Raw genomic sequence first — 57,671 nt, 5'->3', positions numbered from 1 at the left:
GCTGACCGGGCGGACGGACCACTGCTCGCCCTGCCACTCCTCGGCCCGTCCCCCGCCGCCGTAACGGGCCCCCGGCTCCGCTGTGCTGTCGTGGGGACTCTCGCCGCCTCGGGGGCGGTTGCGGCGCGGGGACACGTGACACCTCACGGGGCAGGCTGGGCAGTTCCCGTCCAGCGTAGGGCCATTTGGCCGACGCGGGCGTCCGGCGCCTCGCGGGACGGTGTCCCGGGAGGGGTGAGTTACCGGAAAATCGCAACAACCTGCCGGTGGACCGTGCCTTTGGCACGTGTCAGACGTTGTTGCTCAATAGGGGAGAGCCGCGTCGGCCGCAAGGAGGCAATTGGCGATGCGTGTGGGAACGTTCGTACTGGCAGCCCAGTTTCCGGGGCAGGGGCCGGGGGAGGCGCTGCACCGCGCGATCCGGTCCACCGAGGTCGCGGAGGAATCCGGCCTCGACTCGGCCTGGCTGGCAGAGCATCATTTCGTGCCGTACGGGGTCTGCCCGTCCGCCGTCACGCTGGCCGCGCTGCTGCTCGGCCGCACCCGCAGAATCCGGGTCGGCACGGCGGTGAGCGTGCTGTCGACCCAGCATCCGGTGGCGCTCGGCGAACAGGCCGCGCTGCTCCATCTCACCAGCGGCGGCCGGTTCACGCTCGGCGTCGGCCGGGGCGGCCCCTGGGTGGATCTGGAGGTGTTCGGCGGGGGCCTGGAGGCGTACGAGAAGGGCTTCCCGGAATCGCTGGAGCTGCTGCTCGACTGGCTGGCCGAGCCGCGGGTGGCCGGGCGCGGCGAGCGGTACGGCTTCCGCGAGGTCGCCGTGGTCCCCCGGGCCGACGAGCTGCTCGCGCAGGACGGCGGCGAGAGCCCCGGCGGCCCCGAGGTGGTCGTCGCGTGCACCTCTCCGAAGACGGTGAAGCTCGCCGCGGAGAACGGCCTGCCGATGCTGCTCGGCATGCACTGCGGGGACCAGGAGAAGACCGACATGGTCGCCCTGTGGCGCTCCACCGCGCTCGCCGCGGGCCGCTCGCCCGAGAGCGTCCGCGAGGCCGGGCATGTGTCCGCCGGGGTGGCCCAGATCGCCGACCGCCCCGAGGAGGCGGCGGAGACGCTCGTGAAGACGATGCCGGGCTGGCTGCGACAGGGGCTGGACGCCCATGTGACGGTCGACGGCCGGCACCGGGTGATGCGGGATCCGGTCGCGTACACGGAGCTGCTGTGCGGTATCCATCCGGTGGGCCCGCCCCGGCTCGCCGCCGACCGGCTCGCCGCCACCGCCGAGCGGACGGGCATCACCCGCTTCGCCCTCCTGGTGGAGGGTTCGGGAGATCTGGCGGCCACGGAGGAGAACGTGGTGCGGCTCGGCACCGAGGTGCTCCCGCTGCTCACCTGACAGATCGTGGGAGGTACGGGGGCTGCCGCTCCGGAACCAGTTGCACCGATCGCGGTCCGGAACGGCAGCAAGCGTTTAGCAGTCCCGTAGTTCGGGCGACTGGTTGAGCAGCTGGCCCCTCACCGAGGTGAAGCGGGCCAGACGCTCGTCGACCGACGGGTCCAGCGGGAACACCGCGACGCGGTGGCAGTTCTGAAATGCCAGACGCACCCCGAAGTGCCGCTGGAGCGCGCCGCGGATCGCATCACTCGCGAGCGCGCGCAGCAGCTGACCACGTGCCTGCTCGTCCGGCGGGGGCGTCTGGTTGTCGGCGAACTCTCCGCCGTCGACCTTCAGCTGAGCCACCAGAGAGCTGATCATCTCCCATGCGTAGGGCAGGGAGGTCCGGACGCAGTCGACGAAGTCGGCTTCGTCGACCTCGCCTCGCTCGGCCTGTTCCAACAGCGCCGGTGAGACGTCGAGCGACATGGGTTCTCCTCTCGCGACCCCGACGCCGGGCCGGGGCCTTACGGGCAGGGAAGGAGGACGGCGACGCAGCGTACACGGACGGCGACCTCCTGCTTACACGGTAAGGGTGCGGTCCGGGCCGCACCAGGAGATTGGGAACACAACCGGCCAATAACGAAGGGGCGCAAAGAGGGGCAAGCCCCGACCGCGCCCTTCGTGCACCAGCAGGGTGACGGGAGTGGCAGGGGGAGAATCGCGTGGAACACCCCTCGTCGAGTAGCGTTGCCGACCATGCGTCTCGTCATCGCCCGCTGCTCCGTGGACTACGCCGGCCGGCTCACGGCCCACCTGCCCTCCGCTCCCCGTCTGATCCTGGTGAAGGCGGACGGGAGTGTGTCGATCCACGCCGACGACAGGGCGTACAAACCCCTCAACTGGATGTCACCGCCCTGCACTCTGAAGGAGGGCGCCGGCGACACCGCGGGCGTCTGGACCGTGGTGAACAAAGCGGGCGAGAAACTGATCATCACGATGGAGGAAATCCTCCACGACTCGTCCCATGAGCTCGGGGTCGACCCGGGCCTGATCAAGGACGGCGTCGAGGCGCACCTCCAGGAGCTGCTCGCCGACCGCATCGAAATCCTCGGCGAGGGCTACACCCTGATCCGCCGTGAGTACTTCACCGCCATCGGCCCGGTCGACATCCTGTGCCGGGACGCCGACGGCCGGACCGTCGCGGTGGAGCTGAAGCGGCGCGGCGACATCGACGGTGTGGAGCAGCTGACCCGCTACCTGGAGCTGCTCAACCGCGATCCGCACCTCGCCCCGGTGAAGGGGATCTTCGCGGCCCAGGAGATCAAGCCGCAGGCACGGGTGCTGGCGACGGACCGCGGGATCGGCTGTGTCGTTCTCGACTACGACGCGATGCGTGGCATCGAGGACGACAAGCTCCGGCTGTTCTGACCCGCCCGCTCCCCCAGCTCCTCACCGGTCCCCGACGCCGGACGTGCGTGTCACGTCCGGCGTTCGTTCGTTCCGGGGCGGCTCAGGTGACGGTCGGGCCGCTGTCCGCGTCCGCCGTGGACGAGGACGAGGAGGGCCCGTTCGCCGAGTCGGAGGTGTCGGGTGAGGACGGATCGGGCTCGGTGGCCGTGTCCGTAGGGCTCGGGGAGTCGCTCTCCGTCGGACTCCCGGTCGGGGACGGGGACTTCGTCGGTGTGGTCGACTTCGTCGGGGTGGGCGACTTGGTCGGCTTGTGCGACGGCGGCCTGCTGCTGGACGAGGTGTCCGACGACGGGGTGCCGCTCGGTCCTGTCGGGTCCGTGGACGGTGTGCCGCTGCCGCTCGGCGTGATCTCGCTGCCCGACGGGCCGGGCGTCGCCGTGCCGCTGCCGGATTGCGGGCCGGCCGGCGTCGAGCCGTCGGCCGGGCTGTCGGCCGGGACCTCGTCCTCGCCGCCGCCCGGGCTCTGCGACTGCCCGGTGGTGACGTCCTGGTTCCCCTGGACGTCGTCGCCGCCGGAGGTCAGCCCCAGCGCGACCACCGTGCCGAGCACACCGGTCAGGAGTACGCCCGCGGCTGTCGCGACCGGGTTGCGCCGGGCCCCGGCGAGCACCGAGAAGCGCCCCGACCTGGCGTTCCGGCCGGCCGCCGGGGAGTTCTGCCGCGAGATCACCGCGGTGACGTCCCCGTACGGCCCCGAAAGGGTCTGCGTCACGGACGGTTTCGCACCGACGGTCGGCGCCGTCGTCTCCTCGGTCCGCGGCAGGGGCAGCTCGTCCCCGGGCGGGGTGAGGACGATGGGCAGCGGGCCGCCGGAACGGTCCGCGACCAGGGCGAGCGCGCGCCGCCCGGCCACTGCCCCGGACTTGTCGGCGAGCGCCCCGCGCATGCCGATCGAGGTCTCCAGCTCGGCCCTGGCCCGGTCCGGATTTCCGGCCAGGAGCGCGAGCACTCCCAACTCGTGGTGGAAGTAGGCCTCTTCGGCGACCTCCCCGGCGATCCTGGCCGCCTCCTGGCCGATCCGCAGCGCCTTCTCCCAGGCTCCCCAGTGCAGGCCGGCCGCGAAGGCCGGGGTGGCGCTGCGGGCCAGCAGCACGGCCACGCTGGTCTGTCCCGCCCCGTCGCCGGGCACCAGCTGTGCCATCGCCGCGACGACGGCGTCGCCCTCGGCCGTCACCCGCTCGGGGGTCACCGAGGGGTGCCCGGCCCACCAGGCGTAGTGCTGGGCGGCGGTGCGGGCCCGCTCGGTGGCGTCCTCGCCGTATCCGGCGGCCTCCAGCTGGGTGACGACCCCGGCGGCGAGCCGGTAGCGGGGACCGGCCGGGGAGAGCAGGCCGCAGCCGGCCAGTTCACCGAGCGCGGCGTCCGCGTGGGTGTCCCCGATGAGCGCCGGCAGGTGCGCCTGGTGCGGCACCTCGCCGCCGAGGGCCACCGCGAAGCGCAGGGTGTCCCGGGCGGCCCCGCTCAGCCGGGAGGCGAGCAGTGCGGCCGGGGCCGCGCCCTCCCCGAGGCTGGGCAGCGGTATGTGGACACCGTCGACGGCCTGGTCGTGGCCGAAGGGGGCGTCCTCGGACAGGGTGCCGTACTCGCCGTACGCCTCGGGGTCGGTGCGCAGCCGGTCGCGCTGGCGCAGCAGTGCGGCGGCCTGGACGAAGCGCAGCGGCAGCCCCTCGGACTCGAACCAGAGGTCTCCCGCCCAGTTCGCCTCCTCGTCGGTGAGCGGGCGCTCGACGGCCCGCTCCAGCAGCTCGACCGCCGCACCGCGGCCGAGGCCCGCGAGGAAGACCTCTTCGAGGTGCGAGTCGGTGGTGGGCGCGGCGACATCCGGAACCGTCGCGAACAGGAAGGCGCACTCCGGGGTCGCGTCGAGCAGTTCCTCCAGCGCGGCCCCGCCGAACTCCAGGTCGTCGAGCAGCACGACGGCGCCGATGCTCCGGACCCGGTCGAGCAGCTGGGTGCGGTCGGGGCGGTGCAGCGGTGCGTCGTGGACGGCCTCGAAGAGCCCGTACAGCAGCTCGGTGGCGTTCCGCTTGTAGCCGCTGAGCCGTACGACTCCGTCCGGTGCGAGGTCCGCGCAGTCGGCCGCGACGGCGTCGAGCAGTGCCGTACGGCCGGAGCCGGCCGGTCCGGTGAGCCGCACCGAGCGACCCTGGGCCAGCAGGCGCGCCAGCCGTTCGCGCTCCTGCCCACGCTCCAGGAGCGGCAGTTGGGGGGCGGGCGGCCCCGGTGGTACGGGCGGTGCGGTGGCGCGTTCGCGGTCGGCGCGGCCGGTGGTGGTGCGCCGGGCGGGCGGGCCGGGCCGCTCCCCCGGCGGGCACAGCTCGACCTCGCTGCCGTCGATCGGGTTGACGGTGAGGAGGTAGTCGCCCGATATGAGGCGGACGACGCGGGCCTGCGGTGTCGGCTGGCCGGGCTCCGGGGTCAGCTGGTCGCGGGCCGGCCGTCTGCGTCCGGGCCCCTCGCCGAAGCCGCCGTTGTCCCGGCCGTACTCTTCCGGTCCCCGGTGTGTCGGGTCCATCGCCAAAGCCCCCAGACGCGTCGCGCACGATTGCCCCTCCGGCCTCGCACGCCCCGCTGTCGCTTCCGGTCCGGTGTCCGCCCGGTGGGTTCGACAATCGGCGGACGGCCGAACCCTAGACGGTCGCACGGTGTCCCGTCACAGTCGGGGGGTCACGCCGCCCGAAGCGCACGTTCTCGTACGGATTGCGTACTTTCGCCCACGGCGTGCGGCCGGGGCGCACGGCTGGGGAGCGGCCCAGGGTCTTTCGTCCGGATCAGGCCGGATCGGAAAGCGGAGTCCGTGTCGTGCATCGCAAGGGAGCTCGGGGAAGGAGCGCCGACGACCGGCGACAACGCGGCGAGGTGCGGCGCCGGGGCACGCGAGCCCGGCCCGATCCGAACGGAAGGCCCTAGACGCGCGGCAGCGAGTCCGCGGCGATTCCGCCCTCGATGGCCAGGATGCGGTGCAGTCGGGTCGCCACCAGCAGGCGCTGCATCTGCGGCGGCACGCCGCGAAGCACCAGCCGCCGCCCGGCCCGGCCGGCCCGGCGGTGTGCGCCCATGATGACGCCGAGTCCGGTGGCGTCCCAGGAATCCAGCTCGGTCAGGTCGAGCACCAGATCGCCGACGCCGTCGTCGAGGGCCGAGTGCAGGGCCGTACGGGCGTCCGCCGCGCTTCGGACGTCGAGGCGGCCCCCGACGACCAGCTCGGCGTGGTCGCCCCTGATGTGCATATGCGCTCCCCTGGAATGCTCCGTAGCAAGGTTCGTCTGTCTGTTCTGTCTCTGCCACAACTGACTGCGACAGGGACAGGGAAGTTGCCGTCTGTAAGCGAACCGATACCGAATTCACTCCGTGGAGTGACCGCGGTGCGGCGGGGGCCCGCTCGGATCCATTTGATTCCGGGAGACTCCCCCGTGCCTCCGGGCCTGACCGACGGCAGATCAGGCAACCGGAGGACCGAGAACGATCAGTACGTATAGAAGCCCTGCCCGCTCTTGCGGCCGATGTCACCTGCGTCCACCATCCGGCGCATCAGCTCCGGCGCGGCGAACTTCTCATCCTGCGACTCGGTGTAGATGTTGCCGGTGGCGTGCAGCAGGATGTCGACGCCGGTCAGGTCCGCCGTGGCGAGCGGGCCCATGGCGTGGCCGAAGCCCAGCTTGCAGGCGATGTCGATGTCCTCGGCCGAGGCGACGCCCGACTCGTACAGCTTGGCGGCCTCGACGACGAGCGCCGAGATCAGCCGGGTGGTGACGAAGCCGGCGACGTCGCGGTTGACGACGATGCAGGTCTTGCCGACGGACTCGGCGAACTCCCGCGCGGTGGCGAGGGTTTCGTCGCTGGTCTTGTAGCCGCGGACGAGCTCGCAGAGCTGCATCATCGGGACCGGCGAGAAGAAGTGCACACCGACGACGCGCTCGGGGCGCTCCGTCACGGCCGCGATCTTGGTGATCGGGATGGCGGAGGTGTTGGAGGCGAGCACCGTGTCGTCCCGGACGATCTTGTCGAGCGCCCGGAAGATCTCGTGCTTGACCTCCAGCTTCTCGAAGACGGCCTCGACCACGACATCCGCGTCGGCGACCGCGTCGAGGTCGGTGGTGGTCGTGATGCGGCCGAGCGCGGCCTCGGCGTCGGCCGCGTCCAGCTTGCCCTTGGAGACGAACTTGCCGTACGACGCCTCGATGCCGTCACGGCCACGGGCCAGGGCCTCGTCGGTGACGTCGCGCAGCACCACGTCCCAGCCCGCCTGGGCGGAGACCTGCGCGATGCCGGACCCCATGAGTCCGGCTCCGATGACGGCGAGCTTCCTGGCCACGTCTGCACCCCTTGGTTTCTGTTCGCCTCTGCAGCTGGTCCCTGCACGGCCCTCAACGGTTTTTCACATGCTCTCCGGCGGAGATTAGTACCCGTGAGGGGCGCTGGGGCCGTGAAGAGATGCGCGTCACGTCTCACATGACGGACATCACACCGGCACTCCTCATTCGGCGGCGCGCCGGGCGTAGTTGAGGACCTTTTCGCCGAGCAGGTCCTCGATGTCGTCGAGCAGCACGAGCGCGTCCCTGGACACCTCGCCCGCCCTACGGCCGGCCACCATCTCGCGGCCGATGTACGCCATGAGTGTGCTGTGCACCCAGGAGAGCTGACCGGCCACCAGGACCGGCGTCGGATCCCCGGGCTCCGCCCCGGACTCCTCCTGGAGCGTCGACTCCAGATGCTGAACGGCCTCCTGCTGTATGTGCCAGAGGCGGGCCTTGAGGCCGTCCGCGCCCTCGATGACCCGCATGAAGCGTTCGTAACCCTCCATCAGGCCGACGGTGGGCGAGACGCCCTCCACCTGGATGCGCAGTTCGCGCAGTACGGCGTCGGCCGCGGACTCGCCCCTGTCCCGGCCCCGGACGTACCGCGAGAGACGGTCGACGACGTCTCGGCCGCGGTCGAGGAAGAGGTCCTCCTTGGTCGGGAAGTAGTTGTAGACCGTGTTCACCGAGAGGTCGGCGGCGCGGGCGATCTCCGCGATCGTGACCGCGTCGAAGCCCCGCTCCAGGAAGAGACCGGTGGCCACGTCCGAGAGGTGCTGTCTGGTCTGGCGCTTCTTGCGCTCCCTGAGTCCCTCAGCCATGACCCCATCGTATGGCTCCCCTGGGGTTCCTCAATATTTGGTGTCATTGCAATTTTTCAGTGACTCTGTTTTTGTAGTCACTATGCCAATCATCAGCACGGCCGGGCTCGCCCGGACCTTCGTCACCAAGGCCGGCCCGGTGGAGGCCGTACGTTCCATCGACATGACGGTCGCGGCCGGCGAGATCGTCGGCCTCCTCGGCCCCAACGGGGCGGGGAAGACCACCACCCTGCGCATGCTCACCACGCTGCTCGCCCCCACCGGCGGCGCCGCCACCGTGGCCGGCTGCGATCTGCTCGCGGACCCGGCGGGCGTACGGAAGAAGTGCGGGTACGTGGCCCAGTCGGGCGGCGTCGACCCCCACATCAGCGTCCGGGAGGAGCTGGTCACCCAGGGCCGGCTCTACCGGCTCGGCAAGGCGGCGGCAGCGTCCCGGGCCGCGGAACTCGCCGCGGAACTGGGCCTCTCGGAGCTGCTCGACCGGAAGACGGCGACGCTCTCCGGGGGCCAGCGGCGGCGGCTGGACATCGCGATGGGGCTCACCCACCGCCCCTCCGTGCTCTTCCTCGACGAGCCGACCACCGGGCTCGACCCGGGCAGCCGCACCGATCTGTGGGACCTGGTGCGCCGGCTGCGCGACACCTACGGCACGACCGTCGTGCTCACCACCCACTACCTCGACGAGGCCGACGCGCTCGCGGACCGGCTCGTCGTGGTCGACGGCGGCCTGGTCGTGGCCGAGGGCGCACCGGCCGCGCTGAAGACCCGGTACGCGGGCTCGCCCGGCTCCTCGCTCCAGGAAGCGTTCCTGGCGATCACCGGGCGCGCCTCCGCACCCGCCGACGCCGCCCCCGTCGCCGTCTAGAGCGGGCGGTCAGCGCCGCATCGCTCCGTCAATCCGTCAATCCGTCACCTCGTCACCGAATCGCCGAATCGCCGAATCGCCGAAGGAATCCGATGCTTCTCCACGACACCGCGCTCGTCTTCGGGCGGTACGCCCGGCAGACCCTGCGCTCGAAGTTCCAGATCCTCTTCGGCATCCTCATGCCGCTGCTCTACCTGCTCTTCTTCGGCCCGCTGCTCACCGGACTGCCGCTCGGCTCGGCCGGTGACTCCTGGCAGGTCCTGGTCCCCGGTCTGCTGCTCCAGCTGGGGCTGTTCGGGGCCTCGTTCGCCGGGTTCGCCATCATCATCGACAAGTCGACCGGGGTCGTGGAGCGGATGCGGGTCACCCCGGTCAGCCGGCTGGCGCTGCTCCTGGGCCGGGTCCTGCGCGATGCGCTGCTGTTCACGTTCCAGGCGGTGCTGCTGGTGCTCGCCGCCGTGGTCATGGGGCTGCGCGCGCCCCTGCCCGGGGTGCTGATCGGCTTCGCGTTCGTCGGGCTGCTGACGGTCTCGCTGGCCTCGCTCTCGTACGCCCTGGCCATGAAGGTCGGCACCCCGCAGGAATTCGGCCCGGTGATCAACTCGCTCACCATGCCGTCCATGCTGCTGTCCGGCCTGATGCTGCCGATGACGCTGGGCCCCGGCTGGCTGGACGTGCTGTCGCACCTCACACCGTTCCGGTACCTCGTGGACGCGGTGCGGGACGCGTACGTGGGCTCGTACGCCACCGCGCACATGCTCTACGGGGTGCTGGTCTCGCTCGGATTCGCGGCGGTCGCCGTGGCAGTGGGCACACGCGTCTTCCGGAGGGCAGGTGCCTGACTAGGCTGACCGCATGGTCAATCTGACACGTATCTACACCCGCACCGGCGACCAGGGCACCACCGCCCTCGGCGACATGAGCCGGACCGCCAAGACCGATCTGCGGATCTCCGCGTACGCCGACACCAATGAGGCCAATGCCGTCATCGGTACCGCGATCGCGCTCGGACAGCTCCCCGAGGATGTCGTGAAGGTGCTCGTCCGCGTGCAGAACGACCTGTTCGACGTGGGCGCGGACCTGTCGACCCCGGTCGTCGAGGATCCGAAGTACCCGCCGCTGCGGGTGGAGCAGAGCTACGTCGACAAGCTGGAGGCGGACTGCGACCACTTCCTGGAGCAGTTGGAGAAGCTGCGCAGCTTCATCCTTCCGGGCGGCACGCCCGGTGCGGCGCTGCTGCACCAGGCGTGCACGGTGGTCCGGCGCGCGGAGCGGTCCACCTGGGCGGCGCTGGAGGTGCACGGCGAGGTGATGAACGCGCTGACCGCGACGTATCTCAACCGGCTCTCCGACCTGCTGTTCATCCTCGCGCGGACCGCGAACAAGGAGGTCGGGGACGTGCTGTGGGTGCCGGGCGGCGAGCGGTAGCCGTCCCGGCCCGCCGACCGGGACGGGCCGGGGTCAGCTCGACGGCCCCGGCCCCGGCGCCGTCTTCGGGAACAGCGTGTAGCTCCCCGCGATGACCACGTTGATCCCGATCACGAACAGCATCTTCTGCTGCCACGCCTGCAACGACGACACGTCGCCGTCCCCGCCCACGTACCAGACGGCCGCCTGGAGCAGCGCCAGGGCCGTCACCGCCGCGACCGTCCAGCGCGCCGCGACCTTCCACTCGTGCACCGCGCGCGCCATGCCGTACTTCGGCGGTTTCACCGGCGGCGGGCCGCCCGCGAAGCGGTGCGCGACCCGGGCGTCGACCCAGCGGATCGTGGAGTGGCCGAGCCCCACCGTGAAGCCGATGTAGACCGCGGCGAGCCCGTGCTTCCAGTCGGGCTGTGCCCCGTTCTTCAGGTCGATGGCGGTCACCACCAGCAGGACGACCTCCAGCAGCGGCTCGCACAGCAGCACGGCCGCGCCCAGCCTCGGCTTCTTCGCCCAGTAGCGCAGCGCGAGCCCCGCGGCCAGCAGCACCCAGAAGGCGACTTCGCAGAGCACGATCAGCGTGACGATCACGGCACTTCTCCTTCCCGTTCCCTCCAGCCTTCCGGCCGCACCGCCCGGATTCGTCGTCTGCTGTGAGGAACCGTGACTGCATCCTTCGATGTACGCGCGCCTCACCCCTGGTACGGAGGTCCGGGCGCGGCCCGCCGTGTTGGATGGGAGAGTGCTCCCCCTTCCCCGGCCGCACCGCCACGACGTGCTCCTGGCGGTCATCGGTCTCTTCGGCGGCCTCGTCCTGTGGGCGCTCGGCCTGAGCCTCCAGGGCAACCGGACCTTCGTCGCCCCGTGGGTCTCCCTGCTGCCGCTCGCCGTCGTCTCGGCGCTCGAACTGGTCCGCCGGACCGCCCCGCAGACGGCCCTGGTCATCGGCACGCTCGCACTGGTCGCGGACCAGTTCACGGTCGGGAACCTGGCGACGGTCCTGATGTTCACGGACCTCATGTACGCGGCCGTGCTGTACGGGACGCCGTCCGCCGCCCGCCGCATCCCGGTGACCACGTTCCTGCTCACCATCGCGATCACCATCGGGTTCCTGGCCTGGTTCCGCAACGCCCAGGCACTGCTCATCGGTGTCGTCACCGCAATGGTGTCGTTCCTGCCGGCCATCACCGGGGTCAGCGTCCGCAACCACCGCGACGCCGCCGAGACGGCCCGGCTGCACGCCGAACAGACCGCGCTGCTCGCCGAGATGGACCGGGCCCAGGCGGTGACCGCCGAGCGCACCCGGATGGCCCGCGAGCTCCACGACATGGTGGCCAACCACCTCTCCGCGATCGCCATCCACTCCACCGCCGCGCTCTCCATCGACGACCCGGCCACCTCCCGCGACGCCCTGGGCGTGATCCGGGAGAACAGCGTCGACGGGCTCGCCGAGATGCGCCGGCTGATCGGCCTGCTGCGCACCGGCGGCGGGGCGCGGGAACCGGCCGCCTCCCCCACCCTCGCCTCGCTGGACGCACTGATCGAGCAGACCCGTACGAACGCCGCGTCGAGCGGGCTGACCTGCACGTTCGAGGACACCCGGGACGAGGGCGGCGCACTGCCCACACCGGTCGAGCTGGCCGCGTACCGGATCGTCCAGGAGTCCCTGACGAACGCGCTCAAGCATGCCGCGCCCGGCCCGGTCACGGTGCGGATCGGGCAGTCCGGGCAGCTGCTCACGGTGGAGGTCGGCAGTGTGTTCGGGGACCGCCCCGGGCCGCGCGCGCCCGGCTCCGGGGCCGGTCTGGTGGGGATGCGGGAGCGGGTGGCGCTGCTGGGCGGCACGATCGAGGCCGGACCGTCGACCGACGGCGGCGGTACGAAGATCTGGCGGGTACGGGCCGAACTGCCCGTGGAGGAAGGGGCGTCGAGGACATGACGATCCGGGTTGTGGTCGCCGAGGACCAGTCGGCCGTACGGGCGGGGCTGGTGCTCATTCTGCGAAGCGCCCCCGACATCGAGGTCGTGGGCGAGGCCGGGGACGGCGAGGAGGCGGTGCGGCTGGCCCGCGCGCTCCGGCCTGACCTGGTGCTGATGGACGTTCAGATGCCGCGGCTGGACGGGGTGTCGGCGACCAGACAGGTGGTGGCCGAACGGCTCGCGGACGTACTGGTGCTGACCACGTTCGACCTGGACGAGTACGTCTTCGGGGCGCTGCGGGCGGGGGCCGCCGGCTTCCTGCTGAAGAACACCGACGCGCGCGATCTGCTGGACGCCGTACGGACGGTGGCGCGCGGCGAGGGGCTGATCGCCCCGGCCGTGACGCGCCGGCTGATCGCGGAGTTCGCCGGGGCCTGTGCCGTACGGCCGGTGAACGCGCCCGACGCCTCGGTGCTCGACGCACTCACCCGGCGGGAGCGGGAGGTTCTGGGCTGTCTCGGCGAGGGTCTGTCGAATGCCGAGATCGCGGTCCGGCTCTCGGTGGCGGAGGCGACGGTGAAGACGCATGTGAGCAGGCTGCTGGGCAAGCTGGAGCTGCGCAGCCGGGTCCAGGCGGCGGTGCTGGCACAGGAGTTGGGAATCTGAGAACCCGCCAGTAGGGCATGTTCCATGGTCTGGACCTCTTGACGATTGGTCCAGACCTTCCTAATCTCACCGAGCACACTGCGGTGAGCACGCCATGACAAGGCGTGCTCAGGGCGGCGCAGGGTTTGCAGTCGACGGACCACCCCCGTTTGTCCGGACCTCACCCGAGGAGCACCGTTGAGCACTGAAACCCCCCTACGCCGGACCCGATTCAGACTCGGGACCGGCAGAGCCACCAGATCCAGAGCGGTAGCCGGCCTCACCGCGCTGCTGCTACCGCTCGCCGCGATGGTCGGCCTGGCCTCCCCCGCCGAGGCCGCCACCTCGGCGACCGCCTCCTTCGTCAAGAAGTCCGACTGGGGCAGCGGCTTCGAGGGCCAGTGGACGGTGAAGAACACCGGCACCACCGCCCTGTCCTCCTGGACCATCGAGTGGGACTTCCCCTCCGGCACCGCGGTCGGCTCCGCCTGGGACGCCACCGTCACCAGCTCCGGAACCCACTGGACCGCCAAGAACCTCGGCTGGAACGGTTCGGTCGCCCCCGGCGCCTCCGTCAGCTTCGGCTTCAACGGCACCGGCCCCGGCGCCCCCACCGGCTGCAAGCTGAACGGCGCCTCCTGCGACGGCGGCAGCGTCCCCGGTGACAACGCCCCCTCGGCACCGGGCACTCCCACCGCGAGCGCCGTCACCGACACCTCGGCCAAGCTGAGCTGGACCGCCGCGACCGACGACAACGGCATCAAGAACTACGACGTGCTGCGGGACGGAACGGTCGTCTCGACCGTCACCGGCACGACGTACACGGACTCCGGTCTCAAGGCCGGAACCGACTACTCGTACACCGTGCAGGCCCGTGACACCGCGGGCCAGACCGGCCCGGTCAGCGGCGCGGTCAAGGTCCACACCACCGGCGGGGGCGGCAATCCCGACCCTGGCACCGGCGGCAAGGTCAACCTCGGTTACTTCACCGACTGGGGCGTCTACGGCCGGAACTACCACGTCAAGAACCTGGACACCTCGGGTTCCGCCGCGAAGATCACGCACATCAACTACGCCTTCGGTAACGTCCAGGGCGGCAAGTGCACCATCGGTGACTCCTACGCCGACTACGACATGGCGTACACCGCCGACAAGTCCGTCGACGGCGTCGCCGACACCTGGGACCAGCCGCTGCGCGGCAGCTTCAACCAGCTGCGCAAGCTCAAGGCGAAGTACCCGCACATCAAGGTGCTGTGGTCCTTCGGCGGCTGGACCTGGTCCGGCGGCTTCGGTGAGGCCGCGAAGAACCCGGCCGCGTTCGCCGACTCCTGCTACAAGCTGGTGGAGGACCCGCGTTGGGCCGATGTCTTCGACGGCATCGACATCGACTGGGAGTACCCCAACGCCTGTGGTCTGACCTGTGACACCAGCGGTCCGGCCGCGCTGAAGGGCCTCACCTCGGCGCTGCGCTCGAAGTTCGGCAGCAACAACCTGGTGACGGCCGCCATCACCGCCGACGGCTCCGACGGCGGCAAGATCGACGCCGCCGACTACGCCGGCGCCGCCCAGTCCCTGGACTGGTACAACGTGATGACATACGACTTCTTCGGCGCCTGGGACGCCAAGGGCCCGACCGCCCCGCACTCCCCGCTCACCTCGTACAACGGCATCCCGAAGGCCGGCTTCAACTCCGCCGACGCCATCGCCAAGCTGAAGGCCCAGGGTGTCCCCGCCGCCAAGATGCTGCTCGGCATCGGCTTCTACGGCCGCGGCTGGACCGGTGTCACCCAGGACGCCCCCGGCGGCACCGCCACCGGAGCCGCCCCCGGCACCTACGAGGCCGGCATCGAGGACTACAAGGTCCTCAAGAACAGCTGCCCGGCCACCGGCACCGTCGCCGGCACCGCGTACGCCCACTGCGGCACCAACTGGTGGAGCTACGACACCCCCGCCACCATCGCGTCCAAGATGACCTGGGCCAAGGGCCAGGGCCTGGGAGGCGCGTTCTTCTGGGAGTTCAGCGGCGACACCGCCAACGGTGAACTCGTCGGCGCCATCAACAGCGGTCTGAAGTAACCCCCACGGTCTGAACAAGCCGCACGGTCCGAAGCCCCCCACCGGCACCGTGCGGCACCCCGGAAAGCAACCGGGGAGACGGGTCCGCCCCCCGCCTCCCCGGTTTTCCCATGTCTAAGCCACGTTGACCCGCTGGCCGGGCGGAGCAGCCTCCAGCCAGGCGAGGAATCCGGTAAGCGCGTCCTCGCTCATCGCCAGCTCCAGGCGGGTCTCCCGGTGGAGACAGCCGAGCACCACGGCGTCGGAGAGCAGCGCAAGCTCCTCCTCGCCCTCGGGGAGCCGCCGGGCGACCACCTCGATAGCGGAACGCTCCAGGACCCGGCGGGGTCGAGGAGCGTAGGAGAAGACCCGGAACCAGTTGATCCGGTCCTCGCTGTACCGGGCGACCCCGTACACCCAGCCCTTGCCCGAGAGATCGGGCTCCTCGGACACGTTCCATCGCAGGCTGCAGTCGAAGGTCCCGCCGGAGCGCTGAATCAGCCGCCGGCGCAGACCGAAGACGAAGAGTCCAATCAGAACCAGTGCGACGACCAGCCCGCCCACCCACAGCGCGAGGAACATCTCCACCGACCTCCTCGCGTCGTCGAGTAACGGATACCGCCAGAACTACAACCGCACCTGCATCGCCTCAGCCGCGACACGGTCTGGAGTGGTCTCCAGCTCGGGCCGCGGCTGAGGGTAAAGCTACGTGGTCGCGGGGCGCTAGCGCACCGCCACCGCACGCAGTCGCACTTCGGCGCGCCGCTCGGAGGCAGCGTCCGTGTCCGACTTCGCGCGCTCCAGCGCACGCTCGGCGCGCTGGACATCGATCTCGTCCGCCAGCTCCGCGATCTCGGCGAGCAGCGAGAGCTTGTCGTCCGCGAACGAGATGAAACCGCCGTGCACAGCGGCGACCACGGTCCGGCCGTCGCTCGTACGGATCGTCACCGGGCCCGATTCCAGCACACCCAGAAGCGGCTGGTGACCGGGCATGACGCCGATGTCGCCGGACGTGGTGCGCGCGACGACCAGGGTGGCCTCGCCGGACCAGACACTGCGGTCCGCGGCGACCAGCTCGACGTGCAGCTCAGCAGCCAAGGGTGGCTCCTCGGGTCACCACCCGGCCGTTCGAGCCGGGTGTTGGGTCAATTCTACGGGGCGTGGTGAGGGGGGCGGGACACACCCACCCCCCTCGGTGAGCCAGGGGCTCAGGAGACGCCGAGCTCCTTGGCGTTGGCCTTCAGGTCCTCGATGCCACCGCACATGAAGAACGCCTGCTCGGGGAAGTGGTCGTACTCGCCGTCGCAGATCGCGTTGAACGCGGCGATCGACTCGTCGAGCGGCACGTCCGAACCGTCCACGCCGGTGAACTGCTTGGCGACGTGGGTGTTCTGCGACAGGAAGCGCTCGACACGACGGGCACGGTGGACAACGAGCTTGTCCTCCTCGCCCAGCTCGTCGATACCGAGGATCGCGATGATGTCCTGGAGGTCCTTGTACTTCTGGAGGATCCCCTTGACACGCATGGCGGCCGCGTAGTGGTCCTCCGCGATGTAACGGGGGTCCAGGATGCGGGACGTGGAGTCCAGCGGGTCCACGGCCGGGTAGATGCCCTTCTCGGAGATCGGACGGGAGAGAACCGTCGTCGCGTCGAGGTGGGCGAACGTGGTGGCCGGGGCCGGGTCGGTCAGGTCGTCCGCGGGGACGTAGATCGCCTGCATCGAGGTGATCGAGTGACCACGGGTCGACGTGATGCGCTCCTGCAGCAGACCCATCTCGTCGGCCAGGTTCGGCTGGTAACCCACCGCGGACGGCATACGGCCGAGCAGGGTGGACACCTCGGAGCCGGCCTGGGTGTACCGGAAGATGTTGTCGATGAAGAAGAGCACGTCCTGCTTCTGCACATCGCGGAAGTACTCCGCCATGGTCAGACCGGCCAGCGCGACACGGAGACGCGTGCCCGGCGGCTCGTCCATCTGACCGAAGACGAGGGCCGTCTTGTCGATGACGCCCGAGTCGGCCATTTCCTCGATGAGGTCGTTGCCCTCACGGGTGCGCTCACCGACACCGGCGAACACCGACACACCGTCGTGGTTGTTGGCCACGCGGTAGATCATTTCCTGGATCAGAACGGTCTTGCCGACACCGGCACCACCGAACAGACCGATCTTTCCACCCTTGACGTACGGGGTGAGCAGGTCGATGACCTTGACGCCGGTCTCGAACATCTCGGTCTTGGACTCGAGCTGGTCGAAGTTGGGCGCCTTGCGGTGGATCGGCCAGCGCTCGGTGACCTCGGCGTTCGCCTCGGGCTTGTTCAGGATCTCACCGAGGGTGTTGAACACCTTGCCCTTGGTGATCTCACCGACGGGGACCGTGATGCCGGTGCCCGTGTCGGTCACCGCGGCCTGGCGGACCAGACCGTCGGTGGGCTGCATCGAGATCGCGCGGACCACGCCGTCGCCGAGGTGCTGGGCGACTTCGAGGGTCAGCGTCTTGAGCTTGCCGTCCTCGGCCGGGTCGGCCACCTCGACGGTCAGCGCGTTGTAGATCTCCGGCATCGCGTCGACGGGGAACTCCACGTCGACGACCGGGCCGATGACCCGGGCGACGCGGCCCGTGGCAACGGCCGTCTCAACTGTGGTCGTCATTACTTGTCACTCCCCGCGGTCGCGTCGGCCAGCGCACTGGCACCACCGACGATCTCGCTGATTTCCTGGGTGATTTCGGCCTGGCGGGCCGCGTTGGCAAGCCGGGAGAGCGTCTTGATGAGCTCACCGGCGTTGTCGGTGGCCGACTTCATCGCACGGCGGCGGGCAGCGTGCTCGGAAGCAGCGGCCTGCAGCAGCGCGTTGTAGATCCGGCTCTCGACGTACCGCGGAAGCAGGGCGTCGAGGACGTCCTCCGCCGACGGCTCGAAGTCGAACAGCGGCAGGATCTCGCCCTTGCCGTCCTCGTCCTTCGTGGCATCGAGACTGAGCGGCAGCATCCGGTCGTCGACCGGGTTCTGCGTCATCATCGACACGAACTCCGTGAAGACGATGTGCAGCTCGTCCACGCCGCCCTCGGCGGTCTCCTGGGTGACCGCCTCGATCAGCGGGGCCGCAGCCCGCTTCGCATCCGCGTACGTCGGGCTGTCGGTGAAGCCGGTCCACGAGTCCGCGAGCTTGCGCTCACGGAAGCCGTAGTAGGCGACACCCTTGCGGCCGATCACATAGGTGACGACCTCCTTGCCCTCGCCCCGGAGCCGCTCGGTCAGTCGCTCCGCGGCCTTGATGGCGTTGGAGGAGTAACCGCCGGCCAGACCGCGGTCGCTCGTGATGAGCAGGATCGCGGCCCGTGCCGGGGTCTCGGCCTCGGTGGTCAGCGGGTGCTTGGTGGTGGAGCCGGTCGCCACCGCGGTCACCGCACGGGTGAGCTCGGTCGCGTACGGCGTCGACGCCGCCACCTGGCGCTGCGCCTTGACGATGCGCGAGGCGGCGATCATCTCCATCGCCTTGGTGATCTTCTTCGTGGCGGTGACGGAGCGAATGCGGCGCTTGTAAACGCGAAGCTGAGCGCCCATCGATCAGCCCTCGCCCAGGAGCTTGCCGTCCGAGGTCTCGAACTGCTGCTTGAAGGCGGCGACCGCGTCGGCGACCGACTGCAGCGTGTCGTCGGACATCTTGGCGCCCTCGGCGATGCTGGTCAGGAGGTCCTTGCGCTCACGGCGCAGGTACTCCAGCAGCTCGCTCTCGAAGCGACGGATGTCCTCGACCGGGACGTCGTCCATCTTGCCGGTGGTGCCGGCCCAGATGGAGACGACCTGCTCCTCGACCGGGTACGGGGAGTACTGCGGCTGCTTCAGCAGCTCGACCATGCGCTTACCGCGCTCCAGCGACGCCTTCGAGGCCGCGTCCAGGTCGGAACCGAAGGCGGCGAACGCCTCCAGCTCGCGGTACTGGGCGAGGTCGACACGGAGACGGCCGGAGACCTGGCGCATCGCCTTGTGCTGGGCGGAACCACCGACACGCGAGACCGAGATACCGACGTTCAGGGCCGGACGCTGGCCGGCGTTGAACAGGTCGGACTCCAGGAAGCACTGACCGTCGGTGATGGAGATGACGTTGGTCGGGATGAACGCCGACACGTCGTTCGCCTTGGTCTCGACGATCGGGAGGCCCGTCATCGAACCGGCGCCCATCTCGTCGGAGAGCTTCGCGCAGCGCTCCAGCAGACGCGAGTGGAGGTAGAAGACGTCGCCCGGGTAGGCCTCACGGCCCGGCGGACGGCGCAGCAGAAGCGACACGGCGCGGTAGGCGTCGGCCTGCTTCGAGAGGTCGTCGAAGATGATCAGGACGTGCTTGCCCTGGTACATCCAGTGCTGGCCGATGGCCGAACCGGTGTACGGCGCCAGGTACTTGAAGCCGGCCGGGTCGGACGCCGGGGCGGCGACGATGGTCGTGTACTCGAGCGCGCCGGCCTCTTCGAGGGCACCGCGCACGGAGGCGATGGTGGAGCCCTTCTGACCGATGGCGACGTAGATGCAGCGCACCTGCTTGTTCACGTCGCCCGAGCGCCAGTTGTCGCGCTGGTTGATGATCGTGTCGACGGCCAGAGCGGTCTTACCCGTCTGACGGTCACCAATGATCAGCTGACGCTGGCCGCGGCCGATCGGCACCATCGCGTCGACGGCCTTGTAGCCGGTCTGCATCGGCTCGTGCACCGACTTACGGACCATGACGCCAGGGGCCTGCAGCTCGAGGGCGCGGCGGCCGTCGGTCGCGATCTCGCCGAGACCGTCGATCGGGTTGCCGAGCGGGTCGACGACGCGGCCGAGGTAACCCTCGCCGACGCCGACGGAGAGCACCTCACCGGTGCGCTGCACCGGCTGGCCCTCTTCGATGCCGCTGAACTCGCCGAGGACGATGGCACCGATCTCGCGCTCCTCAAGGTTGAGGGCGAGACCGAGGGTGCCGTCCTCGAACTTCAGCAGCTCGTTCGCCATGGCCGAGGGAAGACCCTCGACCTTCGCGATGCCGTCGCCGGCAACGCTGACCGTACCGACCTCCTCGCGCGAGGCCGCGTCCGGCTTGTACGACTGGACAAAGTTCTCCAGCGCGTCCCGGATCTCCTCCGGCCGGATCGTGAGCTCCGCCATCTGGGTTCCCTGCTCTCCTTGTTGGGCCCGAAGTTTCTTAAGGGGGTCTGGGGGCCGACCCCCAGGAATCTTCTGCAATTTCTGCACGGCCCAACCGGGCCGCTGGTCTTGCTCTGTTCTGTTGCTGCGCTGTACCGGTCAGCCGGCCATGCGTCGGGTCGCCTCGTCGAGGCGCTCCGAGATGGTGCCGTTGATGACCTCGTCACCGACCCGCACCGCGATCCCGCCGAGGACCGTGGGGTCCACGTCGAGGTTCAGGTGCATCGGGCGGCCGTAGATCTTCGCCAGCGCGGCGCCGAGGCGCTGCTTCTGCCGATCGCTCAGCGGAACCGCCGAGGTGACCACGGCGACCATGCGCTCCCGGCGGTCCGCGGCCAGCTTGGAGAGGGACTCCAGTCCCTCTTCCAGGCTACGTCCACGCGGCTGGGTGACAAGCCGCGTGACGACGCGCTCGGTGGCGGGCCGTGCCTTGCCGCCGAGCAGGCTGCTCAGCAGCTGCGCCTTGGCGGACGCGGACGCGGACCGGTTGGTGAGCGCGGCGCGCAGCTCCTTGTCGGAGGCGACGATCCGGCCGAACCGGAACAGCTCGTCCTCGACGTCGTCGAGGTCTCCGCCGCGCTGGGCGGCGGTGAGGTCTGCGATGTTCGCCAGTTCCTCGACCGAGTCGACCAGGTCGCGCGACTGCGACCAGCGGGAGCGGACCATGCCGGAGATCAGGTCGACGGTCTCGCCGCCCACCTGACCGCGCAGCAGTCGTCCGGCCAGCTCCGCCCGGGCCTCGCCGGCCTGCGACGGGTCGGTCAGGACCCGCCGCAGTGAGACCTCGCGCTGGAGCAGCGCCGTCACGGCGGCCAGCTCCTCGGCGAGCTTCGCCGCGTCGACCGACGTGTTGTCGGTCAGCGCGTCGAGCGACTCACGTGCGGCAGCCAGTGCCTCGCGGCTCGCGCCGTTCATCGGACAGCCTCGGCCTTCGCCTCGAGCTCGTCGAGGAAACGGTCGACGGTGCCGCTCTGCCGGGCGTGGTCCTCAAGGGACTCGCCGACGAGCTTGCCGGCCAGGTCGGTGGCGAGCTTGCCAACGTCCTGACGCAGCGCGGAGGCCGCGGCCTTGCGGTCGGCCTCGATCTGGGCGTGGCCGGCAGCGATGATCTCCTCGCGCTGCCGCTGGCCTTCCGCCCGCATCTCCTGCAGGATCACAGCGCCCTGCTCCTGCGCCTCCTGGCGCAGGCGCGCGGCCTCGTGACGAGCCTCGGCGAGCTGAGCCTTGTACTGCTCAAGAACGCTCTGGGCCTCGGTCTGGGCCGCATCGGCCTTTTCGATACCGCCTTCGATGGCCTCACGGCGCTCTTCCAGAACCTTGTTGATGTTCGGAAGAAGCTTCTTGGCGAGGAAGCCGAAGACGATGACGAAGGCGATCAGACCGATGACGAGCTCAGGGATCGGCGGAATGAGCGGATTCTCCGCCTCTTCGGCCGCGAGCTGAACCAGGGGGTTCACATCAGTGCCTTTCGTCGGAACGGACTAGTCGCGGTTCGTCAGCTGTAGACGAACGGCATGACCAGACCGATGAGGGCGAGCGCCTCACAGAAGGCGAAGCCGAGAATCTGGTTGGCGCGGATCAGGCCGGCAGCCTCGGGCTGACGGGCGAGGGCCTGGGTGCCGTTACCGAAGATGATGCCGACGCCGACGCCGGGGCCGATGGCGGCCAGGCCGTAGCCGACGGAGCTGAGGGAACCGGTGACGGCGGCAAGGGTCTGGGACATGCCAGTTCTTCCTTCTCTTTCACGGACCGGTGGGGGTTGGCCACCGGACGACTGGGGGTATGGGAGGCGCGATCAGTGGTGCTCGGCGACAGCGCCCTGGATGAAGCTGCACGCCAGGAGCACGAAGACGTACGCCTGAACAGCCTGGATGAAGAGCTCGAAGGCCGTCATCACGATGACCATCACGAACGAGACGCCCGCGTAGGCGATTCCGATGCCGTTGAGCAGGTACCAGCTGGCGATGGTGAAGAGCAGCAGCAGCGTGTGACCGGCGAACATGTTCGCGAAGAGTCGGACCGCGTGCGTGAAGGGCCGGACCACGACGTTCGAGAAGAACTCGATGACCATGACCATCGGGAGCACCGGGCCGAGCGACTTGTCGTAGCCCGTCAGGTTCTTGAAGCCGCCGACGAAGCCGTGGCGCTTGAAGGTGATGCTCATCCAGAGGACGTAGACGATCAGGGCCAGCCCGGCCGGGTAGGCAATGACCGACGTCACCGGGAACTGGGCGAGCGGGATGATCGACCAGAGGTTCATCATCCACACGAAGAAGAAGATCGACACCATCAGCGGGACGTACTTCTCGCCCTCGCGCTTGCCGAGCGTCTCGTAGACGATCCCCCGGCGAACGAAGTCGTAGCCGGCCTCGGCGACCATCTGCAGCTTGCCCGGAACGACCTTCGGCTTACGGAAGGCGGCCCAGAAGAAGCCGACGATGATGACCGTACCGAGGAGCGCCAGCAGCATCGTCTTGTTGAAGTAGATGTTGCTGTCCGCGTCACCGAAGATCGGCTCGAACAGGAAAGAGTGCAAGCCAGGACCCGGGAAACCACAACCGGAGAAGATGTGGCAATCGGTCTCGAAGGCGAGCACCTGTGTCGGGTCAGCACTCACCGCGGGCTCCTTCAGCGTGGCGCATAGGTACGGCAACCTCGTTGTGTCGGCGCGGCGCGCAGCCGCGGTTCGGCACTGGACTGGTGTTACGGATGTGTGAGCGGCAGTCAGGCATTGAGCCTCGCGATCGAGCAGGCGTCAGCTCACATGCCCGCGCCCGCAGTGCCGCAGTTGGAACCGGACGATAGCAGGGTCTTGAACCTGCACTTATCCCGCCCCTACCCTTCACGACTTCGAGCCCGTGTTCTTGGGCTTTTCCGCCTTGTCGGACTCGGGTTCGACGTAAAGGATCTTGGCCTTCATGTGTGCACGGGTCTGTGCGCCGATCCACACGAGGGTCATCGCGACCAGCGTGATCGCAAACGCCTTCGGGTTGAACATCGTCGTGTTCTTGAAAGCGGCGACGAAGATGAACAACAGGAGAAGCTGAGCCGTATACAGCATCAGCCCCATAGCCTGGAACAGGTGGGGCAGGGACCGCGCGGTCCGCTGCAGGACCAGCAGGCCGATTCCCATGAAGAGGATCACCACGATCGTCGCAACGCCCGCGCCGAGGGCTCCCTTGCCGCCCGCAACACCAGCACTGACGGCGACGGCAACAGCACCGGCGACAGCGGTGGGTACAGCGGCTTGAAGGAGAGTCCGGGCGTCGTTGGACGGCATGGCGGCAGCTCCGCTTGCAGGGGGTGGGCAGTGTGTCGTCATGGACGAGCGTAGGCCCGGTCCGAGTCGATGCCTCGGGCCGATGGACCGTGCTACTCAGATCCTTCGGCTCCGTCACCGGGCTTCGTGAACGGTATCACAAACTATTTGATGAGGTCTTTACCAAGAAAGTGTGCTTACAGTCACACGTGAGAGTGAATTCGCGCATGTGAGCAAGACAACGCAATTGCTTGTCTGGTATTGCCCCTTGGTGCCCGAATTCTCAACGTGCGGATTCGGCCTTGTCTCTGTCCGAAAAACGCGAACGGGGGCCGATCGCGGTCGCCCCGTTGACGCCGGAGACTCCCACGACCACCGGAGTGCGCTCCTGTGACTCGGGCCCCTTCCGCCCCATCGAGGCTTCCCGGGGCTCCAGTTGGGCCTCCGCCTCCGACGAGGGGTCCGCCTCGGGTGCCCCGCCCTTGCCCCGGTTGTGGCGGTAGCGGGGCGGTACGAAGCGTTCCGCCCAGAACGGGGCACGCGGCGTGAAACGGGGCATCAGCAGCAGTACGAGACCCAGCGTGCTCATCCCCATGATCACCAGCACGATCCACAGCGACGCCGAGTGCACGGAGTAGCCGACCGCCCCGAAAGCGATGAGGGCCGACCAGAAATACATGATCAGCACGGACCGGCTGTGCGAATGGCCGATCTCCAGCAGCCGGTGGTGCAGATGGCCGCGGTCCGCCGCGAACGGCGACTGCCCGTTCCACGTCCGCCGCACGATCGCCAGCACAAGGTCCGCGGCCGGGATCGCGATGATCGTCAGCGGCAGCAGCAGCGGGATGAAGACCGGCAGCATCGCGTGGGTGGCCTCGCGCTCGCTGCCGGCGAAGAGCTTCATCGTGTCCGGGTCGACCCGGCCGGTCACCGAGATCGCCCCGGCCGCGAGCACCAGACCGATCAGCATCGACCCCGAGTCGCCCATGAAGATCCGCGCGGGATGCATGTTGTGCGGCAGGAACCCCAGGCACATGCCCATCAGGATCACCGTGAAGAGCGTGGCGGGGGCCGCCGCCTCGATCATGTGCCCGTACCAGAGCCGGTAGGTGTACAGGAAGAACGCGGCGGAGGCGATGCAGACCATGCCCGCCGCGAGACCGTCCAGACCGTCGACGAAGTTGACCGCGTTGATGGTGATGACGACCAGGGCGACCGTGAGCAGCGTGCCCTGCCACTGGGTGAGGGCGACGGTGCCGACGCCGGGGATCGGCAGCCACAGGATCGTCAGACCCTGGATGACCATGACGGCGGCGGCGATCATCTGCCCGCCGAGCTTGATCAGGGCGTCGATCTCGAACTTGTCGTCCAGCACACCGATCAGCCAGATCAGCGCGGCGCCGGAGAGCAGCGCCCGCGGCTCGGTGGAGAGCTGGAAGACCCAGTCGAGGTTGTGGAGATGGGCCGCGACGATCAGCCCGGCGCACAGCCCGCCGAACATGGCGATGCCACCGAGCCTCGGTGTCGGTTCTCGGTGGACGTCACGCGCACGGATCGCGGGCATCGCCCCGATCGCGATGGCGAACTTACGCACCGGACCGGTCAGCAGATAGGTCACCGCGGCCGTGACACAGAGCGTCAGCAGGTAATCACGCACGGGCTGCCCCATAGATTTCGCCGGCCATCTCAGCCCACACCTTAGACCGTCCGGCCATGGGGGACGGTCGCGCTGCGTCGGCCTCATGACTGAGGACACACCGCCCGGGCCGAACGGTTGCACTCCCCCGGGCGGCTACCCGGGATAGGGCGGATGCCGCTCCGCCAGCTCCCGGACCTCGGCCCGGACGTCGCCCTCCTCACGCACCGCCGCACCGAAGAGCACCGCCAGCCGGGCCATGTCCGCGTCGTCCATGCCCTGGGTGGTGACGGCCGCGGTGCCCAGTCGGATGCCCCGGGCGTCCCCGTAGGGCAGCGCGCAGGTGTCCAGCACCACACCCGCCGCCGCCAGCCGGGCGCGGGCGGTCGGTCCGTCGACGCCCAGCGGGGCCGGGTCCGCGACGATCAGGTGGGTGTCCGTGCCGCCCGTGGTGACCTCGAAGCCCTCCGCCTCCAGACCGGCCGCCAGCACCCGCGCATGGGCCACCACCCGATGTGCGTACGTGGCGAACGCCGGGGCGGCCGCCTCGCCGAACGCGACGGCCTTCGCGGCGACGGTGTGCATCTGCGCACCGCCCTGGGTGAAGGGGAAGACCGCCCGGTCGATCCGCTCCGCCAGCTCCGCGCCGCACAGGATCATCCCGCCGCGCGGCCCGCGCAGCACCTTGTGCGTCGTCGCGCAGACCACATCGGCGTACGGCACCGGGCTCGGCGCCGCTCCCCCGGCGATCAGCCCCATCGGGTGCGCGGAGTCGGCGATGAGATACGCGCCCACCTCGTCGGCGATCTCCCGGAACAGCTCGTGGTCGGGATGGCGGGGGTACGAGATCGAGCCGCTCACGATCGCCTTGGGGCGGTGGGCTCGGGCCAGGGCGCGCACCTGCTCGTAGTCGATCAGGCCGCTCTCCGGGTCCACCCCGTACCCGATGAACTCGAACCACCGGCCGGAGAAGTTGGCGGGCGAGCCATGGGTGAGGTGTCCGCCGTACGGAAGTCCCATCGCCAGCACCGTGTCGCCGGGGCGGAGGAGGGCGGCGTAGGCGGCGAGGACCGCGGAGGAGCCGGAGTGCGCCTGGACGTTGGCGTGCTCGGCGCCGAAGAGCGAGGTGGCCCGGCGGCAGGCGATGCGTTCGGCGGCGTCGGCCTGCTCGCAGCCGCCGTGGTGGCGGGCGCCGGGATAGCCCTCCGCGTACTTGTTGGCGAGCGGTGAGCCGAGGGCGGCGAGGACCGCGGGCGAGGTGAAGTTCTCGGCGGCGGTCAGCTGCAGGGTGCTGGACTGGCGGTGCAGCTCCCCCAGCAGCACGGCGGCGATCTCCGGGTCCTCCCGGCGCAGGGCCTCGAAGTCCTGCGGCAGGGCGGCCCCGGGGGCGGAGGGCGGTGCGGCTGGAGTGGTGACCGGCATCGATGGGCTCCGGGCCTGGGGAGGGGTGCGCTGGCGTCGGATCCAATGTAGGCCCGCGACGGGCCTCCTGCCCGCTGTGCGGCGCCGTCGTGCACCCGTTGGGCCCCTTCCTCACCGGGCGGTGTGTACGCCCGTCGGAGTGGCGTGCACGGTGTGCCCGTCAGTGCTCCACGGGTACGCCGGCGAGCGCGGTGACGACCGGGTCGAGGGCCTGGTTGAGCACCATTCCCGATGCGCCCCTCGCACCGCTCGGCCCGGGGGGGCCTCCCGGGCCTCGGCGCGCTGCGCCGGCCTCCGGCCGTCGGGGCCGCATCGTCAGCGGTGGGTCGTGATGCCCGTCAGCGCGGTGACGACCGGGTCGAGGGCCTGGTTGATCTCGTCGCCGATGGAGCGGAAGAACGTGATCGGGGCGCCGTACGGGTCGTACACCTCGTCCGCCTCGGCGGTGGGGGCCAGCAGCCAGCCGCGCAGCGCGGCCGCGGCGCGGACCAGTGCGCGGGCGCGCTCGACGACGCCCTCGTCCCGCGGGTCGGGCAGCGTTGCGGGGTCTATCGCCCGGACCAGCCGGGTGAATTCCTTGAGGGTGAAGGTGCGCAGGCCGGCCGAGTGACCCATCGAGATCACCTGCGCGCGGTGGTCGCGGGTGGCGGTGAGCACCAGGTCGGCGCGGATCACGTGCTCGTCGAGCAGTTCCCGGCCGACGAAACCGGTGGTGTCGGCGCCGAAGTCGGCGAGGACGGTCTCGGCGTTGGCCTCCATGGGGGCACCCTCGTGGCCCCAGGTGCCCGCGCTCTCCACGATCAGTCCGCCGCTGAGCGGATCGCCTAGGCGGTCCACCAGGGCATGGCGGGTCAGCCGCTCGGTGATGGGCGAGCGGCAGACGTTGCCGGTGCTGACGTGGAGGATGCGGAAAGTGTCGGCCTGCCCCGCTATGCCACGCCCCTCAGGGGCGGTCAATTGGCCACCTCAAGGTCGGGTACCACCTTGCGCAGTTCCTCGACGGAGAGCGCGCCGGCCCGCAGCAGCACCGGGACCTTGCCGGTCACGTCGACGATCGACGAGGGCACGATGCCGGGCGTCGGGCCGCCGTCCAGGTACACCGAGACGGAGTCGCCGAGCATCTCCTGGGCCGCGTCGCAGTCCTCCGGGGACGGGTGGCCGGTGAGGTTGGCGCTGGAGACGGCCATCGGGCCGACCTCCGTGAGCAGCTCGATGGCGACCGGGTGCAGCGGCATCCGGATGGCGACGGTGCCGTGGGTGTCCCCGAGGTCCCACTGGAGCGACGGCTGGTGCTTGGCGACGAGCGTGAGGGCGCCGGGCCAGAAGGCGTCGACGAGCTCCCAGGCCTGCTCGGAGAAGTCGGTGACCAGGCCGTGCAGGGTGTTCGGGGAGCCGATCAGGACGGGGGTCGGCATGTTGCGGCCGCGGCCCTTGGCGTCCAGCAGGTCGCCGACGCCCTCGGAACTGAAGGCGTCGGCACCGATGCCGTACACGGTGTCGGTGGGCAGCACGACCAGTTCGCCGCGGCGGACGGCCGACGCGGCCTCACGCAGACCCGTCGTACGGTCGGTCGCGTCGTTGCAGTCGTATCGCCGTGCCATCAGCCGGCCTCCTCAAGCGTGTACGGGTATGGCGGGTACGGGTCGTGCGGGTGGTGGCCGCCGGTCACGGCATGGCCTTGCGGGCCGTGGCGAACCGCGGCCGGTTGTTCAGGTCGGGGTGGTCGGCCGCGTCCGCCCAGCCCCGCTCCTCGGTGAAGATCCACGGCACCTGGCCGCCCTGGGTGTCGGCGTGCTCGATGACGACGAGGCCGCCGGGGCGCAGCAGGCGGTGCGCGGTGCGTTCGATGCCGCGGATGGTGTCGAGGCCGTCCTCGCCGGAGAAGAGGGCCATCTCCGGGTCGTGGTCGCGGGCCTCGGGCGCCACGTACTCCCACTCGGTGAGCGGGATGTACGGCGGGTTGGAGATGACCAGGTCGACCTGGCCGTCCAGCTCGGGGAGGGCGGTCAGCGCGTCTCCCTGGTGGACGGTGACCCGGGATCCGTCGGCGTTCTTCCTGGTCCACTCGATGGCGTCGTCGGAGAGCTCGACGGCGTGCACGCGCGAGCGCGGCACTTCCTGGGCCATGGCCAGGGCGATGGCGCCCGATCCGCTGCACAGGTCGACGACGGTCGGCTCGACGACGTCCATCGCGCGCACCGCGTCTATCGCCCAGCCGACGACCGATTCGGTCTCCGGGCGGGGGACGAAGACACCGGGTCCGACCTGGAGCTCCAGGTAGCGGAAGAAGGCGCGGCCGGTGATGTGCTGGAGCGGTTCGCGGGCCTCGCGACGGGCGATGGCCTCCCAGTAGCGGGCGTCGAAGTCCGCGTCCGGCACCCGGTGCAGCTCGCCCCGCTTGACGCCGTGGACGAACGCGGCGAGTTCCTCCGCGTCGAATCGCGGCGAGGGCACACCGGCGTCGGCCAGCCGCTGGGTGGCCTGGGCCACCTCGGCGAGCAGCAGGTTCATCGCGGTTCTCCGTACGGTTTACGGGCGGGGCGGGTTTTACTCAGGCGGCGGCGAGCTTGGCGGCGGAGTCGGCGTCGACACACGCCTGGATCACGGAATCCAGGTCGCCGTCGAGCACCTGGTCCAAGTTGTACGCCTTGAAGCCGACCCGGTGGTCCGAGATCCGGTTTTCCGGGAAGTTGTACGTACGGATCTTCTCGGAACGGTCGACCGTACGCACCTGGCTGCGCCGTACGTCCGAGGCCTCCTGCTCGGCGGCCTCCTGGGCGGCCGCGAGCAGTCGCGAACGCAGGATGCGCATGGCCTGCTCCTTGTTCTGGAGCTGGCTCTTCTCGTTCTGGCAGGAGGCGACGACACCGGTCGGCAGATGGGTGATGCGGACGGCCGAGTCCGTGGTGTTGACGGACTGGCCGCCGGGGCCCGAGGAGCGGTAGACGTCGATCCGGAGGTCGTTGGCGTGGATCTCCACGTCGACCTCCTCGGCCTCGGGCGTGACGAGCACACCGGCGGCGGAGGTGTGGATGCGGCCCTGCGACTCGGTGGACGGGACGCGCTGCACGCGGTGCACGCCGCCCTCGTACTTCAGCCGGGCCCACACGCCCTGGCCGGGCTCGGTGGCGCCGTTGCCGCCCTTGGTCTTCACGGCGACCTGGACGTCCTTGTAGCCGCCGAGCTCGGACTCGGTGGAGTCGATGATCTCGGTCTTCCAGCCGACGCGCTCGGCGTAGCGCAGGTACATGCGCAGCAGATCGCCGGCGAACAGGGCGGACTCGTCGCCGCCCGCGCCGGCCTTGATCTCCAGGAGCACGTCCTTGTCGTCGCTGGGGTCGCGCGGGACCAGGAGGAGGCGGAGCTTCTCGGTGAGCTCCTCGCGCTGCTTCTCCAGGTCCTTGACCTCGGCGGCGAAGTCGGGGTCGTCGGCGGCGAACTCGCGGGCCGTCTCGATGTCGTCCCCGGCCTGCTTCCAGGAGCGGTACGTCGCGACGATCGGGGTCAGCTCGGCGTAGCGCTTGTTGAGCTTGCGCGCGTTCGCCTGGTCGGCGTGGACCGCCGGGTCCGCGAGCTTCTTCTCCAGATCGGTCTGCTCGCCGATCAGTTCCTCGACCGCCTCGAACATCTTCGGGCTCCTGGTTTCTTCACTCGTGCGTGCCTGCTGGACGGCGTGATGCCGGCCGGGCGGGGATACGTGACGGGGCCGCGTACCCCCGGCCGGAAAAAACGCCGGTCCCGACGCCCCCGCAAGAGGGCGCCGAGAACCGGCGCAGTGGCTCGCTACTTGCTGGCGGAGCCGGCAGCCTTGCCGAAGCGGGCCTCGAAGCGGGCCACGCGGCCACCGGTGTCGAGGATCTTCTGCTTGCCCGTGTAGAACGGGTGGCACTCGGAGCAGACGTCGGCGCGGATGGTGCCGCCGTCGATGGTGCTCCGGGTGGTGAACGACGCGCCACAGGTGCAGCTGACCTGCGTCTCGACGTACTCGGGGTGGATGTCGCGCTTCAAGGGTTTCTCCTAGGTTCGGGAGGGCGCCGGGTCGTACGCGCGGATTGCGTGTCCGTGAACCGGGGCCGACGTACCAGTCTGCCAGGACCGGCCGTATCTCCCAAAACCGGGGGCGGGCCGCAACTATTCCCGGCCCGCCCGGTCACCGTACGACGTCGCCGGCGGTGCCCTTGTCGCCCGCCGACTTCTCGGTGGCGGAGGCGGGGATCGCCTTGTCGTGCGCCAGCGCGGTCCACACCTGCCGCGCGGACTCCTCCAGCGGCACGACGCGGTTCGGGTCGGCCGGGTCGTACTCGACGGGCAGGGTGACCATGTGGACGTTCTTCGAGCCGAGCCCCTTGAGGCCGTTCGCGAAGCCGGTGAGCTTCTCCACCGAGCCCAGGTCGGAGTCGGTGGTGATGGTCTTGGTGGCCGTGTCCGCGAGGTCGAACAGGGTCTTCGGGTTGGTGAAGACCCCGACGCTCTTGACCTGCTCCATCAGCGCCTTGATGAATGCCTGCTGGAGCTGGATGCGGCCGAGGTCGCTGCCGTCGCCGACGCTCTTGCGGGTGCGGACCAGGCCCAGCGACTGCTCGCCGTCCAGGGTGTGGGTGCCGGGTTCGAGCTTCAGGTGGCTCTTGGGGTCGTCGATCGCCGTGGTGGTGGTGATCTTCACGCCGCCCAGCTCGTCGATGAGCTTCTTGAAGCCGGTGAAGTCGACTTCGAGGTAGTGGTCCATGCGGATGCCGGACATGGCCTCGACGGTCTTGACCGCGCAGGCCGGCCCGCCGACCTCGTACGCCGTGTTGAACATCGCGCGCTGCTGGCCGGCGACGGGCTCCCCGGTCGTGTCGCTGGTGCAGTCGGGGCGGGTGATGAGGGTGTCGCGCGGGATGGAGACCACGGAGGCGGTCTTGTGGCCCTTGTTGATGTGCAGCACCATCGCGGTGTCCGAGCGGGCCGTGCCCTCGTCGGCGCCGTACTCGGAGTTCGCGCCGGACCGGGAGTCCGAGCCGAGCACGAGGATGTCCTCGGAGCCGTTGTCGATGTTGTCGGGGCGGTCCTTGCCGAGCGCCGCGTTGATGTCGACGGCCTTGAGGTTGCCGTTGAGCTTGACGTAGGCGTATCCCAGTCCGGCTCCGCCGACGACCACGGCACCGGCCAGGGTCCAGGCGGCGATGACCGTCGCCCTGCGGCGGCGGGAGGGCTTCTTCCGGCGCTTGCCGGTGGGGCGTATTCGGCCGCCGCTCCCGTTCTGCTCGGTCATGGGTCTCCTTCGGTCGTCAGCGCTCCCCGGCTACCCCCAGCAGCGGTGTTCGGGCGCTGGGCGGTCGGCTTGTCGGTACTGCTTACGACGCCGCGGCACCAAGAAGGGTTGCACAGCCACCCGTTGTGTCCGCGTGAGGACGAAACGGGCATCCGGCACCGATGAACAGCGGGTGATACCCCGCTCACCTGCGGTTTCTTGCCCGATGCAGTCATCTCCGCGGCACCCGGCGACACGTCCGGCATGTGGCAAAGGTCTCGGATCGGCCACGGCCGCCGAGTCGGCTGCGTCACATCCGCACGGCCCACGACGCAGGGCCGCCCCCGTCACCGAAGTGACGGGGGCGGCCCTGTGGTTCGGCCGGTCCGGGGCGACGTCAGTCGTTGCCGTTGCCCGGGGCCGGGGTCGTCTTCTGGATCTGGAGCAGGAACTCCGCGTTGGACTGGGTCTTCTTCATCCGGTCCAGGAGGAGCTCGATCGCCTGCTGCTGGTCGAGCGCGTGCAGCACCCGGCGCAGCTTCCAGACGATCGCCAACTCCTCGCTGCCCAGGAGGATTTCCTCCTTGCGGGTGCTGGACGCGTCGACGTCCACCGCCGGGAAGATGCGCTTGTCCGAGAGCTTCCGGTCGAGCTTGAGCTCCATGTTGCCGGTGCCCTTGAACTCCTCGAAGATCACCTCGTCCATGCGCGAGCCGGTCTCGACGAGCGCGGTGGCCAGGATGGTCAGCGAACCGCCGTCCTCGATGTTGCGCGCGGCACCGAAGAAGCGCTTCGGCGGGTAGAGCGCGGTCGAGTCGACACCACCGGACAGAATGCGGCCGGAGGCGGGGGCCGCGAGGTTGTACGCGCGGCCGAGGCGGGTGATGGAGTCCAGCAGGACGACCACGTCGTGACCCAGCTCGACGAGACGCTTGGCGCGCTCGATGGCCAGCTCGGCGACGGTGGTGTGGTCCTCGGCGGGGCGGTCGAAGGTCGAGGAGATGACCTCGCCCTTCACCGACCGCTGCATGTCGGTGACCTCTTCCGGACGCTCGTCGACCAGGACGACCATCAGGTGGCACTCGGGGCTGTTGACGGTGATCGCGTTGGCGATCGCCTGCAGGATCATGGTCTTGCCGGTCTTCGGCGGGGCCACGATCAGCCCTCGCTGGCCCTTGCCGATCGGGGCGACCAGGTCGATGATCCGCGTCGTCAGGACGTTGGAGTCGGTCTCCAGACGGAGCCGGTCCTGCGGGTAGAGCGGGGTCAGCTTCTGGAACTCCGGGCGGCCGCGGCCGGTTTCGGGCGCCATGCCGTTCACCGAGTCGAGGCGGACCAGGGCGTTGAACTTCTCCCGGCGCTCGCCGTCCTTGGGCTGGCGCACCGCGCCGGTGACGTGGTCACCCTTGCGCAGGCCGTTCTTGCGGACCTGGGCGAGCGACACGTACACGTCGTTCGGGCCCGGCAGGTAGCCGGAGGTCCGGATGAACGCGTAGTTGTCGAGGATGTCCAGGATGCCCGCGACGGGGATCAGGACGTCGTCGTCGGAGACCGGGACCTCGTTGGCGAAGTCCTCGCGGCCACGGCGGCCACGGCGGTCGCGGTAGCGGCCGCGACGGCCGCGACGGCCGCCCGCCTCGTCGTCGTACCCGTCGTCCTGCGGGCCGCCGCCCTGCTGCTGGCTCTGGCGCTGCTGACGCTGGCCGCCCTGCTGGCCCTGGCCACCGCCCTGCTCGTCGCCCTTGCCCCGGCGGTCGCGCTGACGGTCGCGGCGCTCCCCGCGCTCGCCGCGCTCCTGGCGGTCGCCCCGGTCGCCGCGCTGACCGCGGTCCTGGCGGTCGCCCCGGCGGCCCTCGGCCGTGTCGGCGGCGGCTTCGGCCTTGGCGTCGGCGCGGTCCTCGCCCTTGGGCTCGGTCTGCGTGTCCGTCTTGGCCTCGGCGGGCTTGCTGTCCGCCTTGGTCTCCGGGCTGCCCGCCTGCGCGGTCGCACGGCGCCGGCGACGCTCGCCCGCGGGCTGGTCGTCGCTGGCCGGCTGGCCGGGGATGTCGATCTGCTGCTGGGCCGCGGCCTTGTCGGCGGGAGCTTCGGCGGCCGCCTCGTCCCCGGTGCGTGCCTTGGAGGTGGCACGGCGCTTCGGCTTGGTCTCGGACGTCGCGGCGGGCGCGGCGGCCTTGGGCGCGGCGGAGCTACCGGCCTGCGCCTCCTTGATGACCTCGATCAGCTGGCCCTTGCGCATCCGCGCAGTGCCCTTGATGCCGAGGCCGGACGCGACCTGCTGCAGCTCGGCCAGGACCATGCCGTCAAGGCCGGTGCCGGAGCGGCGGCGCCGTGCGGTGGTGCCAGTGGCAGCACCTTCGGCGGGCGCGGCGCTGTCGACGCTCTTGTCGGCAGTCACGCCCATCAGATCGGTGGTGTCGCTCACGAAGGGTCCTTCCCTGGAGCGGACGTCGGCCTTCTGGCTCGGCGACCGGTTGTGCTGTCCGACTGCGGTCTTTTTCTTGCGGACCGTGCCGGGGCGGTGGTCCGCCGGGTACGGCGGAGAGATGAAGGTGTGCATGGGCCCGGCGCGAGCATCCCCCTGCTCGGCCCACTCCTGGACGAGCGAGGGGTGTCGTGCCGGTTCCGGAGCGTGCACGAAACTGCTCAGGCAGGCTGCTCAGGCAGTTGGGGAGGCTCCCGGAAGAATTGGTGGTCCCGGAAAGGGACACGAAGCAACGCGCCACATAGACGTCGGTTGCAGACTTGAGGTTAACACTACCGGCTCCAACAAACATTCCCCCTCTCACTCACCGGCAATCACTTCTCGGCTACGGGGCGAGCGGCAGCACACTCGCGCCCGGGGCGTCGAGAGCGAGGCGGTTGGCCGCCCATCCCTCGCCCGCCAGCTGTGCGACCTTGTCGGCCGCACCGTCCTCGGCCAGTGCGAGCACGGTGGGCCCGGCACCGGAGATGACCGCGGGGACGCCGTCCGCGCGCAGTCGGTTGACGAGTTCCACGCTCTCCGGCATCGCCGGGGCGCGGTACTCCTGGTGCAGCCGGTCCTCGGTGGCGGTGAGCAGCAGCTCGGGGCGCCTGGTCAGGGCCTCGACGAGGAGTGCGGCACGGCCGGCGTTGAAGGCGGCGTCGACATGCGGGACGGTGCGCGGGAGCAGCCCTCGAGCGGTCTCGGTGAGCACCGGCTTGCCGGGTACGAAAACCACCGGAACGATGGATTCTGCGGGATCCATCCTGATCGCGCGCGCCGATCCGCCGTCCATCCACGCAAGGGTGAATCCGCCGAGCAGACAGGCCGCGACGTTGTCGGGGTGGCCCTCGATCTCGGTCGCGAGTTCCAGCAGCGCCGCCTCGTCGAGCCGGGCGTCGCCGCCGGTCGTCACGGCGCGGGCGGCGACGATTCCGGCGCAGATGGCGGCGGAGGAGGAGCCGAGGCCGCGTCCGTGCGGGATGCGGTTGGCGCAGACGATCTCCAGGCCCCGGGGCTGTCCGCCGAGCAGATCGAAGGCCGTGCGCAGGGAGCGCACGAGGAGGTGGCGCTCGTCGCGGGGCAGCGTGTCCGCACCCTCACCCGCGATATCGATGTGCAGCCCGGAGTCGGCGACGCGGACGACCACGTCGTCGTACAGCCCCAGCGACAGGCCGAAGGCGTCGAAACCCGGGCCCAGGTTGGCGCTGGTCGCGGGGACGCGCACCCGGACGGCGGCGGCTCGGAAAGCAGGACCGGCCATCGGTTGGACGACTCTCCTTGTGAGGCAGCGGGGGTGGTGAAGCGTTTTCCTGGCGGCAGGAGGTCGTGGCGGCGGGGAGTGGTGTTCCGGGGAACCCGACGGCCACAACGGCCCATGCACCGCGCAGATGCGGCGGGGCGGGTTGGGTACAGCTTATCGAAGGAAGGTTCTGTGGCGACATAGGGCGCACAGGAGGCGCACGATGCGTGTCGCACGCCTCCTATGCGCTCTCCGCCCCGAAAAGGGGCGGTTGAGCTGGGTTCCTTCCCGGCCCGTCAGGACCGGCCGACGGACCGGGGCACGCCCCGGGCAGGCCCTAGACCAGGCCCAGCTTCTCGGCGGCGGCGGCCGCGTCGACCGGGACCGTGACCGGCTGCGGCGCGCCCGCGACGGCCCAGTCGGGGTCCTTGAGGCCGTTGCCGGTGACCGTGCAGACGATCTTCTGGCCGCGGTCGACCTTGCCCTCCTCGGCGGCCTTCAGCAGGCCGGCGACGGACGCGGCCGAGGCGGGCTCGACGAAGACGCCCTCCTGGGAGGCCAACAGCCGGTAGGCGGACAGAATCTGTCGGTCCGTCACTTCATCGATGAAACCGCCCGATTCGTCCCGGGCGTCCAGCGCGTACTGCCAGGAGGCCGGGTTGCCGATCCGGATCGCGGTGGCGACGGTCGACGGGTCCTTGACGATCTCGCCGCGCACGATGGGCGCGGAGCCGGAGGCCTGGAAGCCCCACATGCGCGGGGTGTGCGTGGACATGCTGTCGCCCGCGTACTCCTTGTAACCCTTCCAGTACGCGGTGATGTTGCCCGCGTTGCCGACCGGGAGGACGTGGATGTCCGGGGCGTCGCCGAGCGCGTCGACGATCTCGAACGCGGCTGTCTTCTGGCCCTCGATACGGACCGGGTTGACCGAATTGACCAGCGCCACCGGGTAGTTGTCCGAGAGCGAGCGGGCCAGCGTCAGACAGTCGTCGAAGTTGCCGTCGACCTGGAGGATCCTGGCACCGTGCACCAGCGCCTGACCCATCTTGCCGAGGGCGATCTTGCCCTGCGGCACGAGGACGGCGCAGACCATGCCGGCCCGCACCGCGTACGCGGCGGCCGAGGCGGAGGTGTTGCCGGTGGAGGCGCAGATGACCGCCTTCGCACCCTCCTCCTTGGCCCGGGTGATGGCCATCGTCATGCCGCGGTCCTTGAAGGAACCGGTGGGGTTGGCGCCCTCGACCTTGAGGTGCACCTCGCAGCCCGTGCGCTCGGAGAGGACCTGAGCGGGGACGAGCGGCGTACCACCCTCACGGAGCGTGACGACCGGCGTCGTGCTCGTGACCGGAAGGCGGTCCCGGTACTCCTCGATGATGCCGCGCCACTGGTGGGTGCCCTTGCTGGTCATGGGTCCTTACTCCCCTTCAACACGCATGATGCTGGCGACACCGCGCACGGTGTCGAGCTTGCGCAGCGCCTCGACGGTCGCCGACAGGGCGGCGTCGGACGCGCGGTGGGTGACGACGACGAGGGACGCCTCGCCGTCCTTGCCCTGCTGGCGGACGGTATCGATCGATACGCCCTTTTCGGCGAAGACCGTCGCGACCTGGGCGAGCACGCCAGGCTTGTCGGCCACGTCGAGACTGATGTGGTACCGCGTGACCACGTCGCCCATGGGGCTGACCGGCAGACGCGTGTACGCGGACTCACCGGGGCCGGTGGCCTCGTTGAGTTTGTTGCGGCAGACCGCGACCAGGTCGCCGAGGACCGCGGACGCGGTCGGCGAGCCACCGGCGCCGGGGCCGTAGAACATCAGCTGCCCGGCCGCCTCGGCCTCGACGAACACCGCGTTGTACGCCTCGCGGACGGAGGCCAGCGGGTGGCTCAGCGGGATCATCGCGGGGTGGACCCGGGCAGTGACCGACCGGCCGTCGGAGGCGCGCTCGCAGATGGCGAGGAGCTTGACGGTGCAGCCCATGCGGCGGGCGGACGCGATGTCGGCGGCGGTGACCTCGGTGATGCCCTCGCGGTGCACATCGCCGATCCTCACCCGGGTGTGGAAGGCGATACCGGCCAGGATGGCGGCCTTGGCGGCGGCGTCGAAGCCCTCGACGTCGGCGGTCGGGTCGGCCTCGGCGTAACCGAGGGCGGTGGCCTCGTCGAGCGCCTCGGAGTATCCGGCGCCGCTGGTGTCCATCTTGTCGAGGATGAAGTTGGTGGTGCCGTTGACGATGCCGAGGACCCGGTTGACCTTGTCGCCGGCGAGGGACTCGCGCAGCGGCCGGACGAGCGGGATGGCGCCGGCCACGGCGGCCTCGTAGTAGAGGTCCCGGCCGTGCTGCTCGGCTGCGGCGTGCAGCGCGGCACCGTCCTCGGCCAGCAGCGCCTTGTTGGCGGAGACGACGCTCGCGCCGTGCTCGAAGGCGGTGGTGATGAGCGTGCGGGCGGGCTCGATCCCCCCGATGACCTCGATGACGACGTCGATGTCGCCCCGTTTGACCAGGGCCGTCGCATCGGTGGTGATCAGTGCGGGGTCGATGCCCTCGCGCACCTTGGAGGGCCGGCGCACGGCGACGCCGGCGAGCTCGACCGGCGCGCCGATGCGCGCGGCGAGGTCGTCGGCGTGCGTCGTCATGATGCGCGCCACCTCTGAGCCGACCACTCCACAGCCCAGCAGCGCCACCTTCAGCGGACGCGTACGCATCATCCGACCTCGTTTCCTTTACATCCGATGTGTGAACCAGTCTCACTCACCGGACGGGAGTTTCTGCCACCCGTCCGGATCCTGAGACATCTATTTCATCAGCCGACATCGAGACGCAGGAGATCTTCCTCCGTCTCGCGCCTGACGATGACACGCGCCTCTCCGTCGCGCACGGCGACCACCGGCGGACGCAGGGCGTGGTTGTAGTTGCTCGCCATGGAACGGCAGTACGCGCCGGTGGCGGGCACGGCGATCAGGTCGCCGGGGGCGAGGTCGGACGGCAGGAACGCGTCCTTGACCACGATGTCGCCGCTCTCGCAGTGCTTGCCGACGACGCGGACGAGCATCGGCTCGGCGTCGGAGGTGCGCGAGGCGAGCGCGACGGTGTACTCGGCGTCGTACAGCGCGGTGCGGATGTTGTCCGACATGCCGCCGTCGACGCTGACGTACGTACGCAGCCCCTCCAGGGGCTTGATGGTGCCGACCTCGTACAGCGTGAAGGCGGTCGGTCCGACGATGGCGCGCCCCGGCTCGACGGAGATCCGGGGGGTGGCGAGCCCGGCGGCCTCGCACTCACGGGTCACGATGTCGCCGAGCGCCTTGGCGATCTCGTGCGGCTCGCGCGGGTCGTCCTCGGAGGTGTACGCGATGCCGAGCCCGCCGCCGAGGTCGATCTCGGGCAGCTCCACCCCGTGCTCGTCGCGCACCTCGGCGAGCAGCTGGACCACGCGGCGGGCGGAGACCTCGAAGCCGGCCATGTCGAAGATCTGCGAGCCGATGTGCGAATGGATGCCGATGAGCTCCAGGCCGTCGAGGGTGAGCGCCCGGCGCACCGCCTCGGCCGCCTGTCCCCCGGCCAGCGCGATCCCGAACTTCTGGTCCTCGTGCGCGGTGGCGATGAACTCGTGGGTGTGCGCCTCGACGCCGACGGTCACCCGGATCTGCACCCGCTGGCGCTTGCCGAGCCGCTGCGCGATGTGCGCGACGCGGGCGATCTCCTGGAAGGAGTCGAGCACGATCCTGCCCACGCCGGCCTCGACGGCCCGCTCGATCTCCGCGACGGTCTTGTTGTTGCCGTGGAAGGCGATGCGTTCGGCCGGCATCCCGGCGTCCAGCGCGGTGGTCAGCTCGCCGCCGGAGCAGACGTCGAGGTTGAGCCCCTCCTCCTGGAGCCAGCGCACGACGGCACGCGACAGGAAGGCCTTTCCGGCGTAGAACACGTCGGCGCCGGGTCCGAAGGCGTCGGCCCAGGCGCGGCAGCGGGCCCGGAAGTCGCTCTCGTCGAGGAAGTAGGCGGGGGTGCCGAACTCCTCGGCCAGCCGCGTCACTTCGATCCCGCCGACGGTGACCGCGCCGTCCTCGGTACGGGTGACGGTGCGGGCCCAGACCTTCGCGTCCAGGGCGTTGAGATCGGCGGGCGGGGCGGTGTAGTGCCCCTCCGTCATGACGTCGGCGTGACGGGGCCCGGCGGGGTGTGCGGATCGGCTCATCGTGTTGCTCTGCTCTCTCGGGTCTCTCAGAGGACTTCGGGTGCGCTGATGCCGAGCAGGGACAGGCCGCCTGCCAGCACCGTCCCGGTGGCTTCGGCGAGAGCGAGCCGGGAACGGTGGGCGGCCGAGGGTTTCTCGTCACCGACGGGCAGCGGGGATGCGCTGTCGTGGAAGTCGAAGAAGGCCTGCGCGAGGGCTTCCAGCCGGCGGGCGACCCGGTCGGGCTCCCGGTGCCGGGCGGCGGCGGCGAGCACCCCGGGATGGTCGGCGAGCAGCGCGCCGAGCGCGGGCGCGGCCACACTCTCCTCGTAGGCCGCGCCGAAGCCGAGCTGCCGGGCGTTGTGGCCCAGCGCGCGGATCCGGGCGTGCGCGTACCGCACCCGGAACAACGGATTGCTCTCCTGCTGCACGAGCAGCTCGCCGCTCCCGGTGCCCCGGGGCCGGTCATGCGGGGCGGCCCGCAGCAGCGCCCAGCGCGCGGCGTCGCTCCCGAGCCGCTCGAAGAGATCGCGATCGGCGGCCGGCACCGGCATCACGTGCAGCGCCTCGCCGCCCGCCGTGCGCTCCCCGACCTCGGCCCCCTGGGTCCGGAGCAGCCGCTCGACGGCCTCGGTGACGATCCGGGCGCGGAGCTCCCCGGCGGGCGCGAAGGAGACCGTCGTACCGGCGAGGGCGTCTCCGTGTCCGTACGCCGTGCCGTGCTCGGCGATGCCGCGCACCAGAGTGTCGAGCCCGCGCGCCTCGGGTCGCAGCGTGAAGTTCAGGAATCCGGGTCCGGTGACCTCCACGTCACCGATCCCCGGTGCCTCCAGCACGCGCGCCCGGAGGATCTCGGCCACGTCCCTGGCCGGCAGCTCGGCGGGACCGGCCAGCTGGAGGGCGACGGCACAGGCGTACTCCCCGCGCCCGCCGGGCCTGGTCCGCTCCACCCGCACCCGCGCGGGCACGGGCGCGCGCAGGGCGTTCTCGTCGACCGCGCGGCGCACGGCGTGCAGCACGGTCCTGGAGAGATCGGCGGGGGTCACAGGACAAGCGTATGGGAGGAAGGGGGGCACCCCGCGACCCGGTTTCGCCATACGGTCACCCCGCGGCGCGCTCCGCCGTCCCGGCGCTCCGTCTGCCGTCGAGGGACGGCTGGTCCTTCCGCTCCATCAACTCCCGCACCAGCCGCACCAACTCGGTCGGCTCGAAGGGCTTCGCGAGGAACGCGTCGACCCCCGCGGCGACCCCGCTGTCCACCTCGTAGGGCGTACAGGCGCTGATGATCGCCACGGGCAGATGTCTGGTCCGGGGATCGGAGCGCAGTCTGGTGGCGGTCTGCAGACCGTCCAGCCTGGGCATGACGACATCGAGCGTGATCACATCGGGGCGGACCCGATGCACCAGATCAAGACACTCGACACCATCGGCCGCGGTCACGACCTCGAAGCCCTCAAGCTCCAGGTTGACCCTGATCAACTGCCGGATGACCTTGTTGTCGTCGACAACAAGCACGCGGCCACACGCCCCTGACACACTCCGAGGGTAGGTGCGACCCCGTGGCTGCGTCCGGGTTTTACCCACTTCCGCCCCCGGACGGGTGGCGCGAGGGGTGGCCGGATGCATCCGGAGCAGACCCCGCACCCCCTCCGTCCGGCCCCCCGCCGCCGCTCCGGCGAGCCTGGAAATACCTGTTCACGGACACCCCGCGGAAGCTGGTAGTGTTTCACCCGTCGCCGAGCAACACAGCGATACGCCCTCGTAGCTCAGGGGATAGAGCATCGGCCTCCGGAGCCGTGTGCGCAGGTTCGAATCCTGCCGAGGGCACCCTGCAAGAGATACGGAACAGACCCTTCGATCAGGCGATCACGCCGGATCGGGGGGTCTTTCTCATGCGCCCCCGCCGGCTGCCGCCTCCGTTTTCACCCGAGCCGGATTCACCCGTGCCGGGCATATGCCGGTGACATGCGCCCGGTCCACCGGCTTCTTGGGCAGTATCAGGACACACAAGGGAGTGCGGTGCCCGGTGGGCCGGGTACCGCATGCCTGTACGGAAAGGATGTCCTCCAAAGGGACATTGCCGGTGACCGTTCGTAGGGGGACCGATGCGGGGGCACGAACGCAGTGACAACGATCTGAGCGGGACGGTGGACGGCCCCGTGATCCAGGCGGGCACCGTGCACGGGGGCATTCACATCCGGTCCGCCGAGGCACCGGCGAGGGGGCCGGCCAGATCGCCCTGGCAGCTGCCGCCCTCGATCCGGATCATCGACCGGGCCGCCGAGGTGGGTGCGCTGGAGAGACACCGGAACAGGGCGACGCTGGAGGGCCGGCCCACTCTCGCCGTGGTGAGCGGGCTGGGGGGTGTCGGAAAGACCGCGGTCGCGCTTTCCTGGCTGCACGGCCTGCGCCCGCATTTTCCCGGTGGCCAGCTCTACGCCGATCTGAGGGCCCAGGCGCCGGGCGGACCGGCCGATCCGGCCGAGGTGGTGGGGCGGTTCCTGCGGGCGCTCGGCGTACCGGACCCGCAGGTGCCCGGCGGATTCGCCGAACAGCTGACGCTGTACCGGTCGTTGACCGCCAACCAGCGGCTGGTGGTCATGCTCGACGACGCGGCGACCGCGGCCCAGGTCCGTCCCCTGCTGCCCGCCGGGCAGTGTGTGACGGCGGTGACCAGCCGTCGGCGATTACCGGGGCTGACCGTGGACGGCGGGCAGGTGATTCATCTGGAGCCCCTCGCCCCGGAGGCGGCGGTCGAGCTGCTGGACTCCACGCTCGCCGACGGCCGGGTCGCCGCGCAGCCCGAGGAGGCGCGCGCCCTGGTCGAGCTGTGTGCGGGGCTGCCGCTCGCGGTGCGCATCGCCGGTGCCCGGCTGGCGGCGCGTCCCCGGCACGGCATCACCACCATGGTCCGGGCGCTGGCCGCGGAACACGACCGGTTGGAGGCGCTCGCCATCGAGGGCGATCACGATGTCCAGGCGGCGCTGGACCTCTCGTACCAGGGGCTGCCGGCCGGTGCCGCCCGCCTCTACCGGCTGCTGGGGCTGCACCCCGGGCGGGAGTTCGGCGGGGCCGTGGGCGACGCGGTACTCGGCGAGGACGCCTCCGAACCGCTCGATGCGCTGTACGACGCGAATCTGCTGATCGACGCAGGTCACAGCGGGGAGCGGTACCGCTTCCACGACCTCGTACGGCTGCACGCCATCACACAGGCGGGCCGGGACGAGTCCCCCGGGACTCGGGCCGCGGCACTGCGCGGCATCGGCTACCACTATCTGGCCAGTGCCACCCGCGCGGAGGAGATCATCGATCCGCAGCACCGCACCATGGCACGGGACCACGGGCCCGGCCCGGCCGTCCTCGCGGACTTCGGTGACGGCCCGGGGATCGGTGACGCGGATGCCGCGCTGGACTGGCTGGAGCTCGAACTGCCCAATCTGATGGCGGTACTCCGCCTGGCCCGTTCCGCCGGGATTCCGGCGCTCGCCTGGCAGCTCGCCGACGCCATGTGGCCGCTGTTCCTGCGGCGCAAGTTCTACCCGGAGTGGCGCGAGGCGCACCGCGAGGGGCTGCTCGCGGCGCAGGAGTCGGACGACGACGCGGCGGTGTGCCGGATGCTCACCTCCGGTGGCCTGGGCGAGCTGGACATGGGCTGCCATGAACCGGCGCTGGAGATGTTCGAACGGGCCGCCGTGCTCTTCCTGCGTTCCGGCGACGGCCTCGGGCACGCGCGCACGCTCAACTACCGCGGTCTGGCGCACCAGCGGCTCGGCCGGCCGGACCGGGCCGCCGAGCTCTTCCGCCGGGCGGCCACCGAGCTCCTGGCCTGCGGCGACCCCAGAGCCGCGGGGCTGGCACGGTTCAACCTCGCCGAAGTCGCCGTGGCGCGGGGGCGGTACGAGGCCGCCATGCCCGATGCCGATGCCGCCCGTGCCGCGTTGCAGGAGGCGGGAGACACGTACAACACCGCGCGCGCCCTGGCGCTGAGCGGGCGGGCGCACCTCGGCCTCGGGCGGCTCGACCGGGCCGAGGAAGTCCTGCTGGCGGCCCTGGACACACTGCGGTCCACGGCCGCCGGCCACGAGACCGCCCGCGCGCTGGGAACCCTGGCACAGGTCTCCGAGCGGCGCGGGCAGCCAGAACTCGCCGGTGAGCGTTACCGGGAGGCGCTGATCCTGTACTCCGAGGCCGGCCAGTCGGAGTCGGCCGAGGCCCGGGAGGCGGGCGACCGGCTCAGGGAGCTGGTGCCGGACGGCGGGGCCGGCGACGGCCCGGAAGGCGGGAGCCCCGCGGACTGAGCGCGTACGGTCCTGATCACGCCCACCGCCGCCGCGGCGAACTCCGCCGCGGGCAGTCCGGCCACCAGCCAGGCGTGGGCGAGCGAGGCCCGGACGGCCCAGGACGGTCCGGGCCGGAACGCCTCCAGCAGCACACACCCGTGGCCACCGAGCCGCAGCCAGCAGCGCGGACCGTGGTGCACGGCCACGACCAGCGCCGCCGGGTACCGCGCGGCCAGGGCTGCCACCTGCCCCGTCCCCTCTCCCCCGGCCACCAGCACATCGGCGAGCAGGGGCAGCGGCGGCGGCGCGGGCAGCTGGATCCGGAGGTGTTCGTCCGCCAGCGGGACGCCGGAGTCCGGGTGCAGCAGTGCGACTCCGGTGCGGTGGAGGGGCCCCGGGCCACCGGGGTTCTCGGACAGCACCATGGTGACCGTCGTCATCGGATGCCCCCGCCCGGCTCGTCGTACCGCAGGGTGAACGGCAGCGGGGCGTACGCCGCCGCGGACCGGACGGCCGGCGCACGCAGCCTGAGCTTGCGGTAGATCAGCGCGCGCATCCGGCCGGCGAACCTGCCCGGCTCGGAGGTGATCCGGGCGGCCACCTGCTCGTACCGCTGCCTGCGGTACAGCGCCGTCGACCGGGTCAGCTGGCGGCCGAGCGGCCGGCCGGGATCCAGCCGGGGTGCCAGGGCGGCCAGTTCGGCCACCGGCGAGCCGGGATCCACGTCCGGGTCCGGGGCGCCCGCCATCAGTACGGGGACGCCGGTCGTCGCGCCGTAGAGCGAGACGGAGCCGTGGTCGCCGACGATGTAGTCCGCGGCGACCAGGGCCCCGACCCAGTCGGCGTACTGGCTGATCACCGTCAGGCCCACCCGGCCGAGACCCGCCAGCCAGCTGCGGATCTGCCACTCCCCATGGGCGTTCCAGATGTTCGGGTGGAGCAGCACCGCCACCCGGTACTCGTCCTGCGGGAGTTCGGTGACCAGCCGTTCCAGGAGCTCCGGGTGCTGCCCGAACAGTGAGCGGGTGCCCCAGGTGGAACAGGCGAGCACCAGGCGTTGCCCGGCGCCGGTGCGCAGTGCCTCGCGGTAGAGCGCGCGCAGGGGCAGGCTCGCGGCGATGCGGTCGAAGCAGGGGTCGCCGATCACCTCCGCCGCGGGCAGCGCCTCGGGGCACTCACGGCCCAGGCGGTGCAGGTCCTCGTGGTGTGCCAGCACGATCGACTCGGGCACCAGCCTGCCGTCGCGGACGAGCCACTCCCGGTTGAGGCCGTACACGCCGCGCTCGGCGACCGCCCGGCCGCGCTGCCCGCCGGGCACCCGCTTGTTGTGCCCGGCGCCGTGCGGCAGCACGATCACCGGGGCGTGGAGGTCGTCGAGGCCTCCGTGGGCCGCGGCCAGCGCCAGGTCGAAGGGCATCTGACACGCTTGCTGCCAGGGCAGGACCAGCCCGTTGAGCTCTTCCAGGAAGGAGTGCACCCCGTGGCTGAACACATCGGGCGCCGGTGTGAAGAACACCTGCACCCGGGTGTCGCCCTCCAGCAGCCGTACCGCCTCCAGCAACCGCTGTCCGGAGGTCACCGTGTGCACCACGGCCAGTACGGTCCTGCGGATCCGCCTGGTGATCCAGCGCTCCACGTCCAGGCGTATCGGTACCGGCGGCCGATGGGTTTCGGCCATTGTCAGACTCATCGAATCGTTCCCCCGATTCCTCGACATCGGACCGGTGGACCCGGCCGAGACCGCCACGTCGTTCGCGGCGTTCGATACAGGGGTGCCCCGCGGAATGGACGGGTTGCTTGCAGGAATCCTGCACTCCGGTTGCGGGCCGGTCCGGGCGGGCGGGGCCCGGTCGAAGGCTCTCGACTCCCGTTCCCGTACGGGCTCCAGGGGTGCGCCCGGCACGCACCCATGCGCCCCTGCCCGCTCCCCGAGCACGGCGAGTAACAGTGAGAGGTCCTGCACAGAGGTGCGGGCGCTGCCGTCGGCAGCAGGAAGTAGCACACCCAGCGGGGGCGATGTGGAACTTCTTGCTCTGGGACCTCTTGAACTATGGCATCAGGGCCAGCAGCGCACCCTCGGTTCGGTGAAAACACGCTGCGTACTGGCGGTTCTGGTGCACGCCCGCGGCGAACCGGTCTCCATGGAGGCGCTGATCGACCGGGTCTGGGGCGACGATCCGCCGCCGACGGCCGTGGACACCATGCAGAGCTATGTGTCGCGGCTGCGGGGTCTGCTGCGCAAGGCCGCCGGTGGACTCGTCCAGGTGGAGCGCCCGTCGCCGCGCCGGTACCAGCTCCGGCTCGATCCCTCCGCCGAGGTCGATCTGACCCACTTCCGACGGTTGCGGGAGGAGGCCGGCACGGCGGCCGGGCAGGGCAGGAGGGAGCTGGCCATCGGCCTGCTGCGCGCGGCGGAGACCCGGTGGCGCGGCGATCCCCTGCCGGAGTCCACGAGCGACTGGGCGGATTCCGTACGGGGCCGGCTGACCGAGGACCACCGCCGCGTGCGGGAGGAGCGCATCCGGCTGGAGCTGGAGCTGGGGCGGCACGCGGATCTCATCGGGGAGCTGCATGAACTGGCCGGCGAGAATCCGCTGGCCCAGCAGGTGATCGCCTCGCTGATGGTGGCCCTCTACCGGTCCGGCCGGGCCGACGAGGCGCTCTTGGTCTTCCGCTCGACACGCCGTCGGCTGCGCGAGGGGCTCGGCATCGAACCCGGCCCCGACCTGCGACAGCTCCATCAGCGCATCCTGGAACAGGACCGTACGCTCACCGAGACGGCGGCGGTCGTCGAACTGTCGGCGGGCCGGGAGCCGCCCTCCAACCTGCCGCGCGACAGCAGGGACTTCACCGGGCGGGCGGAAGAACTGCGCCTGTTGCTCGGCGACACCTGGCAGCCCGACGCCGACACCGCGGCCGCCGCCCCCCGCCCGCACGACTCGGCGCGGTACGCCATGCCGCTCACCGTGATCTCCGGGATGCCGGGCATCGGCAAGACCGCGCTCGCGGTCCATGCCGCGCACCGGCTGAGCGCCGTGTATCCGGGGGGCCTGCTCTACGTCGATCTGCACGGGTACAGCGGGCGGCCGCCGTACGAGCCCGCCGAGGCGCTCGCGGTGCTGCTGCACGCGGCCGGGGTCGACGGCGAGCTGCCGGATTCGCTGGACGAGCGGGCTGCCCTGTGGCGGGAGTGGACGTCGCACCACCGGGTGCTCGTGGTGCTGGACAACGCCAGGAGCTCGTCCCAGGTACGCCCGTTGCTCCCCGGCTCCGCCGCCTGCGGGGCGATCGTGACCAGCCGGAAACGGCTCGCCGGACTGGACGGGGCCACCGCGCTGCGGATGGAGGTACTGCCGGGTCCGGAGGCCGCCGCCCTGTTCACCCGTATCGCAGGCGAGGACCGGGTGCCCGCCGGCGCCGGGGCCCTCACGGCGGTGACGGACGCCTGCGGCTGCCATCCGCTGATGATCCAGCTGCTGGCGAGCCGCTTCCGGCACCGGAAGTCCTGGGACCTGAGTCATCTGCTCGACCGGCTGGCCGCCGCCGCGGACCCGCTCGACGAGTTCGACGAAGGCGAGCTCGTCTCGGTGATGCGCTTCTCCTACACCGAACTCGCCCCTCCCACCCGGATGCTGCTGGGCCGCCTGGCGCTGCATCCGGGCCCCCACATCACCGTCGCCGCCGTCACCGCGCTGGCCGGGGAGCTGCCGGACGGCGCCGTCGTCCGGCGCAGCGTGGACGAGCTCCAGGACTCCCACCTGCTGGAGGAGCCCGCCCCCGGCAGGTACCGGCTGCACGAGCTGACCAGGGCCTTCGCCCTGCGGGCGCTCGCCCGGACGGAGCCGCCGGAGGCCCGGACGGAAGCGCTCGGCCGGCTCTTCTCCCACTACCTCGCCACCGCGCACCACGCCGACCGGCACACCCGACCCGGGCGCAGGCGGCTGCCCCTGACGCCCGAGCACGTCTCCCCGTACGCACAGGACTTCACCGGCGCCGACGACGCCGGTGAATGGCTCGCCCTGGAGCGGGCCAACCTCCTCGCCGTGGCGGGCGCGGCAGTGACCGAGGCTCCCGAGTACGCGGCGCTCTTCCCCCATGTGATCGCCCCCGAACTCAAGCTGACCGGCAGCTGGACCGTCACCAACGAGCTGTACGGAGCGGCCGTCCCGGCCCTGCGCGCCCGCGGCGACCGGTACGCACTGGCCCAGACCCTGGTGGAGGCGGCCGACGTACTGGCGCAGACCGGCCACGACGAGGCCCTCAACTGTGCGAACGAGGCCCTCGTCCTGTTCCGGCAGCTGGACCGTCCGGACGGCAGCGCGGACGCTCTGTTCCAGGCGGGCCGGGCACACCTGGCGGCGGGGCGCACCATGACCGCTCTGGAGGTCCTCGACGACGCGCTGGCGGAGTACCGGCGGATCGGCATGCGCGAGGGGGAGGCGAACGCGCTGAACGTCCAGGGGGCCGCGCTCTTCCAGGCGGGGCAGTACGCAGAGGCCCTGGAGAAGGTCCGGGTGATGCTCGGAATCCACCAGGAGACCGGGAACTTCCTCGGGCAGATCCACGCGCTGAACAACTCGGGCGACCTGTGTGAATCCCAGGGACAGTACGCGGAGGCCCTCGAATTCTACGAACGCTCCCTGGCACTGGCCCAACTTCACGGCGGGCGGCAGGAGTTGGACATACTCGACACCAACATGGGGGCCGTCTACCGGGCGACCGGGCAGACCGCGCAGGCCCTGGCCTGCTTCCAGCGCTCCCTGGAGAGCCATCGCGCCCACGGCGACGAGCTGGGCGAGCTCAACGCCCTCGTCCAGCTGGGAAAGACACACGCGGAGATGGGACGCCCGGGCGAGGGCCTGTCGCATCTCCTCGCGGCGGTGGAGGTGGCCCGCAGGATCGACAGTCCGTACGAGTGCCGGCGCGCCCTGCTCGGTGCGGCCGACGTCCAGTACGCGTCGGGGCAGTTCGCCGCCGCGGCGCGGACGTACGAAGAGGCCCTCACGGTCGCCCGCAGGGCGGGCTCCCTGCTCGGCTGCGCCCGAGCGACCGCGGGGCTGGCCCGCGCGGCGCTGGGAGCGGGCGACCGGGTGCCCGCCAGGCGTCACGCCAACCGGGCCGTGGCGTTGTACCGGAGGCTTGAGGCATGGGACGAGGCGGATGAACTGCGGCGCCTGCTGCGGGATCATCCAGAGGTGACCGACTCCTGAGCGGGCCCACCCGGGAGTCGGCCGACGGCGGGCCGGATCAGACCTCGACGAGGATGTCCGCGGCGCCTTCCGGCGCCGACGGCTCACTGTCGGCACCCACCGGGACTATCCACATCCACTGGTCGTTCCCCTTGCGCACGGGTATGACCGCGGCCGGACGTCCGACCACCGGCTGCGCGACAGCCGGACGCACGACCGCCGCCCGCACCGGGGTGGCGGTCGGGGCCGGAGCCGTCGCGCGGGGCGATCCGACGGCACCGGGGGCCATCGACGTCAGGACTCCGGAGCCGACGGTGCCGGCGGTTCCGACGATGCCGACGGCAGCAGCAGCGGCAAACGTTGCTAATGCAACGACGGCCTTGAACTTGAACACGTGCATACTCCTTTTGAACTAGGCGCATATGCCAGGACACTCCCGACCGCCTTTGTTCGCAGAGGCGACACTAGTAGATCCACTGCGCGGCGGACCAACTCAATTCACGGAACGTGCGGACTGTGGTAGCCGCACCCCCTCCATCCCGGCCCGCAAAAGGAGGTTAGGTTACCCTAAGTAGAGGTGCGGGGATTGTTTCTCACTTCTCTGGAGGCGGTGTGACCAGGCGCTTCTCTCTCACGTCCGCGCGTGGGTACGCAGATCTCGGGCGGCAGTACCGGGAGTTCTACGCGGCGATCGGGATCTGCCGCGGTGGTGGCGTGGCGGGGGCCCGGGTGTACGACCTGCGGCCGGAGACCGGGATCGGGAGCATCACCGTCCATGAACTGCTCCACGGGGTCACGCTCACGCTGTACGACCTGACGTTCCACGACGAGCTGATCCTGGACTTCGATCTCGCCGGGGACTACTTCGAGCTGGAGTACTGCATCGACGGGCTGATGCGCCTGGAGGAGCGGGCGACCGGAGCGACGGTCTTCGGCGCGAACGAGCTGTCGATATCGCACTCGCGGGCCTCGGCGGGGCGTCTCGTCCGGCCGGCCGGGCAGCGCTACCGGGGCGTGTCGATCGCGGCCCGCCGGGAGGCGACCGGCGTCTTCTTCGGGAGCCTGGGAACGTCGGCCTGGGAGGAGAGCGTCGAGGGGATGCCGGCCGAGCTGCGCGACGCGCACTACCTCGGCAGGCAGGCCCCGCCCGAACTCGCGGCCGCGTTCGCCGACTTGTTCACCTGTGCGCTGCCGGCCCGGTTCCGCGCGCTGTATCTGGAGTCGAAGGTCATGGAGATCCTCGCCCGGATCGTCGCGGGCACCGAGTCCCCGCGCGGCCCGGTCCGGCCGCCCATGGCGGAGTACGAGATCGAGCGGATCCGGAAGGTTCCGGAGCTGCTGATGGAGAACCTCCACGAGCAGCACACCGGGGAGTCGCTCGCGCGGGCCCTGGGGATGACTCCCAAGCGGCTGAACGAAGGGTTCAAGCAGCTCTACGGCGACACGGTCTTCAACCACCATCGCAACGCCTGCCTGCGCCGGGCCTCACTGCTGCTCGTGGAGACCGATCTCAGCGTCGCCGCCGTCGCGCTCAGGAGCGGCTACTCCAGTCCCAGCAACTTCTGCCACGCGTTCAAGAAGCACTACGGGCGGACGCCCCGGCAGTACCGGGCGGGGCGGGCAGTGGCCGGTGTCCGGGAAGCCGTTTCCTGATCCCGCGGGCCGCGGAGTGTGGAGCGGGCGTCCTCCCCTGGAGGGCGCCCGCTCTCTCATCGGGGGGGCGCCCGCCCGCTTCGGGAGGGGCGCCCGCTCCACATTTCCCGGTCCCGCTCTCCGTACACGTTCCGCCGCGTTCCTTCCGAGGATGGCCGGGTGGCCGACGCCACGCCCTCCCCGAAAGGACATCGTGAACGCCTCCCCGCTCCGGATCCCGATACGCGTCCGCGCGGCTCTCGCCGCCGGTTCGGCCCTCCTGCTCGCCGGCTGCGCGAACACCGCGCAACCCGCTGCCGTGCGCGGCGGCGACCAAGCCTTCGGGCGGGACCGCTACCCGGTCACCGTGGACGTCATGGACGACACCGGCAGGAAGCTGAAGCAGACCGTCGGGGCCGAGCCGAAACGTATCGTCGTGATCGGGCAGGCCCTGGCCGAGCTGATGGTCGAATTCGGGCTCGACGACCGGATCGTGGGGGTCGGCTACCTCGACAACTCGTACTCGAAGTACGCGGACCGGATCGCGAAGCTGCCGAAGATCTCCGACCGGCTCCCCTCCAGGGAGGCGGTCCTGGCCCTGCGACCCGATCTCGTCCTCACCATGTCGTTCGCGCTGAAGCCGGACAGGATCGGCGAGATCCCGTTCTGGAACGAGCGCGGAGTGGACGTGCTTCCGGCCGTGAACTACACCGCGGGCCGCGATCTGGACAGCTACTACGAGGACGTCCGGCACGTGGGCGAAGTCTTCGGCAGGACGGAGCGGACCGAAGCCCACACACGGGAACAGAAGAGCCGGATCGCGGCGATCGGGCGGCGGGCGGAGAAGGCCACCGACTCCCCCAAGGTTCTCCTGGTCGCCAGTGGCGGGCGCGACACGTACGACTACTACGCGCCCTCCCTGGGCCTGGTGGACGAGATGGTGAACGGTGCCGGCGGGACGTACATGGAGCTGACCGACGACAGTTACGCGCAGCTCTCGCTCGAATCGATCGTCGCGGCCGACCCGGACAAGATCATCGTGACCGAGTTCCAGAAGTCGGACGGTGAGAAGTCGCGTGACCGCCTGCTGCGCGACCCGCGGCTGAAGAACGTCACCGCGATCAGGAACGGCGACGTGATGACCGCCGACTACACGACCTCGATCCGGGGCTCGCTCGCGCTCGCGGACCTGTGCGAGGACGTCGCGGAGTTCGTCCACCCCGACCTCTTCCCGGCCTCATGAGCCAGGACGTGATCTCGTCGGAACGGAGGGAACGACGGAAGGAACGACGGAAGGAACGGCGAGAGGAACGGCGCCAGGAACAGCGGGCGACGCGGGCGGGCCGCGGCGGAAGGGCATGGCGGGTGGCACCGTCCGCCCTGGTGGCCGTTCTCCTGCTCCTGCTGGCCGGCTCGGTCGTCGTGTCGGTCTCGATCGGTCAGGTCGACGTCCCGGTGCGTGACTCCGCGCGTGTCCTGCTCCACGAGCTGACCGGGATCGGCGGCCCCGGTGACCCCGTGTTCATGGAGGTGATCCGGAATATCCGCCTCCCGCGGGTCCTGCTGGCCGCGGTCGTCGGTGCCGGACTCGCGCTGTGCGGCACCGTGATGCAGTCGACCCTGCAGAACCCGCTCGCCGATCCCTTCGTCCTCGGCATCTCCTCCGGTGCCTCACTCGGCGCCGCGTTCGCGATCCTGACCGGGTTCGGGGCGGCCGGGGCCGTGGGGGCCGTCGCCGGACTCGGCGTGCCGTTCTGGGCGTTCGTCGGGGCACTGGCCGCCGCCGCCCTGGTACTGGGTGTGGGCAGCGCGGGGTCGCGTACGTCGCCGGTCAAGCTGATCCTCGCCGGTACCGCGGTCAACGCCCTGTGCGGTGCGGCCTCCAGTGCGCTGGTGTACTTCGCCGACAGCGCCGAGGGGGTCCGCTCGGTCACGTTCTGGAGCATGGGCAGCCTCGCCTCCGCGGAATGGGCCACGCTGCCCGCCGTGAGCATCGTGGTGCTGATCGCCACGGTCTTCTTCCTCTTCCGGAGCAGGGTCCTGAACGCGCTGCTCATGGGCGACGAGGCCGCGGTCACCCTGGGCATCGATCCCGGGCCGCACCGGCGGATCCATCTGGTACTGACCGCCGTGGTCACCGGAATGCTGGTCGCCACCTGCGGAATCATCGGCTTTGTCGGCCTGGTCGTCCCGCATGTGGTGCGCAGTGTGATCGGGCCGGACCATCGCGGGCTGATCCCCGTCGCGGTGCTGTCCGGAGCGCTCTTCCTGATCTGGGCGGATGTGGCCGCACGCGTCGCGGTCCCGAACGCCGAGTTGCCGATCGGCATCGTGACGTCCGTTCTCGGCGCCCCTCTCTTCCTGCACATGCTGATCCGTAAGGAGTACGGGTTCGGTGACAAGTAACCGAGTCGCGAGGGCACATGACGGTGCCCCGGGCCGCCGCGGGCTGAGCGCCGAGCACATCTCGGTCACGCTCGGCGGCGCACGGGTCGTACGCGATGTGAGCCTGAAGGTGGCCGACGGCCGGTTCGTCGGTGTCGTCGGGCCGAACGGGTGCGGTAAGTCCACGTTCCTCAAGAGCATCTACAAGGTCGTCACCCCCGACTCCGGGACCGCGGTGCTCGGCGGACTGGACCTGCTCACGAGCCGCCCGGGCGCGGTCTTCACCCGGCTCGCGGTGGTCGCCCAGTTCAACGACCTGAGCTTCGACTTCACGGTGGCGGAGATGGTCGCGATGGGACGCACCCCGCACAAGCGGCTGCTGGAGACGACCGGCGAACGGGACCGGGAGATCGTCCGGCGGGCGCTGCGCCGGACGCACATGGACGAGTACGCGGGGCGGAGCTTCCGGACCCTGTCCGGCGGCGAGCGCCAGCGTGTGGTGCTCGCGCGGGCGCTTGCCCAGGAACCGGCCTTCCTCATCCTCGACGAACCAACCAACCACCTGGACATCAAGCACCAGTTGGAGATCTTCTCGATCGTCAGGGAACTCGGCATCGGGGTGCTCGCCGCACTGCACGATCTCCCGATGGCGGCGAGCTACTGCGACGAGCTGTACGTGCTCAAGGAAGGCGCCGTCGTGACCCACGGGCCGCCGGACGAGGTGCTCACGCGAGAGCTCATCCACGAGGTGTACGAGGTCGAGTGCGAGACCTACCGGAACCCGGTCACGGGCCGGCTCGCCATCGCCTACCTCGATGAGTACAACCGCCGCCCGGACGCGTACGACCGGCCGTCCCGAAGGAACTGAACCGTGAAACTGCGTCACTTCGCTCCCCTGGCCGTCGCCTGCACGGCCACCTTTCTGCTGCTCGCGTACGCCACGGTCGTGACCGTGGCCATCCCGGCGATCGCCACTGATCTGCACACCGGTTTCGCGGCGTTGCAGTGGGTCGTGGACCTCTACACGCTGGCGCTCGCGGCGCTCCTCATCGTCTGCGGCGCGGTGGGCGACGCGATCGGACGGCGCAGGGTCTTCCTGGCCGGATTCGCTCTCTTCACGCTGTCCTCGCTGGCCTGCGGGCTCGCGCCCGGGGTGCGGGAACTCATCGTGTTCCGGGGGGCGCAGGGGGTCGGCGGGGCCGCCATGTTCGCGACCACACTGCCGCTGATCAGCGCCTCGTACCGGGGCCGGGAGCAGCAGCGGGCCTTCGCCGTCTGGGGCGCCGTGGCCGGGCTGGCCGCCGCCGTCGGCAATGTCTGCGGCGGACTGCTCGCCGAGGCCCTGGGCTGGCGCTGGATCTTTCTGCTCGCCGTACCGGTGGGGGCGGCCGGGCTGGTGCTCGCCTTCGTGTTCCTGCCCCGTGACCCGGAGCGCGTGGCCGGGCGGATGGACATACCGGGGTCGGTCCTGCTGAGTGCGGGCATCGCCGCCCTGGTCGTGGGGGCGCTCCTCTTCGGTGAGCACGGGGCTGAGGCGGGTCCGGGGCTCGCCGCCGTCGTGGCGGCCGTGGCCGTGCTCGCCTTCGTCGCGTACGAGCGCCGTACGCCGGAGCCCGTCATCGATCCGGCGCTGTTCCGCCACCCCAGGTTCCTGGCCGTGGTCTCGGTGGCGTTCGGCTACTACTTCGCCGCGTTCGGACCGCTGACGGTGGTGTCGTCGTGGTTCCAGGACGGTGCGGGTCTGGGCGCGGTCGAGACCTCGCTGCTGCTGGCCCTCCAGCCCGCGGTCTTCTTCGTCGTCTCCGCCACGTGCGGGGCGGTGCTCCAGCGCGTACCGCTGTGGATACCGCTGGGCGCCGGCACCGCGCTCTGCGCCGCGGGGTGTGCGGGCTTCGCGCTGCTGGGAGTCTCGTACGGGCCGGTGGCGCTGGTGCCGTCGCTGCTGCTGACCGGGGTCGGTGCGGGCATGGTGTCGCCGGTGCTGCCGTCCGCGGCGATGCGGGACGCCGACCCGTCCCGCGCGGGCACGGCCGCGGCCGTGGCCAACACCGCCCGCCAGGTGGGCCTCGCGCTGGGCACCGCGGTGTGCGGCGGGCTGTTCATCGGCCTCTCCGCTCCGGGGCGGCGGGAGTACACGACAGCGGTCGGCGAGGTCGGTGCCGTCGCGGCGCTGGTCGCGCTCGCCGCGGCGGTGTCGGCGGTCGTCCTGCTGCGGCGTGCGGACAAGGGGACGCCCGGCCCCGGTTCCCGGCCGGGCGTCACCGGGCCGTAGGCCGGTGGCCACCGGCCCGGGAGGCTCGCGGCGGCCACCGGCCCGGGGACGCTCGTTCCGTACGGGCTACGCCCCCGCGTCGTCCGGCCCGTCGGAGCCGATCTGTTCGGCCCGCAGCGCCAGGTCCTGGAGCACATCGGCGGAGGTCACATCCGTCTGCCCGGAGTCGTGCACCTGGGCCAGCATCGCGAAGGCCAGCGTGAACGCGCCGACCAGCTGCTCGACCGCACCGCCGACCTCCCGGCCGACGAGCGTCGCGACCTCCTCGATCGAGGCGTCCTCGGGGACGGAGATCCGGGGCATCGTCTCATTGAGGAGAACGGTCACCACGCTGGGGTCGGTCTCCAGGTCCTCGCGGTCGACATTCTCTTCGAGCAGCCGACGGATCTCGCCCGCCTCCGTGAGGATGCCCACCACGCGCTTCACCACTTCGCTCTGCTCCATCCGGCGAGCATAGGCGCGCGGCGGTGCGGGTGGTGATCAATCGGTGTTCCTGCCGCCGTCGGGCTGCGCCGGCCGGGTGCTCGGCACGGGAATACCCGACCCCGCGCAGTCGGCCGGGCGGGCCGGGGCACGGGGGCGCTTCGGCCCCGCAACGCCCCGGATTGACACTGTTCGGGGCGTCGTGGATGGTGATCCGGCCGGGGTTCGGTTCGAGTCCCGGATTGCTCAAACGTTGGGGGGCCGACGTGAGTTGGGACGATCAGGGTTCTGGTGGCGGAGCCGGCTCCGCCTCACCGCCGCCGGGTTCCGCTCCACCGCCACCGGGTTCCGCTCCACCGCCGGGCTTCGCCCCGCCTCCGCCGCCCGCGCAGCCGCCCGTGGTAGGGCCGCCGCCGCCCGGGGGCGGGCTGCGGTCGGTGGCCGTGGCGTTGCTCAATCTGAGCGGGTTCGGGCTCGGCTATGCGCTGATGCGGTGCTGGGTGCGGATGGTGCTGTGCTGGGCCGTGACGGGTGCGCTGTTGTGGTCCGTGCTGCCCGCCGACCCCGAGGGGGCCGCCGGTGGGGTGGTCGTCGGGTATCTCGTCGCGCTGGTCGTGGCGGCCGTGGACGGGGCGCGGGTCGCGCGGCGCCGGGCGGTCGGCGGGTCGTGGCGGCCGGTGGTGGCGGCGGGGGCCGGTCTGGTGCTGCTGGCGGTGCCCGCCGGGGGTGTGGTGGCCTACGGCTCCGCGCAGGACGAGGCCGTGGAGCAGACGCTGCTGGACCGGCTGGACCGGGGGGACCGGGGCGTCGAGGCCGTTTCCGGCAGGCCCTTCGCCGAGGCGCGTGGCGATTACCGGGCGGCGCTCGCCGTCTACCGGGCCCTCTGGGAGGAGCACTCCGGGTCGAGGGCCGGGAAGCTCGTGCCGCAGCGGCTCGACGCGTACTACAAGGCGGTCTCGGCACCGTACCGGCAGAGGAAGCTCTGCGAGGCCATCGAGCCGCTGACCTATCTGCGGACCCTGCCGCGGGAGATCGACCCGGAGCTGCTGGGCGAGCTCGCCGGCTACCCCGACGGCCCGCTCGCCGCCTCGCTGTACGCGTGCGGCGTGTCGAAGCTGGGCGCGGTGCCGGCCGGTGGCGTGGACAGCGACGAACTGGGCGAGCTGTTGCGTGCGTTCCCCGGATCGGCCGAGGCCGGGAAGGTGGGGCCCGCGGTCTCCCGGAAGATCTCGGAGCAGAACCGGGCCGTGCGCGGAAGCGACCCCTGCGCCGCCCGGGACACGCTGCGGCGGCTCCGTACGACCGCCCTCGCGATGCCGGACAAGTCGGTCTCGGCGCTGGCCCCGAAGACCGACGGCGGTATCCGGAACGGCGAATACGCCTGCGGAGTCGCCCAGTTCAAGGCCAAGAGGTTCGACCAGGCACGGCTGACACTGACGGAGTTCGCCGCGTCGTACAGGAAGGACGAGCGCGGGGCGCGGGCCCGGGACATCGCCATCGCCGCCGAGATCGCCGGCACCCGGCCGGCGGCCGGCAAGCGCCTGCCGCCCTCGGGCAGTCCCGGCGGAGCCCGGATGGAGCTGGTCATCAGCAACGACGCCCCGGACGGGGTGGAGATCCTGTACACCGGGCCGGTCACGGGAAGGACGAGCGTCAAGGGGTGCGGCAGCTGCCGGGCCTACTCCGGCCCGACCGCCTCCCTGTCCGCGTGCAAGGCCGGGGGAAGGAACTACCCGCGGGTGACGCTGCGGCTGCCCGCGGGTGAGTACCACTTCCTGTACAAGCACCGGGGCGGTGCGACCCGCACGGTCGTCAGCAGTTACGCGGACGGCTCGAAGATCCAGTCCGGGTACCGGTACACCGGCTGTACGTATGTGAGCAGTTCGCCCTCGTTCGGCGTCGGCCCGGCGGACTCGGTCTCGAACACCTGAGGGCCGGGGAGGGGCGGCGGTGTGGCGGCGGGACCCCCGCACGGACGCCCCGACGGGAAAAAAGCAAAAGAGTTATGGAAGGAGG

General features: G+C 70.8%; 51 protein-coding genes and 1 tRNA gene (1 of these 52 cut by a window edge). 17 read left to right on the top strand and 35 right to left on the bottom strand.

All coding sequences use genetic code 11. The features are described from left to right. Positions 1-135 carry the 5' end (the start) of an ATP/GTP-binding protein gene (locus tag ACFVH0_RS07910; protein ID WP_326767869.1) on the bottom strand. It extends 195 nt beyond the left edge of the window, so only the first 135 of its 330 coding nucleotides appear in the window; the start codon lies at positions 133-135; its stop codon lies off the left edge, out of view. 211 nt (positions 136-346) lie between these two features. Between ACFVH0_RS07910 and ACFVH0_RS07905 the strand changes: the two genes are divergently transcribed. Continuing rightward, positions 347-1,390, top strand: a complete 1,044-nt coding sequence (locus ACFVH0_RS07905; protein WP_385818698.1) for an LLM class flavin-dependent oxidoreductase — start codon at positions 347-349, stop codon at positions 1,388-1,390. Positions 1,391-1,465: 75 nt separating this feature from the next. Here ACFVH0_RS07905 and ACFVH0_RS07900 read toward each other — a convergent pair whose 3' ends face one another. Continuing rightward, positions 1,466-1,858, bottom strand: a complete 393-nt coding sequence (locus tag ACFVH0_RS07900; RefSeq protein ID WP_124716348.1) for an SCO5389 family protein — start codon at positions 1,856-1,858, stop codon at positions 1,466-1,468. Between the two features lie 270 nt (positions 1,859-2,128). Between ACFVH0_RS07900 and nucS the strand changes: the two genes are divergently transcribed. Next, positions 2,129-2,800: an endonuclease NucS gene (gene nucS, locus ACFVH0_RS07895; RefSeq protein WP_385818697.1), complete on the top strand. Its 672-nt coding sequence runs from the start codon at positions 2,129-2,131 to the stop codon at positions 2,798-2,800. A gap of 82 nt (positions 2,801-2,882) precedes the next feature. Here nucS and ACFVH0_RS07890 read toward each other — a convergent pair whose 3' ends face one another. The 4 genes from ACFVH0_RS07890 to ACFVH0_RS07875 form a co-directional block, all read right to left on the bottom strand. After that, positions 2,883-5,357 (bottom strand): ATP-binding protein, encoded by a 2,475-nt coding sequence (locus ACFVH0_RS07890; RefSeq protein WP_385818695.1) that lies wholly within the window; start codon positions 5,355-5,357, stop codon positions 2,883-2,885. Between the two features lie 391 nt (positions 5,358-5,748). Next, positions 5,749-6,072: an STAS domain-containing protein gene (locus ACFVH0_RS07885; RefSeq protein WP_072486732.1), complete on the bottom strand. Its 324-nt coding sequence runs from the start codon at positions 6,070-6,072 to the stop codon at positions 5,749-5,751. A gap of 236 nt (positions 6,073-6,308) precedes the next feature. Further along, positions 6,309-7,157 carry a 3-hydroxyacyl-CoA dehydrogenase family protein gene (locus tag ACFVH0_RS07880; RefSeq protein ID WP_385818694.1) on the bottom strand — a complete coding sequence of 283 codons (849 nt, stop codon included), beginning with the start codon at positions 7,155-7,157 and terminating at the stop codon, positions 6,309-6,311. Between the two features lie 162 nt (positions 7,158-7,319). Then, positions 7,320-7,961 carry a TetR/AcrR family transcriptional regulator gene (locus ACFVH0_RS07875; RefSeq protein WP_385818693.1) on the bottom strand — a complete coding sequence of 214 codons (642 nt, stop codon included), beginning with the start codon at positions 7,959-7,961 and terminating at the stop codon, positions 7,320-7,322. An 82-nt stretch (positions 7,962-8,043) separates the two neighbouring features. Here ACFVH0_RS07875 and ACFVH0_RS07870 point away from each other — a divergent pair, with 82 nt between their 5' ends. The 3 genes from ACFVH0_RS07870 (at position 8,044) to ACFVH0_RS07860 (ending at position 10,254) form a co-directional block, all read left to right on the top strand. Next, positions 8,044-8,826 (top strand): ABC transporter ATP-binding protein, encoded by a 783-nt coding sequence (locus ACFVH0_RS07870; protein ID WP_385818692.1) that lies wholly within the window; start codon positions 8,044-8,046, stop codon positions 8,824-8,826. A gap of 92 nt (positions 8,827-8,918) precedes the next feature. Continuing rightward, positions 8,919-9,668 carry an ABC transporter permease gene (locus tag ACFVH0_RS07865; protein ID WP_385818691.1) on the top strand — a complete coding sequence of 250 codons (750 nt, stop codon included), beginning with the start codon at positions 8,919-8,921 and terminating at the stop codon, positions 9,666-9,668. A 13-nt stretch (positions 9,669-9,681) separates the two neighbouring features. Continuing rightward, on the top strand, positions 9,682-10,254 hold the full coding sequence (locus ACFVH0_RS07860) for a cob(I)yrinic acid a,c-diamide adenosyltransferase (protein WP_365238700.1): 573 nt from the start codon (positions 9,682-9,684) through the stop codon (positions 10,252-10,254). 33 nt (positions 10,255-10,287) lie between these two features. Here ACFVH0_RS07860 and ACFVH0_RS07855 read toward each other — a convergent pair whose 3' ends face one another. Further along, a complete protein-coding gene (locus tag ACFVH0_RS07855) occupies positions 10,288-10,839 on the bottom strand; it encodes a hypothetical protein (RefSeq protein ID WP_385818690.1) in 552 nt (183 codons plus the stop codon). Positions 10,840-10,990: 151 nt separating this feature from the next. On the opposite strand from ACFVH0_RS07855, the gene ACFVH0_RS07850 reads away from it, so the two are divergent. From ACFVH0_RS07850 to ACFVH0_RS07840, 3 genes are all read left to right on the top strand, one after another. Further along, positions 10,991-12,187, top strand: a complete 1,197-nt coding sequence (locus ACFVH0_RS07850; protein ID WP_385818688.1) for a sensor histidine kinase — start codon at positions 10,991-10,993, stop codon at positions 12,185-12,187. Beyond that, positions 12,184-12,834 (top strand): response regulator, encoded by a 651-nt coding sequence (locus tag ACFVH0_RS07845; RefSeq protein WP_385818686.1) that lies wholly within the window; start codon positions 12,184-12,186, stop codon positions 12,832-12,834. Before ACFVH0_RS07850 ends, ACFVH0_RS07845 begins: the two co-directional genes overlap by 4 nt. Before the next feature lie 177 nt (positions 12,835-13,011). Next, positions 13,012-14,889 carry a glycosyl hydrolase family 18 protein gene (locus ACFVH0_RS07840; protein WP_385818684.1) on the top strand — a complete coding sequence of 626 codons (1,878 nt, stop codon included), beginning with the start codon at positions 13,012-13,014 and terminating at the stop codon, positions 14,887-14,889. A 114-nt stretch (positions 14,890-15,003) separates the two neighbouring features. Here ACFVH0_RS07840 and ACFVH0_RS07835 read toward each other — a convergent pair whose 3' ends face one another. The 25 genes from ACFVH0_RS07835 to ACFVH0_RS07715 form a co-directional block, all read right to left on the bottom strand. Further along, complete coding sequence (locus ACFVH0_RS07835; RefSeq protein ID WP_385818831.1) at positions 15,004-15,450, bottom strand: DUF2550 domain-containing protein; 447 nt, start codon at positions 15,448-15,450, stop codon at positions 15,004-15,006. Between the two features lie 141 nt (positions 15,451-15,591). Continuing rightward, positions 15,592-15,966 carry a F0F1 ATP synthase subunit epsilon gene (locus ACFVH0_RS07830; RefSeq protein WP_148839239.1) on the bottom strand — a complete coding sequence of 125 codons (375 nt, stop codon included), beginning with the start codon at positions 15,964-15,966 and terminating at the stop codon, positions 15,592-15,594. Positions 15,967-16,076: 110 nt separating this feature from the next. Then, positions 16,077-17,519 (bottom strand): F0F1 ATP synthase subunit beta, encoded by a 1,443-nt coding sequence (gene atpD / locus ACFVH0_RS07825; protein WP_385818683.1) that lies wholly within the window; start codon positions 17,517-17,519, stop codon positions 16,077-16,079. After that, positions 17,519-18,433, bottom strand: coding sequence for a F0F1 ATP synthase subunit gamma (locus ACFVH0_RS07820; protein WP_317862146.1), 915 nt, complete (start codon positions 18,431-18,433; stop codon positions 17,519-17,521). Before ACFVH0_RS07820 ends, atpD begins: the two co-directional genes overlap by 1 nt. A 3-nt stretch (positions 18,434-18,436) precedes the next feature. Then, positions 18,437-20,008, bottom strand: coding sequence for a F0F1 ATP synthase subunit alpha (gene atpA, locus ACFVH0_RS07815; protein WP_385818681.1), 1,572 nt, complete (start codon positions 20,006-20,008; stop codon positions 18,437-18,439). Between the two features lie 138 nt (positions 20,009-20,146). Further along, on the bottom strand, positions 20,147-20,962 hold the full coding sequence (locus tag ACFVH0_RS07810; RefSeq protein WP_385818680.1) for a F0F1 ATP synthase subunit delta: 816 nt from the start codon (positions 20,960-20,962) through the stop codon (positions 20,147-20,149). Next, on the bottom strand, positions 20,959-21,504 hold the full coding sequence (locus ACFVH0_RS07805; protein ID WP_385818678.1) for a F0F1 ATP synthase subunit B: 546 nt from the start codon (positions 21,502-21,504) through the stop codon (positions 20,959-20,961). Before ACFVH0_RS07805 ends, ACFVH0_RS07810 begins: the two co-directional genes overlap by 4 nt. 38 nt (positions 21,505-21,542) lie before the next feature. Further along, positions 21,543-21,770: an ATP synthase F0 subunit C gene (atpE, locus tag ACFVH0_RS07800; protein WP_030386954.1), complete on the bottom strand. Its 228-nt coding sequence runs from the start codon at positions 21,768-21,770 to the stop codon at positions 21,543-21,545. A 72-nt stretch (positions 21,771-21,842) separates the two neighbouring features. After that, positions 21,843-22,679 carry a F0F1 ATP synthase subunit A gene (atpB, locus tag ACFVH0_RS07795; RefSeq protein ID WP_259931969.1) on the bottom strand — a complete coding sequence of 279 codons (837 nt, stop codon included), beginning with the start codon at positions 22,677-22,679 and terminating at the stop codon, positions 21,843-21,845. A 210-nt stretch (positions 22,680-22,889) separates the two neighbouring features. Then, positions 22,890-23,327: a hypothetical protein gene (locus tag ACFVH0_RS07790; RefSeq protein WP_376307712.1), complete on the bottom strand. Its 438-nt coding sequence runs from the start codon at positions 23,325-23,327 to the stop codon at positions 22,890-22,892. A 262-nt stretch (positions 23,328-23,589) separates the two neighbouring features. Continuing rightward, positions 23,590-24,975: an MraY family glycosyltransferase gene (locus ACFVH0_RS07785; protein WP_385818677.1), complete on the bottom strand. Its 1,386-nt coding sequence runs from the start codon at positions 24,973-24,975 to the stop codon at positions 23,590-23,592. 123 nt (positions 24,976-25,098) lie between these two features. Beyond that, a complete protein-coding gene (gene glyA, locus ACFVH0_RS07780; RefSeq protein ID WP_385818676.1) occupies positions 25,099-26,364 on the bottom strand; it encodes a serine hydroxymethyltransferase in 1,266 nt (421 codons plus the stop codon). Positions 26,365-26,679: 315 nt separating this feature from the next. After that, a complete protein-coding gene (locus tag ACFVH0_RS07775; RefSeq protein WP_385818674.1) occupies positions 26,680-27,321 on the bottom strand; it encodes a protein-tyrosine-phosphatase in 642 nt (213 codons plus the stop codon). Then, complete coding sequence (locus tag ACFVH0_RS07770; protein WP_385818672.1) at positions 27,318-27,965, bottom strand: L-threonylcarbamoyladenylate synthase; 648 nt, start codon at positions 27,963-27,965, stop codon at positions 27,318-27,320. Before ACFVH0_RS07770 ends, ACFVH0_RS07775 begins: the two co-directional genes overlap by 4 nt. Positions 27,966-28,029: 64 nt before the next feature. After that, positions 28,030-28,875, bottom strand: a complete 846-nt coding sequence (gene prmC, locus ACFVH0_RS07765; protein ID WP_326767849.1) for a peptide chain release factor N(5)-glutamine methyltransferase — start codon at positions 28,873-28,875, stop codon at positions 28,030-28,032. Positions 28,876-28,915: 40 nt separating this feature from the next. Next, entirely contained in the window at positions 28,916-29,992 is a 1,077-nt protein-coding gene (gene prfA / locus ACFVH0_RS07760) for a peptide chain release factor 1 (RefSeq protein WP_385818670.1), read from the bottom strand. Positions 29,993-30,147: 155 nt separating this feature from the next. Further along, complete coding sequence (gene rpmE / locus ACFVH0_RS07755; protein ID WP_019764351.1) at positions 30,148-30,372, bottom strand: 50S ribosomal protein L31; 225 nt, start codon at positions 30,370-30,372, stop codon at positions 30,148-30,150. Positions 30,373-30,514: 142 nt separating this feature from the next. Next, on the bottom strand, positions 30,515-31,618 hold the full coding sequence (locus tag ACFVH0_RS07750) for an LCP family protein (RefSeq protein ID WP_385818669.1): 1,104 nt from the start codon (positions 31,616-31,618) through the stop codon (positions 30,515-30,517). Between the two features lie 376 nt (positions 31,619-31,994). After that, the gene (gene rho / locus ACFVH0_RS07745) at positions 31,995-34,019 is read right to left on the bottom strand and encodes a transcription termination factor Rho (protein WP_385818667.1); all 2,025 of its coding nucleotides are present in this window, start codon (positions 34,017-34,019) and stop codon (positions 31,995-31,997) included. A gap of 385 nt (positions 34,020-34,404) precedes the next feature. Next, on the bottom strand, positions 34,405-35,322 hold the full coding sequence (thrB, locus tag ACFVH0_RS07740) for a homoserine kinase (RefSeq protein ID WP_385818665.1): 918 nt from the start codon (positions 35,320-35,322) through the stop codon (positions 34,405-34,407). A gap of 316 nt (positions 35,323-35,638) precedes the next feature. Then, entirely contained in the window at positions 35,639-36,709 is a 1,071-nt protein-coding gene (gene thrC, locus ACFVH0_RS07735) for a threonine synthase (protein WP_385818664.1), read from the bottom strand. A 6-nt stretch (positions 36,710-36,715) separates the two neighbouring features. Beyond that, positions 36,716-38,008 (bottom strand): homoserine dehydrogenase, encoded by a 1,293-nt coding sequence (locus tag ACFVH0_RS07730; RefSeq protein WP_385818662.1) that lies wholly within the window; start codon positions 38,006-38,008, stop codon positions 36,716-36,718. Between the two features lie 95 nt (positions 38,009-38,103). Then, entirely contained in the window at positions 38,104-39,495 is a 1,392-nt protein-coding gene (gene lysA, locus ACFVH0_RS07725; RefSeq protein ID WP_385818661.1) for a diaminopimelate decarboxylase, read from the bottom strand. A gap of 26 nt (positions 39,496-39,521) precedes the next feature. Then, positions 39,522-40,520, bottom strand: coding sequence for an ArgS-related anticodon-binding protein NrtL (gene nrtL, locus ACFVH0_RS07720; RefSeq protein WP_385818660.1), 999 nt, complete (start codon positions 40,518-40,520; stop codon positions 39,522-39,524). 55 nt (positions 40,521-40,575) lie between these two features. Further along, positions 40,576-40,989, bottom strand: coding sequence for a response regulator (locus ACFVH0_RS07715; protein WP_385818658.1), 414 nt, complete (start codon positions 40,987-40,989; stop codon positions 40,576-40,578). Positions 40,990-41,229: 240 nt separating this feature from the next. Between ACFVH0_RS07715 and ACFVH0_RS07710 the strand changes: the two genes are divergently transcribed. Beyond that, positions 41,230-41,301 (top strand) — tRNA-Arg (locus tag ACFVH0_RS07710). Between the two features lie 278 nt (positions 41,302-41,579). Further along, positions 41,580-43,772, top strand: a complete 2,193-nt coding sequence (locus ACFVH0_RS07705) for an ATP-binding protein (RefSeq protein WP_385818656.1) — start codon at positions 41,580-41,582, stop codon at positions 43,770-43,772. A gap of 418 nt (positions 43,773-44,190) precedes the next feature. Here the strand turns inward: ACFVH0_RS07705 and ACFVH0_RS07700 are convergent, their stop codons facing one another. Continuing rightward, a complete protein-coding gene (locus ACFVH0_RS07700; RefSeq protein WP_385818654.1) occupies positions 44,191-45,444 on the bottom strand; it encodes a hypothetical protein in 1,254 nt (417 codons plus the stop codon). 394 nt (positions 45,445-45,838) lie between these two features. Between ACFVH0_RS07700 and ACFVH0_RS07695 the strand changes: the two genes are divergently transcribed. Further along, entirely contained in the window at positions 45,839-48,964 is a 3,126-nt protein-coding gene (locus ACFVH0_RS07695) for a tetratricopeptide repeat protein (RefSeq protein WP_385818652.1), read from the top strand. 37 nt (positions 48,965-49,001) lie between these two features. Here ACFVH0_RS07695 and ACFVH0_RS07690 read toward each other — a convergent pair whose 3' ends face one another. Beyond that, the gene (locus tag ACFVH0_RS07690) at positions 49,002-49,337 is read right to left on the bottom strand and encodes a hypothetical protein (RefSeq protein ID WP_385818650.1); all 336 of its coding nucleotides are present in this window, start codon (positions 49,335-49,337) and stop codon (positions 49,002-49,004) included. Positions 49,338-49,555: 218 nt separating this feature from the next. Between ACFVH0_RS07690 and ACFVH0_RS07685 the strand changes: the two genes are divergently transcribed. The 5 genes from ACFVH0_RS07685 to ACFVH0_RS07665 all read left to right on the top strand — a co-directional run bounded on the left by ACFVH0_RS07685 (position 49,556) and on the right by ACFVH0_RS07665 (position 55,232). Beyond that, on the top strand, positions 49,556-50,596 hold the full coding sequence (locus tag ACFVH0_RS07685; RefSeq protein WP_385818649.1) for a helix-turn-helix domain-containing protein: 1,041 nt from the start codon (positions 49,556-49,558) through the stop codon (positions 50,594-50,596). Positions 50,597-50,789: 193 nt separating this feature from the next. Beyond that, complete coding sequence (locus ACFVH0_RS07680) at positions 50,790-51,818, top strand: ABC transporter substrate-binding protein (RefSeq protein ID WP_385818647.1); 1,029 nt, start codon at positions 50,790-50,792, stop codon at positions 51,816-51,818. Positions 51,819-51,940: 122 nt separating this feature from the next. Then, complete coding sequence (locus ACFVH0_RS07675) at positions 51,941-52,981, top strand: FecCD family ABC transporter permease (RefSeq protein ID WP_385818645.1); 1,041 nt, start codon at positions 51,941-51,943, stop codon at positions 52,979-52,981. Next, positions 52,971-53,828 carry an ABC transporter ATP-binding protein gene (locus ACFVH0_RS07670; protein WP_385818644.1) on the top strand — a complete coding sequence of 286 codons (858 nt, stop codon included), beginning with the start codon at positions 52,971-52,973 and terminating at the stop codon, positions 53,826-53,828. The genes ACFVH0_RS07675 and ACFVH0_RS07670 overlap by 11 nt, the downstream gene beginning before the upstream one ends. Positions 53,829-53,831: 3 nt before the next feature. Then, positions 53,832-55,232, top strand: a complete 1,401-nt coding sequence (locus tag ACFVH0_RS07665; protein WP_385818643.1) for an MFS transporter — start codon at positions 53,832-53,834, stop codon at positions 55,230-55,232. A gap of 66 nt (positions 55,233-55,298) precedes the next feature. On the opposite strand, the gene ACFVH0_RS07660 is transcribed toward ACFVH0_RS07665, so the two are convergent. Further along, on the bottom strand, positions 55,299-55,676 hold the full coding sequence (locus tag ACFVH0_RS07660; RefSeq protein ID WP_329814025.1) for a hypothetical protein: 378 nt from the start codon (positions 55,674-55,676) through the stop codon (positions 55,299-55,301). A 422-nt stretch (positions 55,677-56,098) separates the two neighbouring features. On the opposite strand from ACFVH0_RS07660, the gene ACFVH0_RS07655 reads away from it, so the two are divergent. Then, on the top strand, positions 56,099-57,586 hold the full coding sequence (locus ACFVH0_RS07655) for a hypothetical protein (protein WP_385818641.1): 1,488 nt from the start codon (positions 56,099-56,101) through the stop codon (positions 57,584-57,586). Positions 57,587-57,671 lie beyond the last annotated feature (85 nt).

The organism is Streptomyces sp. NPDC127117 (assembly GCF_042677325.1).
Taxonomy (GTDB): Bacteria; Actinomycetota; Actinomycetes; order Streptomycetales; family Streptomycetaceae; genus Streptomyces.
Note: the sequence above shows the minus strand (reverse complement) of the source record. Positions and strands in the feature narration are given on the sequence as shown.

Bases quoted from the DNA above. Each gene is read 5' to 3' on its own strand.
- ACFVH0_RS07860 (WP_365238700.1), top strand. From the start codon at position 9,682: ATGGTCAATCTGACACGTATCTACACCCGCACCGGCGACCAGGGCACC.
- atpD (WP_385818683.1), bottom strand. From the start codon at position 17,519: ATGACGACCACAGTTGAGACGGCCGTTGCCACGGGCCGCGTCGCCCGG.
- ACFVH0_RS07705 (WP_385818656.1), top strand. From the start codon at position 41,580: ATGCGGGGGCACGAACGCAGTGACAACGATCTGAGCGGGACGGTGGAC.
- ACFVH0_RS07845 (WP_385818686.1), top strand. From the start codon at position 12,184: ATGACGATCCGGGTTGTGGTCGCCGAGGACCAGTCGGCCGTACGGGCG.
- prfA (WP_385818670.1), bottom strand. From the start codon at position 29,992: ATGTTCGAGGCGGTCGAGGAACTGATCGGCGAGCAGACCGATCTGGAG.
- ACFVH0_RS07885 (WP_072486732.1), bottom strand. From the start codon at position 6,072: ATGCACATCAGGGGCGACCACGCCGAGCTGGTCGTCGGGGGCCGCCTC.
- ACFVH0_RS07835 (WP_385818831.1), bottom strand. From the start codon at position 15,450: ATGTTCCTCGCGCTGTGGGTGGGCGGGCTGGTCGTCGCACTGGTTCTG.
- thrC (WP_385818664.1), bottom strand. From the start codon at position 36,709: ATGACCAGCAAGGGCACCCACCAGTGGCGCGGCATCATCGAGGAGTAC.
- ACFVH0_RS07785 (WP_385818677.1), bottom strand. From the start codon at position 24,975: ATGGGGCAGCCCGTGCGTGATTACCTGCTGACGCTCTGTGTCACGGCC.
- ACFVH0_RS07810 (WP_385818680.1), bottom strand. From the start codon at position 20,962: ATGAACGGCGCGAGCCGCGAGGCACTGGCTGCCGCACGTGAGTCGCTC.
- prmC (WP_326767849.1), bottom strand. From the start codon at position 28,875: ATGAACCTGCTGCTCGCCGAGGTGGCCCAGGCCACCCAGCGGCTGGCC.
- atpE (WP_030386954.1), bottom strand. From the start codon at position 21,770: ATGTCCCAGACCCTTGCCGCCGTCACCGGTTCCCTCAGCTCCGTCGGC.
- ACFVH0_RS07790 (WP_376307712.1), bottom strand. From the start codon at position 23,327: ATGCCGTCCAACGACGCCCGGACTCTCCTTCAAGCCGCTGTACCCACC.
- ACFVH0_RS07870 (WP_385818692.1), top strand. From the start codon at position 8,044: ATGCCAATCATCAGCACGGCCGGGCTCGCCCGGACCTTCGTCACCAAG.
- glyA (WP_385818676.1), bottom strand. From the start codon at position 26,364: ATGCCGGTCACCACTCCAGCCGCACCGCCCTCCGCCCCCGGGGCCGCC.
- ACFVH0_RS07900 (WP_124716348.1), bottom strand. From the start codon at position 1,858: ATGTCGCTCGACGTCTCACCGGCGCTGTTGGAACAGGCCGAGCGAGGC.
- nucS (WP_385818697.1), top strand. From the start codon at position 2,129: ATGCGTCTCGTCATCGCCCGCTGCTCCGTGGACTACGCCGGCCGGCTC.
- ACFVH0_RS07865 (WP_385818691.1), top strand. From the start codon at position 8,919: ATGCTTCTCCACGACACCGCGCTCGTCTTCGGGCGGTACGCCCGGCAG.
- ACFVH0_RS07770 (WP_385818672.1), bottom strand. From the start codon at position 27,965: ATGGCACGGCGATACGACTGCAACGACGCGACCGACCGTACGACGGGT.
- lysA (WP_385818661.1), bottom strand. From the start codon at position 39,495: ATGAGCCGATCCGCACACCCCGCCGGGCCCCGTCACGCCGACGTCATG.
- ACFVH0_RS07700 (WP_385818654.1), bottom strand. From the start codon at position 45,444: ATGAGTCTGACAATGGCCGAAACCCATCGGCCGCCGGTACCGATACGC.
- ACFVH0_RS07905 (WP_385818698.1), top strand. From the start codon at position 347: ATGCGTGTGGGAACGTTCGTACTGGCAGCCCAGTTTCCGGGGCAGGGG.
- ACFVH0_RS07820 (WP_317862146.1), bottom strand. From the start codon at position 18,433: ATGGGCGCTCAGCTTCGCGTTTACAAGCGCCGCATTCGCTCCGTCACC.
- atpA (WP_385818681.1), bottom strand. From the start codon at position 20,008: ATGGCGGAGCTCACGATCCGGCCGGAGGAGATCCGGGACGCGCTGGAG.
- ACFVH0_RS07890 (WP_385818695.1), bottom strand. From the start codon at position 5,357: ATGGACCCGACACACCGGGGACCGGAAGAGTACGGCCGGGACAACGGC.
- ACFVH0_RS07750 (WP_385818669.1), bottom strand. From the start codon at position 31,618: ATGACCGAGCAGAACGGGAGCGGCGGCCGAATACGCCCCACCGGCAAG.
- ACFVH0_RS07660 (WP_329814025.1), bottom strand. From the start codon at position 55,676: ATGGAGCAGAGCGAAGTGGTGAAGCGCGTGGTGGGCATCCTCACGGAG.
- thrB (WP_385818665.1), bottom strand. From the start codon at position 35,322: ATGGCCGGTCCTGCTTTCCGAGCCGCCGCCGTCCGGGTGCGCGTCCCC.
- ACFVH0_RS07875 (WP_385818693.1), bottom strand. From the start codon at position 7,961: ATGGCTGAGGGACTCAGGGAGCGCAAGAAGCGCCAGACCAGACAGCAC.
- ACFVH0_RS07730 (WP_385818662.1), bottom strand. From the start codon at position 38,008: ATGATGCGTACGCGTCCGCTGAAGGTGGCGCTGCTGGGCTGTGGAGTG.